56 protein-coding genes, 1 tRNA gene, 1 pseudogene and 2 riboswitches are annotated in these 56,856 nt (G+C 70.8%); of the genes and pseudogenes, 38 read left to right on the top strand and 20 right to left on the bottom strand.

Annotated features, from left to right (window positions below):
• The first annotated feature begins 145 nt into the window (after window positions 1–145).
• The 4 genes from ABZ194_RS13350 (at window position 146) to ABZ194_RS13335 (ending at window position 5,695) form a co-directional block, all read left to right on the top strand.
• Window positions 146–979 carry a zinc metalloprotease gene (locus ABZ194_RS13350; RefSeq protein ID WP_355595661.1) on the top strand — a complete coding sequence of 278 codons (834 nt, stop codon included), beginning with the start codon at window positions 146–148 and terminating at the stop codon, window positions 977–979.
• Window positions 976–2,442, top strand: a complete 1,467-nt coding sequence (locus ABZ194_RS13345; RefSeq protein ID WP_355595659.1) for an MFS transporter — start codon at window positions 976–978, stop codon at window positions 2,440–2,442. The genes ABZ194_RS13350 and ABZ194_RS13345 overlap by 4 nt, the downstream gene beginning before the upstream one ends.
• 322 nt (window positions 2,443–2,764) lie before the next feature.
• A complete protein-coding gene (locus ABZ194_RS13340) occupies window positions 2,765–3,676 on the top strand; it encodes a hypothetical protein (protein WP_355595657.1) in 912 nt (303 codons plus the stop codon).
• A 270-nt stretch (window positions 3,677–3,946) separates the two neighbouring features.
• Window positions 3,947–5,695, top strand: coding sequence for a DEAD/DEAH box helicase (locus ABZ194_RS13335; RefSeq protein ID WP_355595655.1), 1,749 nt, complete (start codon window positions 3,947–3,949; stop codon window positions 5,693–5,695).
• 13 nt (window positions 5,696–5,708) lie between these two features.
• On the opposite strand, the gene ABZ194_RS13330 is transcribed toward ABZ194_RS13335, so the two are convergent.
• Window positions 5,709–6,278: an isochorismatase family protein gene (locus ABZ194_RS13330; RefSeq protein ID WP_355595653.1), complete on the bottom strand. Its 570-nt coding sequence runs from the start codon at window positions 6,276–6,278 to the stop codon at window positions 5,709–5,711.
• Window positions 6,279–6,283: 5 nt separating this feature from the next.
• Complete coding sequence (locus ABZ194_RS13325; RefSeq protein WP_355595758.1) at window positions 6,284–7,567, bottom strand: nicotinate phosphoribosyltransferase; 1,284 nt, start codon at window positions 7,565–7,567, stop codon at window positions 6,284–6,286.
• Between the two features lie 116 nt (window positions 7,568–7,683).
• Between ABZ194_RS13325 and ABZ194_RS13320 the strand changes: the two genes are divergently transcribed.
• The 7 genes from ABZ194_RS13320 (at window position 7,684) to ABZ194_RS13290 (ending at window position 11,886) form a co-directional block, all read left to right on the top strand.
• The gene (locus ABZ194_RS13320; protein WP_355595651.1) at window positions 7,684–8,877 is read left to right on the top strand and encodes a transposase; all 1,194 of its coding nucleotides are present in this window, start codon (window positions 7,684–7,686) and stop codon (window positions 8,875–8,877) included.
• A gap of 103 nt (window positions 8,878–8,980) precedes the next feature.
• Window positions 8,981–9,250 carry an ATP-dependent Clp protease adapter ClpS gene (gene clpS, locus ABZ194_RS13315; protein WP_355595756.1) on the top strand — a complete coding sequence of 90 codons (270 nt, stop codon included), beginning with the start codon at window positions 8,981–8,983 and terminating at the stop codon, window positions 9,248–9,250.
• Window positions 9,251–9,368: 118 nt separating this feature from the next.
• A complete protein-coding gene (locus ABZ194_RS13310) occupies window positions 9,369–9,857 on the top strand; it encodes a DUF2017 domain-containing protein (protein ID WP_355595649.1) in 489 nt (162 codons plus the stop codon).
• Between the two features lie 9 nt (window positions 9,858–9,866).
• Window positions 9,867–10,283, top strand: coding sequence for a M67 family metallopeptidase (locus ABZ194_RS13305; RefSeq protein ID WP_355595647.1), 417 nt, complete (start codon window positions 9,867–9,869; stop codon window positions 10,281–10,283).
• Between the two features lie 49 nt (window positions 10,284–10,332).
• Window positions 10,333–10,491: a hypothetical protein gene (locus ABZ194_RS13300; protein WP_355595645.1), complete on the top strand. Its 159-nt coding sequence runs from the start codon at window positions 10,333–10,335 to the stop codon at window positions 10,489–10,491.
• An 86-nt stretch (window positions 10,492–10,577) separates the two neighbouring features.
• Window positions 10,578–10,856, top strand: coding sequence for a MoaD/ThiS family protein (locus tag ABZ194_RS13295; protein ID WP_355595643.1), 279 nt, complete (start codon window positions 10,578–10,580; stop codon window positions 10,854–10,856).
• Between the two features lie 82 nt (window positions 10,857–10,938).
• A complete protein-coding gene (locus ABZ194_RS13290) occupies window positions 10,939–11,886 on the top strand; it encodes a cysteine synthase (protein WP_355595641.1) in 948 nt (315 codons plus the stop codon).
• Window positions 11,887–12,108: 222 nt separating this feature from the next.
• Here the strand turns inward: ABZ194_RS13290 and ABZ194_RS13285 are convergent, their stop codons facing one another.
• Window positions 12,109–12,519: an ATP-binding protein gene (locus tag ABZ194_RS13285; protein ID WP_355595639.1), complete on the bottom strand. Its 411-nt coding sequence runs from the start codon at window positions 12,517–12,519 to the stop codon at window positions 12,109–12,111.
• Entirely contained in the window at window positions 12,513–12,770 is a 258-nt protein-coding gene (locus ABZ194_RS13280; RefSeq protein WP_355595637.1) for a hypothetical protein, read from the bottom strand. Before ABZ194_RS13280 ends, ABZ194_RS13285 begins: the two co-directional genes overlap by 7 nt.
• A gap of 162 nt (window positions 12,771–12,932) precedes the next feature.
• Between ABZ194_RS13280 and ABZ194_RS13275 the strand changes: the two genes are divergently transcribed.
• On the top strand, window positions 12,933–13,841 hold the full coding sequence (locus tag ABZ194_RS13275; protein WP_355595635.1) for a helix-turn-helix transcriptional regulator: 909 nt from the start codon (window positions 12,933–12,935) through the stop codon (window positions 13,839–13,841).
• A complete protein-coding gene (locus ABZ194_RS13270; RefSeq protein WP_355595633.1) occupies window positions 13,838–14,140 on the top strand; it encodes a DUF397 domain-containing protein in 303 nt (100 codons plus the stop codon). Before ABZ194_RS13275 ends, ABZ194_RS13270 begins: the two co-directional genes overlap by 4 nt.
• Before the next feature lie 171 nt (window positions 14,141–14,311).
• Here the strand turns inward: ABZ194_RS13270 and ABZ194_RS13265 are convergent, their stop codons facing one another.
• Both ABZ194_RS13265 and ABZ194_RS13260 read right to left on the bottom strand, forming a co-directional pair.
• Window positions 14,312–16,135, bottom strand: coding sequence for a DUF3352 domain-containing protein (locus ABZ194_RS13265; RefSeq protein ID WP_355595631.1), 1,824 nt, complete (start codon window positions 16,133–16,135; stop codon window positions 14,312–14,314).
• Between the two features lie 143 nt (window positions 16,136–16,278).
• The gene (locus ABZ194_RS13260) at window positions 16,279–16,614 is read right to left on the bottom strand and encodes a hypothetical protein (protein ID WP_355595629.1); all 336 of its coding nucleotides are present in this window, start codon (window positions 16,612–16,614) and stop codon (window positions 16,279–16,281) included.
• Between the two features lie 152 nt (window positions 16,615–16,766).
• Here ABZ194_RS13260 and ABZ194_RS13255 point away from each other — a divergent pair, with 152 nt between their 5' ends.
• From ABZ194_RS13255 to ABZ194_RS13220, 8 genes are all read left to right on the top strand, one after another.
• Window positions 16,767–17,558, top strand: a complete 792-nt coding sequence (locus ABZ194_RS13255; RefSeq protein WP_355595627.1) for a thioesterase family protein — start codon at window positions 16,767–16,769, stop codon at window positions 17,556–17,558.
• Window positions 17,559–17,635: 77 nt separating this feature from the next.
• A complete protein-coding gene (gene murI / locus ABZ194_RS13250; RefSeq protein WP_355595625.1) occupies window positions 17,636–18,475 on the top strand; it encodes a glutamate racemase in 840 nt (279 codons plus the stop codon).
• A gap of 32 nt (window positions 18,476–18,507) precedes the next feature.
• Complete coding sequence (locus ABZ194_RS13245) at window positions 18,508–19,260, top strand: MBL fold metallo-hydrolase (protein WP_355595623.1); 753 nt, start codon at window positions 18,508–18,510, stop codon at window positions 19,258–19,260.
• Window positions 19,261–19,265: 5 nt separating this feature from the next.
• A complete protein-coding gene (gene rph, locus ABZ194_RS13240; RefSeq protein ID WP_355595621.1) occupies window positions 19,266–19,982 on the top strand; it encodes a ribonuclease PH in 717 nt (238 codons plus the stop codon).
• A complete protein-coding gene (locus tag ABZ194_RS13235; RefSeq protein WP_355595619.1) occupies window positions 19,979–20,617 on the top strand; it encodes an XTP/dITP diphosphatase in 639 nt (212 codons plus the stop codon). The genes rph and ABZ194_RS13235 overlap by 4 nt, the downstream gene beginning before the upstream one ends.
• A 104-nt stretch (window positions 20,618–20,721) precedes the next feature.
• Complete coding sequence (locus ABZ194_RS13230) at window positions 20,722–22,395, top strand: molybdopterin-dependent oxidoreductase (protein ID WP_355595617.1); 1,674 nt, start codon at window positions 20,722–20,724, stop codon at window positions 22,393–22,395.
• 127 nt (window positions 22,396–22,522) lie between these two features.
• Window positions 22,523–23,320 (top strand): toxin glutamine deamidase domain-containing protein, encoded by a 798-nt coding sequence (locus ABZ194_RS13225; RefSeq protein ID WP_355595615.1) that lies wholly within the window; start codon window positions 22,523–22,525, stop codon window positions 23,318–23,320.
• The gene (locus tag ABZ194_RS13220; protein ID WP_355595613.1) at window positions 23,317–23,586 is read left to right on the top strand and encodes a hypothetical protein; all 270 of its coding nucleotides are present in this window, start codon (window positions 23,317–23,319) and stop codon (window positions 23,584–23,586) included. Before ABZ194_RS13225 ends, ABZ194_RS13220 begins: the two co-directional genes overlap by 4 nt.
• Before the next feature lie 167 nt (window positions 23,587–23,753).
• Here ABZ194_RS13220 and ABZ194_RS13215 read toward each other — a convergent pair whose 3' ends face one another.
• The 7 genes and pseudogenes from ABZ194_RS13215 to bcp form a co-directional block, all read right to left on the bottom strand.
• A complete protein-coding gene (locus tag ABZ194_RS13215) occupies window positions 23,754–26,270 on the bottom strand; it encodes an FtsX-like permease family protein (protein WP_355595611.1) in 2,517 nt (838 codons plus the stop codon).
• Window position 26,271: 1 nt separating this feature from the next.
• Window positions 26,272–26,961, bottom strand: coding sequence for an ABC transporter ATP-binding protein (locus ABZ194_RS13210; RefSeq protein ID WP_355595754.1), 690 nt, complete (start codon window positions 26,959–26,961; stop codon window positions 26,272–26,274).
• 425 nt (window positions 26,962–27,386) lie between these two features.
• On the bottom strand, window positions 27,387–28,052 hold the full coding sequence (locus ABZ194_RS13205) for a response regulator transcription factor (RefSeq protein ID WP_355595609.1): 666 nt from the start codon (window positions 28,050–28,052) through the stop codon (window positions 27,387–27,389).
• Window positions 28,053–28,262: 210 nt separating this feature from the next.
• A complete protein-coding gene (locus ABZ194_RS13200) occupies window positions 28,263–29,462 on the bottom strand; it encodes a sensor histidine kinase (RefSeq protein WP_355595607.1) in 1,200 nt (399 codons plus the stop codon).
• A 607-nt stretch (window positions 29,463–30,069) separates the two neighbouring features.
• A tRNA-Leu gene (locus ABZ194_RS13195) sits at window positions 30,070–30,143 on the bottom strand.
• 30 nt (window positions 30,144–30,173) lie between these two features.
• Window positions 30,174–30,344: pseudogene (locus ABZ194_RS13190) on the bottom strand (HNH endonuclease); the annotation flags it as partial.
• Between the two features lie 341 nt (window positions 30,345–30,685).
• A complete protein-coding gene (gene bcp, locus ABZ194_RS13185; protein WP_355595605.1) occupies window positions 30,686–31,150 on the bottom strand; it encodes a thioredoxin-dependent thiol peroxidase in 465 nt (154 codons plus the stop codon).
• Window positions 31,151–31,277: 127 nt separating this feature from the next.
• Here bcp and ABZ194_RS13180 point away from each other — a divergent pair, with 127 nt between their 5' ends.
• A complete protein-coding gene (locus ABZ194_RS13180) occupies window positions 31,278–31,616 on the top strand; it encodes a DUF3618 domain-containing protein (protein ID WP_355595603.1) in 339 nt (112 codons plus the stop codon).
• A 98-nt stretch (window positions 31,617–31,714) separates the two neighbouring features.
• Here the strand turns inward: ABZ194_RS13180 and ABZ194_RS13175 are convergent, their stop codons facing one another.
• The gene (locus tag ABZ194_RS13175; RefSeq protein WP_355595601.1) at window positions 31,715–32,908 is read right to left on the bottom strand and encodes an amino acid deaminase/aldolase; all 1,194 of its coding nucleotides are present in this window, start codon (window positions 32,906–32,908) and stop codon (window positions 31,715–31,717) included.
• Between the two features lie 151 nt (window positions 32,909–33,059).
• Between ABZ194_RS13175 and ABZ194_RS13170 the strand changes: the two genes are divergently transcribed.
• Window positions 33,060–33,677: a DUF6286 domain-containing protein gene (locus tag ABZ194_RS13170; protein WP_355595599.1), complete on the top strand. Its 618-nt coding sequence runs from the start codon at window positions 33,060–33,062 to the stop codon at window positions 33,675–33,677.
• Window positions 33,678–33,865: 188 nt separating this feature from the next.
• Here ABZ194_RS13170 and ABZ194_RS13165 read toward each other — a convergent pair whose 3' ends face one another.
• The 4 genes from ABZ194_RS13165 to gcvT form a co-directional block, all read right to left on the bottom strand.
• Complete coding sequence (locus ABZ194_RS13165) at window positions 33,866–35,578, bottom strand: hypothetical protein (protein WP_355595597.1); 1,713 nt, start codon at window positions 35,576–35,578, stop codon at window positions 33,866–33,868.
• A 230-nt stretch (window positions 35,579–35,808) separates the two neighbouring features.
• On the bottom strand, window positions 35,809–37,185 hold the full coding sequence (locus ABZ194_RS13160) for an L-serine ammonia-lyase (RefSeq protein ID WP_355595595.1): 1,377 nt from the start codon (window positions 37,183–37,185) through the stop codon (window positions 35,809–35,811).
• Window positions 37,186–37,263: 78 nt separating this feature from the next.
• Complete coding sequence (gene gcvH / locus ABZ194_RS13155; protein ID WP_355595593.1) at window positions 37,264–37,653, bottom strand: glycine cleavage system protein GcvH; 390 nt, start codon at window positions 37,651–37,653, stop codon at window positions 37,264–37,266.
• Window positions 37,650–38,738: a glycine cleavage system aminomethyltransferase GcvT gene (gene gcvT, locus ABZ194_RS13150; RefSeq protein ID WP_355595591.1), complete on the bottom strand. Its 1,089-nt coding sequence runs from the start codon at window positions 38,736–38,738 to the stop codon at window positions 37,650–37,652. Before gcvT ends, gcvH begins: the two co-directional genes overlap by 4 nt.
• Before the next feature lie 40 nt (window positions 38,739–38,778).
• Window positions 38,779–38,863, bottom strand: a riboswitch (glycine riboswitch).
• Between the two features lie 2 nt (window positions 38,864–38,865).
• Window positions 38,866–38,964: riboswitch (glycine riboswitch) on the bottom strand.
• A 261-nt stretch (window positions 38,965–39,225) separates the two neighbouring features.
• Between gcvT and ABZ194_RS13145 the strand changes: the two genes are divergently transcribed.
• The 5 genes from ABZ194_RS13145 to ABZ194_RS13125 all read left to right on the top strand — a co-directional run bounded on the left by ABZ194_RS13145 (window position 39,226) and on the right by ABZ194_RS13125 (window position 42,089).
• The gene (locus ABZ194_RS13145; RefSeq protein WP_355595589.1) at window positions 39,226–39,945 is read left to right on the top strand and encodes an FCD domain-containing protein; all 720 of its coding nucleotides are present in this window, start codon (window positions 39,226–39,228) and stop codon (window positions 39,943–39,945) included.
• 11 nt (window positions 39,946–39,956) lie between these two features.
• The gene (locus ABZ194_RS13140; RefSeq protein WP_355595587.1) at window positions 39,957–40,736 is read left to right on the top strand and encodes a hypothetical protein; all 780 of its coding nucleotides are present in this window, start codon (window positions 39,957–39,959) and stop codon (window positions 40,734–40,736) included.
• A 36-nt stretch (window positions 40,737–40,772) separates the two neighbouring features.
• A complete protein-coding gene (locus tag ABZ194_RS13135) occupies window positions 40,773–41,093 on the top strand; it encodes a hypothetical protein (protein WP_355595585.1) in 321 nt (106 codons plus the stop codon).
• Entirely contained in the window at window positions 41,093–41,779 is a 687-nt protein-coding gene (locus ABZ194_RS13130) for a nucleotidyl transferase AbiEii/AbiGii toxin family protein (protein WP_355595584.1), read from the top strand. The genes ABZ194_RS13135 and ABZ194_RS13130 overlap by 1 nt, the downstream gene beginning before the upstream one ends.
• A 112-nt stretch (window positions 41,780–41,891) precedes the next feature.
• A complete protein-coding gene (locus tag ABZ194_RS13125) occupies window positions 41,892–42,089 on the top strand; it encodes a hypothetical protein (protein WP_355595582.1) in 198 nt (65 codons plus the stop codon).
• 467 nt (window positions 42,090–42,556) lie between these two features.
• Here the strand turns inward: ABZ194_RS13125 and ABZ194_RS13120 are convergent, their stop codons facing one another.
• Both ABZ194_RS13120 and ABZ194_RS13115 read right to left on the bottom strand, forming a co-directional pair.
• Window positions 42,557–43,306, bottom strand: a complete 750-nt coding sequence (locus ABZ194_RS13120; RefSeq protein WP_355595580.1) for an ABC transporter permease — start codon at window positions 43,304–43,306, stop codon at window positions 42,557–42,559.
• A gap of 17 nt (window positions 43,307–43,323) precedes the next feature.
• Window positions 43,324–44,283: an ATP-binding cassette domain-containing protein gene (locus ABZ194_RS13115; RefSeq protein WP_355595578.1), complete on the bottom strand. Its 960-nt coding sequence runs from the start codon at window positions 44,281–44,283 to the stop codon at window positions 43,324–43,326.
• Window positions 44,284–44,511: 228 nt separating this feature from the next.
• Between ABZ194_RS13115 and ABZ194_RS13110 the strand changes: the two genes are divergently transcribed.
• The 10 genes from ABZ194_RS13110 to ABZ194_RS13065 all read left to right on the top strand — a co-directional run bounded on the left by ABZ194_RS13110 (window position 44,512) and on the right by ABZ194_RS13065 (window position 56,854).
• A complete protein-coding gene (locus ABZ194_RS13110) occupies window positions 44,512–45,198 on the top strand; it encodes an SDR family oxidoreductase (protein WP_355595576.1) in 687 nt (228 codons plus the stop codon).
• Between the two features lie 207 nt (window positions 45,199–45,405).
• Window positions 45,406–46,764, top strand: coding sequence for a formimidoylglutamate deiminase (locus ABZ194_RS13105; protein ID WP_355595574.1), 1,359 nt, complete (start codon window positions 45,406–45,408; stop codon window positions 46,762–46,764).
• 248 nt (window positions 46,765–47,012) lie between these two features.
• Window positions 47,013–47,951, top strand: coding sequence for a sigma-70 family RNA polymerase sigma factor (locus ABZ194_RS13100; protein WP_355595572.1), 939 nt, complete (start codon window positions 47,013–47,015; stop codon window positions 47,949–47,951).
• A 416-nt stretch (window positions 47,952–48,367) separates the two neighbouring features.
• Window positions 48,368–49,681 carry an ammonium transporter gene (locus ABZ194_RS13095; protein WP_355595570.1) on the top strand — a complete coding sequence of 438 codons (1,314 nt, stop codon included), beginning with the start codon at window positions 48,368–48,370 and terminating at the stop codon, window positions 49,679–49,681.
• On the top strand, window positions 49,678–50,016 hold the full coding sequence (locus tag ABZ194_RS13090) for a P-II family nitrogen regulator (RefSeq protein WP_355595568.1): 339 nt from the start codon (window positions 49,678–49,680) through the stop codon (window positions 50,014–50,016). The genes ABZ194_RS13095 and ABZ194_RS13090 overlap by 4 nt, the downstream gene beginning before the upstream one ends.
• Before the next feature lie 4 nt (window positions 50,017–50,020).
• Complete coding sequence (locus ABZ194_RS13085; protein ID WP_355595566.1) at window positions 50,021–52,363, top strand: [protein-PII] uridylyltransferase; 2,343 nt, start codon at window positions 50,021–50,023, stop codon at window positions 52,361–52,363.
• A gap of 222 nt (window positions 52,364–52,585) precedes the next feature.
• A complete protein-coding gene (locus tag ABZ194_RS13080; protein WP_355595563.1) occupies window positions 52,586–55,477 on the top strand; it encodes a nitrate- and nitrite sensing domain-containing protein in 2,892 nt (963 codons plus the stop codon).
• 5 nt (window positions 55,478–55,482) lie between these two features.
• Window positions 55,483–55,896, top strand: a complete 414-nt coding sequence (locus ABZ194_RS13075) for a roadblock/LC7 domain-containing protein (RefSeq protein WP_355595752.1) — start codon at window positions 55,483–55,485, stop codon at window positions 55,894–55,896.
• A gap of 27 nt (window positions 55,897–55,923) precedes the next feature.
• The gene (locus ABZ194_RS13070; protein ID WP_355595561.1) at window positions 55,924–56,286 is read left to right on the top strand and encodes a DUF742 domain-containing protein; all 363 of its coding nucleotides are present in this window, start codon (window positions 55,924–55,926) and stop codon (window positions 56,284–56,286) included.
• Between the two features lie 10 nt (window positions 56,287–56,296).
• Entirely contained in the window at window positions 56,297–56,854 is a 558-nt protein-coding gene (locus ABZ194_RS13065) for an ATP/GTP-binding protein (protein WP_355595750.1), read from the top strand.
• Window positions 56,855–56,856 lie beyond the last annotated feature (2 nt).

Here is a 56,856-nt window from a genome sequence, read left to right as displayed (position 1 = left end):
CGGTCGGGATGTCGCCGGGAGGCGAAGGTCGACCAGTGCGTGTGACGTCTCGGGGGAGTGCATGGCTCGGCGTGCGATCGCCGCTGTTTCGGCGTGCCTGTTCACAGCGGGCGCCGTTGCCACGGTCCCCGGCCCGGGGTCCGCTGTGATCGGACCCTCCGGATGCGTTCGCGCGGCGCGGGCCGCCACCCCGGGACGGGGGCCCGAGCCGTACGCCCCGGATCCGGCGAAGATCGCCGAGATGCTCGCCGACTTCAACCTGCGCCGGTCGGCGGCGCGTCGCGGGCGGTGGACTCCGATCACCGTCTCCACCTGGGTGCACGTCATCACCGACGGCCCCCTCGGCGCGCAGGACAGCGCGGTCCGGGCCCAGATCGCCGCGCTCAACGCCGCCTACGCGGGCCGGTACGGCGGAGCCGACACCGGCATCAGGTTCCGCCTCGACGGCCTCGTCAGGACCGACAACGCGGCCTGGTTCCGCGATCCGCTCGGCTACGAGAGGTCGATGAAACGGGCCCGCAGGGGCGGCGCGCAGACCCTCAACCTCTACATCGCCCAGCTCGGAGAGCTGGTGCTCGGCTACTCCACCTACCCCTACTGGTACGGGAGCGAGCCCGCGCTCGACGGGGTGGTCATCGACTGGCGGACGCTGCCCGGCGGATCGCTGCGCAACTTCGACCGCGGCTTCACCGGCGTCCACGAGATCGGTCACTGGCTGGGGCTGCTGCACACCTTCGAGAACGGCTGCGAGCCGCCGGGCGACGCGGTCGCCGACACCCCCGCGGAGGCCCAGCCCACCGAGGGGTGTCCGGCCCGCAAGGACACCTGCAAGGGCGGCGGCCCCGACCCGATCCACAACTTCATGGACTACGCGCAGGACCGTTGCATGTGGGAGTTCACCGCCGGTCAGGCGCTCAGAATGCAGGAGATGTGGGCCGCCTACCGGGGTAGGAACACGGACATTACCCTTGATGGGTGACAGTACCGAAGACCCTTGACACTCCGTACCAATCCCCCCGGATCTTCGGCCCTGAGTACCGCGCGGCGTCGCTCGGCATCCTGCTCGTCGTCACGCTGATCGCCTTCGAGGGCATGTCCATCGGCGCGGTGATGCCCGCGGTGTCCAAGGATCTCGACGCGCTCGACCTGTACGGCATGAGCTTCTCGGCCTTCCTCATCGCGGGCCTGCTCGCCAACGTCGTCGCCGGGCTCTGGTCCGACCGGCGCGGCCACGCGTGGCCGTTCCTGCTCGGGGTGGGCCTGTTCGTGGCCGGCATGGTCGTGGCGGGCGCGGCCGGTTCCAAGGAGCTGTTCATCCTGGCGCGTGTCGTGCAGGGGCTCGGCGGCGGCGCGGTGGTTGTGGCGATCTACGTGATGATCGCGCGGGTGTACGTCCCGGAGGCCAGGCCCGCCGCGTTCGCCGCCCTGTCGGCGGCCTGGGTGCTGCCCGCGCTGATCGGACCCGGTCTCGGCGGGTTCATCGCCGAGACGTTCGGCTGGCGGTGGGTCTTCTTCGGGATCGTGCCGCTGGTGATCCCGGCCCTGGTGATGCTCCTGCCCGCGCTGCGCCCCCGCGGCCCCGCCGGACCGGACGGCCTGCCCGGACCGGGAAGTGGAACGTCACAGGGAGCCGGGGCACTCCCGGGGGCCGAACCGGTTTCGGAGGCCGAACCGGCTGGAGGGGAACGGTCCCGGCCGCTGGCGACGACCCTGGCGGCGGTGGCCACCGCGGGCGGTGCCGGGACGCTGCTGTACGGCGTGGACCGGCTGCACGCCGCCCCGGTGTCCGGGGGGATCGCCGCCGCGATCGGACTGGCCGCCCTGGTCGCGGGCCTGCCCAGGCTGCTGCCCCCGAAGGCGCTCGTGTTCGGCCGGGGCCTGCCCACCACGATCATGATGCGCGGTGTGCTCACCGCGGCGTTCTTCGGGGTCAACGCCTTCATTCCGCTCTTCCTGATCAAGGTGAGCGGCTTCTCGGTCGTCGAGGCCGGGGTCGCGCTCACCCTCGGCGCGCTGGGCTGGACGGCCGGCTCCTCCCTGCAGGCCCGCCGCCCCTTCGACCGCCCCCGGCTGGTACGGCTCGGCGGCGTCCTGGTCACCACGGGCATCCTGCTCACCCTGCTCGCGCTCGTGCCGGGACTCACCGGCTGGATCACCGTGCCCGCCTGGGTGATCGCCGGGTTCGGCATGGGAATCGGCATCACGAGCGTCAACGTCACCGCGATGCGTCAGTCGCCGGACGCGGAGCAGGGCGCCAACTCCGCGGCCCTCCAGGTGGTCGACACGCTGGGCGGCGCGCTCACGATCGGCTTCGGCGGGGTCCTGATCAACGTGATCGGTCACCACGACATCGCCACCGGCTACACCGTGATCGTCGCTCTCATGGCGGCGGTGGGAACGCTGGGTGTGGTCGTCGCCGGACGCATGCGCGACGTTTCCTGATTCATCGACCTCTTCCGTAACAACGATCACCTATAGCCGGACCGTGCTCGGACGGGCATGGTAGGACGGTAGAACCGTGACCACCGGGAGGAAAGGCGTCGTGGACGAACGAGCCCGCCAGGTGTGGCCGCCGGAGAAGCCAGGCCGCGACGGCGACCGGCGGGCGAGGCCCGCCGCGAGACCCTCGGAAGACGAGGTCCCCGAAGGGCCCGATGGATCCGGCGGGCTCCAGGCGCCCACCGGACGATCCGGAAGGAGGGGCCCCCGCAGGGCCGCACCCTACGGCGAGCCCCGTGCCGCACCCCGGCAGGAGAGCCGGGCCGTGTCCCCCGGGGAGTCCCGGGCCGCGTTCCGGGGGGAGAACCCGGCCGCGCCCCACGGGGAGCCCTCGGCGACGTCCGATGAGGCGGCGTTCAAGGGGGCGGCGTCCTATGAGACGTCTGACGGGGAGACGTCTGACGGGGGGCCGGGAGGCGGGCGGGCGGGACGGCGCTGGGGGCTGCCGTTCAAGAAGCCCAGGGAGGACGGGGAGATATGGCCTGAGGAGTCCGCCTGGGAGGTTCACCGGCCCTGGCCGCTCGACGACTCCTCACCGGACGACCTTCCGCCCTCAGCCCGCTGGTACGGCACGCCCACGGCGCCGCCTCCCCGCCGGGCTCCGGGCCGGCTGAGGCGCCTGACGTTCGGGCTGGTCGCGGCGGTGGTCGGCGTCGGGGCCGGTTTCGCCATCGGGGTTGTGGTGCCCCGGATCGTCCTGGGGCGGGTTCCGTCCGCGGGGGCGAGCGCCCCCCAGCCGGCCAGGGTGAACGACCTGGGCGCGGGCGTGGGATATCCGCTGCCCGAGGGGTGGCGGGTGGGTACGGCGCCGTCGGTCACCGGGTTCACCTCGGCGGGCGGCGACGGGGCGGCGACGGTGATGACCGGCCCGGCCGAGCCGGTGACCGACGTGGCCGGCAGGACGATCGATCTGGCCGACCTGTACGGGCGGCTGCTGCTTCACGGTGACGAGGTCGAGGTGGTGGACGACCGGACGGTCACCGTGGGCGGGCGGAGCGGGCACAGCCGTTCCCTGCGGGCCGAGTACCGGGACGTCGTCAACCGCCCCGCCTATCTCCGGGTGGTCCTCCTCGCAGGCTCGGGGACGCGGCGGCCGGTCGTCGTGGTCGGCATGGCCCAGCCGGACGACCCCCGGCTCCGGGCCGTGATCGACCAGGTGATCTCCGAGGTCCGTTAGCGGGCCGTGGGATCCGGCGGGGGCGTGCGGATCCGGCGGGCCGTGGGATTCAGTGGGGGCCGTGGGATCCGGTGCGGGATTCCCGGCGTGGCGGTGCGGGGTGTGCGCGCCCGGTGAGCGCCGGTGGCGGGGCGTTCCCGGGGCGGCGGGCGGCGGCTGGGGGGCGGAGCCGTACCGGATTGACGATCTTTAGCACGCGGAGCCGACCTTGGCGAGGATCTTGGCCGATCGGCATGTCTTGTCGGCGACGCCGATTACTCTGGTGACACTGTGAGCACTTTCGCCGCGTCCCACCTGTCCCCCTCGTATCCGGATCGTGCCGCCTGGGGCACCGCGCCCAAGCTGCGCGCCTGGCAGCAGGAGGCCTTTGACCTGTACTCCCGCGGTGAGCCGCGCGACTTCCTCGCGGTCGCCACGCCGGGTGCGGGCAAGACGACCTTCGCGCTGCGCATCGCCGGAGACCTGCTGTCCCGAGGGATCATCCGGGCTGTGACGATCGTCACACCGACGGAGCATCTCAAGCAGCAGTGGGCGGACGCCGCGGCCCGGGTCGGCATGGCCATCGACCCCGAGTTCAAGAACAGTCAGGGCACGACCTCCCGCGACTACGTCGGGGTGGCCATCACCTACGCCCAGATCGCGATGCACCCGGCGCTGCACCGCGCCAGGACCGAGGCGCGCAAGACCCTGGTCATCTTCGACGAGATCCACCACGCGGGCGACGCCAAGTCCTGGGGCGACGGGGTGCGGGAGGCCTTCGAGCCCGCGACGAGGCGCCTGGCGCTGACCGGCACGCCGTTCAGGTCCGACGTCAACCCGATCCCCTTCGTCACCTACGCCGAGGACGGCGAGGGCATCCGGCGGAGCGTCTCCGACTACTCCTACGGATACGGCCCGGCCCTGGCCGACGGCGTCGTCCGGCCGGTGATCTTCCTGGCCTACGCCGGCGAGATGCGCTGGCGGACCCGCGCGGGCGACGAGATCTCCGCGACCCTGGGCACGCCGCTCACCAAGGACCAGCTCGGCCAGGCGTGGAAGGCCGCGCTCGACCCCAAGGGCGACTGGATCCGGCAGGTGCTTCAGGCGGCCGACCGGCGGCTGACCGAGGTGCGCAGGGGGGTGCCGGACGCGGGCGCCCTGGTCATCGCCACCGACCACGAGACGGCCCGCGCCTACGCCAGGCACATCCGCGCGATCACCGGTGAGGGCGCCACGGTGGTGCTCTCCGACGACCCCGAGGCGTCCAAGAAGATCAAGGGATTCTCCGGGTCCCAGGACCGCTGGCTGGTCGCGGTCCGCATGGTCTCCGAGGGCGTCGACATCCCGCGCCTGGCCGTCGGGGTCTACGCCACGAGCACCTCGACCCCGCTGTTCTTCGCCCAGGCCGTCGGCCGTTTCGTCCGGGCCCGCAAGCGGGGGGAGACGGCCTCGGTCTTCCTGCCCTCGGTGCCCACCCTGATGGGGCTGGCCGGGGAGATGGAGGCCGAGCGCGACCACGTGCTCGACCGGAGCCCGCCCGAGGAGGGGCTGGACGACTTCCTGCTCGACGACGCCCAGCGCAAGAAGGACAACCCCGACGTTCTCGGCGACGAGCTGCCGTTCGAGACCCTGGAGGCGGTCGCCACCTTCGACCGGGTGCTCTTCGACGGCGGCGAGTTCGGCACGGCCGCCGAGCCCGGCTCGCCCGAGGAGGAGGACTTCCTCGGACTGCCCGGCCTGCTGGAGCCCGACCAGGTGCGGACTCTGCTGAGCAAGCGCCAGTCCGACCAGCTCAGGGCCAAGCGGAACAAGCCGGAGCCCAAGGAGCCCGAGCTCGCCCCGCACGAGCTCATCGCCAACCTCCGCCGCGAGCTCAACGGGCTGGTCGGCGCGTGGAACCACCGCACCGGGCAGCCCCACGGCGTCATTCACGCCGAGCTCCGCCGGGCCTGCGGCGGCCCGGCCATCGCGCAGGCCACCGCCGAGCAGATCCAGGAGCGGATCGGCAAGATCCGCCAGTGGGCCACCCAGCGCTCGTAGCGACCGGCTCGGGTCAGCGGAGTACCGGGGTGCCGCTGAGCCGGGCTCCGGCGGCTTCGAGCCGGGCCAGGGCCGCCTCGGTGGTCGACCTGGCCACCCCGGCGGTCAGGTCCAGCAGCACCCGTACGGCCAGCCCGTTGCCGACCGCGTCCAGCGCGGTGGCGCGTACGCAGTGGTCGGTGGCGATGCCCACGACGTCCACCGTGTCCACCCGCCGTTCGGCGAGCCAGTCGGCCAGGCTGGTGCCGTCTGGGGAGCTGCCCTCGAAGCCGCTGTAGGCGGCGGCGTGCGCGCCCTTGCTGAACACCTCCTCCACCTTCGCGGTGTCGAAGGCCGGGTGGAAGTCCGCCCCGGGGGTGCCCGCCACGCAGTGCGCGGGCCAGGAACGCACGTAGTCGGGCTCGTCGGCGAAGTGGGCGCCGGGGTCCACGTGGAGGTCGCGGGTGGCCACGACGTGGTCGTAGTCATGGGAGGCGGCGTGCCGGGAGACGGCGGCGGCGACCTCGGCTCCCCCGCCCACCGGCAGACTGCCGCCCTCGCAGAAGTCGTTCTGCACATCGACGATGATCAGCGCGGTTGCCATGGGGACTAGTCAAACACGGTCGGAATGGCCGCGTCGCCCCGGGAGAGCTGGTAGGCGGTGGCCGGAAGCTCGGCGACGGCGCGCCGGTGCCGCTCGCGGCCCGCGTCCAGCCCCTCCTCGCCGACGATCCTCCCCTTGCGCATCAGCTCGGCCTGGAGCGGGCGGGCGCCGGACGGCCGGTCGCCGGAGACGGTGACCAGTTCGGCGACGGCCGTGCCCGAGGTGTCGAGCCGCCGGAACGCCTCCTTGCGTCCGCCCCGGCTGGGCTTGCCCACCGACCTCTTGGCCACCGGCCACATGATCTTCTCGGAGTCCTCGCGGGCGACGAGCTTGTAGACCAGCGCCGCGGTCGGCGCCCCCGACCCGATGACCAGCGAGGTGCCGACGCCGTAGGCGTCCACGGGGGCGGCGGCCAGCGCCGCGATGGCGTACTCGTCCAGGTCGCTGGTGACGAGGATCCGGGTCCCGCCGGCGCCCAGCGCGTCGAGCTGCGCGCGGACCTGGTGCGCGATCTCGCCCAGGTCACCGGAGTCCAGACGGACCGCGCCCAGGCCGGGACCGGCCAGCTCCACACCGGCCCGTACGGCCTCGGCCACGTCGTAGGTGTCCACCAGCAGCGTGGTGCCCGTGCCGAGCGAGTCGATCTGGGCTTGGAACGCCCGCCGTTCGGAGTCGTGCACCAGCGTGAACGCGTGGGCCGCGGTCCCGGCGGTCGGCACGCCGTAGAGGTGGCCGGCCATCAGGTTGGAGGTGGAGGCGAACCCGCACAGGTAGGCGGCCCTGGCCGCGGCCACGGCCGCCGCCTCGTGGGTGCGCCGCGAGCCCATCTCGACGAGCGGCCGGTCGCCGGCGGCGCGGACCATGCGGGAGGCGGCCGTGGCGATCGCGCAGTCGTGGTTGAGGATCGACAGGATCACCGTCTCCAGCAGCACCGCCTCGGCGAACGTGCCCTCCACGGTCACGATGGGGGAGCCGGGGAAGTAGCACTCGCCCTCGCGGTAGCCGTACAGGCTGCCGGAGAACCGGTAGTCGGCCAGGAACTCCAGGGTGGGCTCGTCCACCACCCGCCTGTCCCTGAGGAAGGCGAGCTCCTCGGCGCCGAACCGGAAGTCTCGCACCGCGTCGAGCATCCTCGCCGTCCCGGCGACCACCCCGTACCGGCGCTCCCCGGGCAGGTGCCTGGCGAAGACCTCGAACACCACGTGTCGCCGCGCGGCTCCGCTGCGCAACGCCGCCTGCAGCATCGTCAGCTCATAGTGATCTGTCAGCAACGCCGTGCTCATGCTCATTGTCACCAGCTACCTCCAGTGTGGATGTCCCGTCCTTCAGGGCGGGGAGGAAACGCGGCGTGGTCCCGCACGGTGGTCTCCTGATTTTGTCGGCAGGGCTCGGTAGGTTGATCGGCGTGTCCCGCTTCCGGCTTCAGCCCACCCCCGCCCAGGAGGCGGCGTTGGCCGGGCACTGCGGGCACGCCCGGCTCGTGTGGAACCTCGCCGTCGAGCAGCACGCCCATTGGAAGCCGGGCCGCAAGGGCGCGCCCGGGTTCGCCGAGCAGTGCCGGCAGCTCACCGACGCCCGCGCCGCCTCCGGCTGGCTGCGCGGCGGGTCGATCATCGTGCAGCAGCAGGCGCTCAAGGACTTCGCCCAGGCCATGGCGAACTTCTTCGGCGGCACCCACCGCAAGCCGGCCTTCCGCAAACGCGGCCGGGGCGAGGGGTTCCGCGTCGTCGCGGTCAAGCCCGGCGATGTGCGCCGCGTCTCCCGCAACGTCGGCCAGGTGAGGGTTCCCAAGGTCGGCTGGGTGCGGTTCCGCTGGTCGCGCGCCGTCGGCGACGGCGTGAAGTCCTACCGGATCACCCTCGACCGCGCGGGGCGTTGGCATGTGGCGTTCGCCGTGATCCCTGATCCGGTGCCCGGGCCGGGCACGGGTGAGGTGGTCGGTGTGGACCGGGGTGTGACCGTGTCGGCGGCGCTGTCCACCGGCGAGCTGCTGAACGCGCCCGCCCTGCGGAAGACGGAGGCCAAGCGCCTGCTGAGGCTTCAGCGCAGACTCGCCAAGGCCAAGCGCGGCTCCAACCGGCGCGCCAAGGTCAAGGCCGCTCTCGCCCGGCTGAAGGCCCGCGAGGCCGACAGGCGTAAGGGCTGGGCGGAGAAGACCAGCACCGGCCTGGCCCGCCGTTTCGACGTCATAGCGGTCGAGGACCTGAAGATCCGTAACATGATCCGCTCCGCGCGCGGCACCGTCGAAACGCCCGGCCGGAACGTCCGCCAGAAGGCCGGGCTGAACCGGGGCATCCTCGCCAATGGGTGGGGGCGGCTCGTGACCCGGCTGGAACAGAAGGCTCCGGGCCGGGTCCGGAAGATCAATCCGCGTTTCACGTCGCAGACCTGCAACGCCTGCAAGCACATCGCCGGCGAGAACCGTGAGAGCCAAGCGGTGTTCGTCTGTCGAGCCTGCGGCCACGCAGATCACGCCGACGTCAACGCGGCCAAGAACATCCGGGATACGGCCGCGGGGCGTGCGGTCGCTGCGCGGGGAGGCGAGGCGCCTGCCCGGCCGGTGAACCGCGAACCTCAATCTGAACTCCTCATCGCGTAGGGATTCGGGTTGGAATCCCACGCCTTCAGGCGGGGGAGGACGTCAACAGTCGAGACTAAGCCTGAGGTAGGGCAGACTGGTCTATGTGGCTAGCACTGCTCCAATGGAGGTCGAGCGTCCGTCGGTCGACGTGCGGCCCAATCTGCCATGGTTGACGATTGTCTGGAATGACCCGGTCAACCTGATGTCCTACGTCACGTATGTCTTCCAGACCGTCTTCGGCTACTCGAAGCAGAAGGCGGAGAAGTTGATGATGGACGTGCACCACAAGGGCAGGGCCGTGGTGTCCAGCGGCACCCGTGAGGAGATGGAGCGCGACGTGCAGATCATGCACTCCTACGGGTTGTGGGCCACCCTGCAGCAGGACTCATAGGCGAAGGCGGTCCGGCGCGGCGCGCGCCGCGGGGCGGGGCGGGGCCCGAGGGAAACAAGCAGCGGGGAGCGGTGAGCGAACGGTGAGTTCGGGGTTCAGACGGGGGCACAAGGGTGGTGTGATCACCGTCTTCGACGCCGCCGAGGTCTCGATCCTGCGCTCGCTGGTCTCCCAGATCCTGGGTCTGATAGAGCCCGGTGAGACCGGGGACGACCCGCTGGAGCGTGCCCTGGGCATCGGCCCGTCCGAGCAGCCGGCCGACCCGGTGCTGGCCAGGCTCTTCCCCTCGGCCTACCAGGACTCCGAGCAGTCCGCCGAGTTCCGCCGCTACACCGAGGCGACCTTGCGCGAGGGCAAGCGGGCCGACGCGCAGACCATGCTCGACAGCGCGGAGCCCGGCCGGGTCGAGCTCACCCGTGAGCAGGCGCAGGCGTGGATGCGCGCGCTGAACGACGTACGGCTGGCGCTCGGCACCCGGTTGGAGGTGACCGAGGAGATCCACGACGAGATCGCCGGCATGCCGGAGGACGATCCACGCTATGCGGCATATGTCACCTACGACTGGCTGACCTACCTCCAGGACACCCTGATCCGCGCTCTTTGGTAGCTTCCAGACATGCTCATCATCTCTCGGGAACTGGTTGACAAGATCATCGCGCACGCCCGGGCCGACCACCCGGACGAGGCCTGTGGCGTGGTCGCCGGGCCGATCGGCTCGGACTCGCCCCGGCGCCTCATCACGATGGAGAACGCCGAGAGGTCGCCCACGTTCTACCGTTTCGACTCGCTGGAGCAGTTGCGCGTCTGGCGCGAGATGGACGACCGCGACGAGGAGCCGGTGGTCATCTACCACTCCCACACCTCGACGGAGGCGTATCCCTCGCGCACCGACATCAGCTACGCCGCCGAGCCCAACGCCCACTACCTGCTGGTCTCCACCCGTGAGGAGCTGGGGCGGGAGGCCGAGGTCCGCTCCTACCGGATCCTCGACGGAGTGGTGCGGGAGGAGGAGATCACGATCGTCGCGGAGTGACCGGGGTCTCCGAGGGTTTCACCGAGTGATACGGCCGTGAGGAGGAAATGTGCCTGTTGGTAAGCTGGTGACCGTGATGACCGTTGACCCGAACCTGGAGGACGTGCTCCCGCGTCCCGGTTCGCGGGCCCGGCACGCGGACCTGGCGCCCGTGCAGAGTTTCCTGTTCGCGCACACCCCCTCTGTCGTCGTCTACGACTGTCGCTGAACGGCAGTTCCGGAATCCCTCCGTGCCCACCGATGTTCTGAACCGGTGGGCGGCACTCTCATGACGACACGAGGAGACTGACCGCGATGGCCATCGAGATTCGCATTCCCACCATTCTGCGCACCTATACCGACGGCGCCAAGGCCGTCGACGCCAAGGGCGCCACGCTTGAGGAGCTGATCGGCGACCTGGAGTCCCGGCACCCCGGGCTCAAGGAGCGCCTGGTCGACAAGGGCGCGCTGCGCCGCTTCGTCAACGTGTACCTGAACGACGAGGACGTCCGCTTCCTGGGCGGACTGGAGACCCCGGTCGCCGACGGCGACACGGTCACCGTCCTGCCGGCCGTGGCCGGCGGGTCCCGCTAGCCGCCGTGCGCCGCCGGTCCCGGCGGCCGGTGGCGCACGGCGACGTTCCCTGGTCGTTGACACGAGGCGGAAGCCCTACATCATGCGCTTTGAATCACTGATCGACTCGGTCGGCCATACCCCCCTGGTCGGCCTGCCCAGGCTGTCCCCCTCGGCGGACGTGCGGATCTGGGCGAAGCTCGAAGACCGCAACCCGACGGGCTCGATCAAGGACCGTCCGGCGCTGTGGATGATCGAGCAGGCCGAGAAGGACGGGCTGCTCCGTCCCGGCTGCACGATCCTCGAACCCACCAGCGGCAACACCGGCATCTCACTGGCGATGTCCGCCCGGCTCAAGGGGTATCGGCTGGTCTGCGTGATGCCGGAGAACACCTCCGACGAGCGCCGCCAGCTGCTCCGCATGTGGGGCGCGGAGATCATCTCCTCCCCGGCGGCCGGAGGCTCCAACGAGGCCGTGCGGGTCGCCAAGGGCCTGGCAGAGGAGCACCCCGACTGGGTGATGCTCTACCAGTACGGCAACCCGGCCAACTGGCGTTCCCACTACGAGACGACGGGCCCGGAGATCCTTCGGGACCTGCCGTCCGTCACCCACTTCGTGGCCGGGCTCGGCACCACCGGCACCCTGATGGGCGTCGGCCGCTTTCTGCGCGAGCACGTTCCCGGCGTGAGGATCGTCGCCGCCGAGCCGCGCTACGGCGAACTGGTCTACGGCCTGCGCAACGTGGACGAGGGCTTCATCCCCGAACTCTACGACCCCCAGGTCCTGACCACCCGCTTCTCCGTCTCCTCCGGAGACGCGCTCCGCCGGACGAGGGAACTGCTGACCGCCGAGGGCATCTTCGCCGGAGTCTCCACCGGGGCCGCCCTGCACGCCGCGCTCGGCATGGCGGCCAAGGCCGTCAAGGCCGGGGAACGGGCCGACATCGTGTTCGTGGTGGCGGACGGCGGCTGGAAATACCTGTCCACCGGCGCCTACGAGGGCACCCTGGACGAGGCCGAGGAGCGCCTCGAAGGCCAGCTCTGGGCCTGATCCCGGGACCCTCTGACCTCGTGATCCACCGGGCTCGGAGCGGGGCCGGAGGCGGGACTCGCCCCGAGTGTCCTGGGGGCGGGTGGTTCGTCGGGTGAGTCGGGAGTCCGGTTATAGCGCCAGGCCGTACAGCAAGGAGATCCACGCGGCCTCCGCCTCGCGGACGTGAGGGTGGCCCTTTTCAACGGGGTGCCGGGTTCATGGCCCCGTCGGGGGGCCCGTTCACGGCCCCGCCAGTTGGAACCAGACCACGCGCCCGGCTGCTGTCTCGTACCAGCCCCAGGCCGAGGACATCTCCTGGACCAGCCACAACCCGCGTCCGCCACCGCTGTCGAAGGGCACGTCGGGGCAGAGCATGGGCCGGTGCCCAGCCGATCCGGCGTCGATGACGTCAAAATGGAGCGTTCCATTATGGGCGATGACGGTCACGGTGACCCGGCCGCCGGGGGTGCGGCCTGAGTCGGAGTGGCGTACGGAGTTCGTCACGAGCTCGGTGACCAGCAGCAGTGCCTCGTCGGTCTGAGGATGGCCGGTGCCGTCCAGCAAGTCGCGGACGTAGCGCCGGACCTGGGGAACGGTCGCGACCTCGGCGGGAAGATCGACCTGCCCCAGCAGCCCCAGTGTCCTCACCACGCCACCTCCGCGATCCGCTCGAAGGCATTCCGTACCCCGGTCAGGGCATCCCGATCGCGGTTCCGGAGCCAGGTGAACACCGAGGTGCGGCCCCACCGTGTGCTCCTGACCCTCGGTCGCCCCGGGGGTGCGAAGATCTCCAGACTCGGCCGCCTGCCGGGAGGAAACCTGACCACGGAGTCGAATCCCAGCTCGTCCAGCTCCCAAGCCAGCCTCGCCAGGTAGCCGCCCCACCCTTCGAGAGTGCTCACCCTCATCTGTCGCCTGCCCTTCCGGTGTCCCATGACTCGTGGCGGTCATTTGAAAGCTCTCCGTAACGAGTCATGGGTAGGTGTGGAAGCATCGAGGCTCAGTGTGCATCCGTCTACTAAGACTATGCAAGCTATGCAGATGCATTGCTTGCATAATTTTCTATGAGCGCGCTCGCCGCTGGTCCGAAATATGTTTTTAAGGAGAAAAGTCCCGTGTCCAGTCGTCATACCCCGACCGTTCGCTTGCGCCGACTCGCGGCCGAACTGCGGCGACTCCGCGAGGCTGCCGAGATGACCAGGGAAGACGTGGCCGCCCGTACTTCGATCAACGAGGCCACTTTGTATCGCATCGAGACAGCGAAGACCCGTCCGCAGGCACGTACTCTCGCAGCCCTGTGCGATGTTTATGTGGTCTCTGAGACCCGGCGCGTCGAACTGGTAGCCCTCTCCAAGGAAGCCACCCAGCGCGGTTGGATGCGCTCTTTCCCATCCGAACTGCCAGAGCAGTACACGACCTACATCGGGTTCGAGGCCGAGGCGCAGTCCGTATGGAACTATGAGTCGCTGTTCGTGCCAGGCCTCCTCCAAACCGAGGACTACGCTCAGGCTGTCATCAGGGGAGTTCTGCCCATGGCGAGCCGGGATGAGGTGGAAAGTCGGGTACAGGCCCGGATGGCGCGCCAGCAGCTCCTGGTCGGCAAGCCCCCTCTGCGGCTATGGGCCATCCTGGACGAAGCCGCCGTACGCCGTCGCGTCGGTGGACCGCAGGTGATGCTGGGACAGCTACGTCACCTGACGCAGGCGGCCGAATTGCCCCACGTGACGATCCAAATCATCCCGTTCCAGGCTGGAGCACATCCAGGTATGCCAGGCTCCTTCGCCATTCTCCAGTTCTCGCGACCTGACCCCGACGTCGTGTACGTCGACAGCATGGCGGGAGATCTGTTTCTGGAGAAGGAAGCCGACCTTCAGCGATATACCCTGACATTTGAGCACCTCCGCGCTGTGGCTCTCAGCCCTGACGGCTCGTGCTCGTTGGTGGCCGCGATTGCTGAAGAGGTGATGGAATGACTAATCCCGATCTGTCACATATCGAATGGCGTAAGAGCAGTCGCAGTAGTGGCAACGGCCAGTGTGTCGAGGTCGGTGTCTGGCGGAAAATCTCCCTCAGTGGCAACGGCCCGAGCTGCGTCGAGGTCGCACTCGCCGGTAACGTCCCCGCCGAAGCCGTGCCCGCAGCAGACCTCGGCCGCCTCTTCCTGGTCCGTGACTCCAAGGATTCCGGTGGCCCTGTGCTGGCTTTCACCTCCTCCGAATGGGATGCCTTCCTCACCGGAGTCAAGAGCGGCGACTTCGAGGATCTGGCCTGACCACCCGAGCGTGCGCAACCCGCCCTCATCCGGTGAACCGGCCTTCCTCCTTCCCCGGCGGGGTGGCCGCCCCTTAACTCTTCTCGCTGGGAAATCGCGACGGGTGGGCGTTCCGTGGAACGCCCACCCGTCGCGATTCGGTGGAGCTTTTCGCCCGGCTGGGCGGGTGGGTCAGTTGAACAGGACCCGGAGGGAGAAGGAGGCGTCGCCGCCGGACTGGGTTCCGCTGATACCGACGGCGCGCAGGATCTGGAGGTTGGCCTTGTCGTCGCCCTGGAGGCCCTCAAGGTAGAGCTTCTCCACCTTGTCGAGGTCGACGTAGGCGGCGAACGTCGCCTCGTCGGCGTTGGGGATCGCCAGCTTGAAGCCCTCGTCCTCGCCCAGGGTGCCGTCCTTGGCGAGTTCGGCGGCGTACTCCTGGGAACTGGCCAGGACGAAGGTGCCGTCACCGGGGACCTTGGCGAGCTGCGGGACGCTGGTGCCGGAGTCGGCGAGGAACTTCTCGATCTTGCCCACGACCTCCTGGGCCTTGGCCGGGTCGGTGGCGATGCGGGCGCCGAACCTGGGCTGGTCGCCGTTGAGGCCGTTGGCGTCCAGGGCCAGGGTGAGGTTCTTGCCCAGCAGCGTCGCCATGTCGGCGGGGAGCGCCAGGCCGTACTGCTGCTGGGCCTGGGTGGCGAACTGCTGGAACGAGCCCGCGCCGGACTGCTCGGCCGACTTCATGAGCTGGGACCACTGCTTGCCGATCACGTCGCCGAGGCCGGAGACGGAGATCGCGGCGGCGGTGGAGGCCGGAAGCGCGCCGATCTTGGAGACCTCGGGCTGCCCCGTGTCCAGGGCCTGCGCGCCACGGCTGATACCGGCCAGTTCGACGTACTCGCCGTCGAAGCGGAGCGCGCCGGCCACCCGGAGGTTCTTGATCTGCGCGAGCGCCTCGGGGTTCTGGGCGCCCAGCTGGGGGGCGAGCTCGGCGACCTTGCCCGCGTTCATCCAGAAGGAGAGCACACCGGTCTCGCCGAGGGCGCCCAGGTCGTCGGAGAAGGTGGCGTTGCCGGAGAGCGGCGCGGCCTGGGCGGCCTGGTCGGCCTGCGCCTGGGTCTCGGCGAGCAGCGCGTAGTCCTCACGGAACGTGATGCCGTACTTCTCGCCGTTCATCAGCTTGGCGATCCCGGCCTTGGCCTTGGTCTCGTCGGTGACCTGCACGGCCGCCACGACGCCGGGAGGGGCGTCCGCCCTGGCGGGGGGGAGTACGGCCAGGCCGACCCGGTCCCCGAGCCACGGATCGACGTCGGCGGCGAAGTCCACCTCGCTGAGGTTGGCGGAGTCCTTCTTGATCAGGTTGAAGAGGGCCTGGCGCGGATTGTCGCCGGTGAAGGAGTCCTTGGTGACGGTGAACTTCCCGGCGATGTCGAACAGCGCCAGTTTCTGGTTCGCGGCCGGGTCGAGGTCGAGGCGCATGTAGCCGAAGGCGTTACCGGGCAGCACGTCGTGGGGCTGGTTGCCGCCGCCGCTGAGCAGGCTGACCGCCAGGGCGCCGCCGCCGCCCACGAGGGCGACGACCAGGGCCGCGACCACCGCGATCAGCCAGCCCTTGCCCCCCTTGCGGGTGGGAGGGGCGGGAGGCTGTCCCGCGCCGAGGAAGTCGGGGCCCTGCTGCTGCCAGCCGGGCTGCTGACCGTAGGGCTGCTGCGGATAGCCGGGCTGCTGGTGGCCCTGCTGCGGGTATGTGGGCTGCCCGCCGTAGGGCTGCTGGGGGTGACCGGGCTGCTGGTGGCCCTGCGGCTCCCAGCCGGGCTGGACCTGCTGCTGGTGGCCTCCCGCGTCCTGCTGCGGGTACGCGGGCCGGTCCTGCTGCGGGTAGCCGCCCTGCGGGGGGTAGGCCTGAGGGTGCGGCTGGTCGTTGTGCTGCGCACCCTCGTTCCGACGGTAGGCGATCGTCCTGTCGGGCTGCTGACCCGGCATGGGCGGCTGGTCGGGGGGATTGTTGGCAGACATACTCACTCACAATGTGGACTCTTGGATACCGAAAATTTAGTGCACATTGGTAGCAAGTGGCTTGCATTAAACTAACCAGGCGATTGTTCCGTCCAACCGGGGTTGACCCCGGCTGAGACGATCAGCCGCCGGAAGGGGGCGAATCAGACCCGCTCCAGCGCCTTGACCGGCTTCCGCAGCGTGATCTCGCCGCTCCCCGTGCTGGCCACCGCGTCCCAGGACACGATGCTGCTGCCGCTGTAGAACGCCCGGAACGCGAGCTTGAACAGCCAGTTCGCCCGGCTGCCCGGGTCGCGGGTGAGGCCGAGCATCACCGGGGTCCGCCGCTGGGAGACGACCAGCCCGGAGACCGTGAACCGCTGCTGCATCCCGAACCCGCCCCCGCGGTTCCTCGCCATTCGGACGTCCACCACCTGTCCCACCCACACCCCCTCCGAATCCCACACCGACTGACCGATGAGGTCACCGACTCCTGCCACTTCGACCTCCCGTGAAACCCCCGGAAAACGGCTGCCAGTCTTTCAGCGAAAGCGTGTTTTCCCAGGTAGCGGCACGCGTGCCGGGCCGAGGAGGTGTCCCGCGGCCAAGGGTGGGTAAAGTGGCCTCTCCAGAACAAGGTTCGGGAGCGTGGATGACGAAGTTCGACGAGGCGACGCGGGCCATCCGGGTGGACGAGGCCACCTACGACGTGTGCCTGGACCCGGGATACTCGATCGGAGGGCCGCTGAACGGGGGCTATCTGATGGCCGTGCTGCTGCGCGCGGTCGTGGACGCCTCGCCGCACGAGCATCCGGTGACCACCGGCGTGCAGTTCCTGCGCGTGCCGTTGCCGGGCCCCGCCCAGGTGAGACTTGAGCAGCTCAAGGCCGGCCGCACCGTCGCGATGACCAGCGCCACCCTCGTCCAGGACGACAGGCCGGTCATCGAGGCCAGGGTCACCACGGCGACCCTGGGCGACACCGCCCCCGACTGGACGGACGGCCCCTCGGTGGCGATGCCGCCGATCGAGCGGTGCGTCAGGCTGCCCGACCCCGGGCCCGAGTCGAAGATGACGCTCAACGCGCAGGTGGAGATGGCGTTCGACCCGCCCACCGTCGGCTGGCTCGCCGGCAACCCCACCGGCCGCCCCGAGGCCCGCGCCTACTTCCGGATGGCCGAGCCCCAGGACCCCGACCCCTACGTGCTGGCACTGGCCGTGGACGCGCTGCCACCGGTGGTCTTCTCCGCCGGAGCCCTCGGCTGGGCACCCACCGTGGACCTCACCTGGCACCTGCGCGCGCTGCCCGCCCCCGGCTGGCTCACGGTGCTCGGCGGTGGCCGGATGATCGGCGACGGCTGGTTCGACGAGGAGGTCGAGGTCTGGGACTCCGCCGGCCGCCTGGTCGCCCAGTCCCGCCAACTCGCCAGGGTGGGACGCGGGTGATCCTTTTGTCATGGTTGATCGTGTTGTGAGGATTCTTACCGTGAGCGGCCGTCCCAGGTCGCCTAACCTTGGGAACCGTGTCGCAAGCGAATATCGGAATCTTTGACAGCGGTGTGGGCGGCCTCACGGTGGCCAGGGCGATCATCGATCAGCTGCCCAGCGAATCGATCTTCTATGTGGCCGACACGGCGCGGCAGCCGTACGGTCCCAGGCCCATCGCGCAGGTCCGCGCCTACGCGCTGGAGGTGATGGACCATCTCGTCGAGCACGGCATCAAGATGCTGGTGATCGCGTGCAACAGCGCCAGCGCGGCGATGCTGCGCGACGCGCGTGAGCGCTACGACGTGCCGGTCGTCGAGGTCATCCAGCCGGCGACGCGCCGGGCCGTACGGGCCACCCGCAACGGCAGGGTCGGGGTGATCGGGACCAGGGCCACGATCGAGTCGATGGCCTATCACGACGCCTTCACCGCCGCGCCCGACGTCCTGCTCACCGGGGTGGCCGCGCCCCGGCTGGTGGAGTTCGTGGAGCGGGGGGAGACGATGAGCGAGGAGCTCATCGAGGTCATCCGCGGCTACCTGGAGCCGGTGCTGCGCAACGGGTGCGACACGCTGATCCTGGGCTGCACCCACTATCCGCTGCTCACCGGGCCGATCTCCTACGTCGCGGGCGACGACGTCACGCTGGTGTCCAGCGCCGACGAGACGGCCAAGGACGTCTACCGCGTCCTGCACGACCGGGGCCTGGCCGCCGTGGGCGGCACCGCGCGGCACCGGTTCGCCACCACCGGCGACACCCGTCTCTTCACCCGGCTCGGGCGGCGTTTCCTCGGGCCGGAGATCCAGGCGGTCGAGTTCGCCGAGGTGGGGGCCGCCGTCGGCGACGGGTACGCCCCGGACCCGGTCGTGCGGAATTAGAACGTGACAGGCGTGACAAGGAGGAGCCCGCAGTGAAACTGACGATCATCGGGTGCTCCGGGAGCTTCCCCGGCCCGGACAGCCCCTCCTCCTGCTACCTGCTGGAGGCCGAGGGGTTCCGCATGCTGCTGGACTTCGGCAACGGCGCGCTGGGCGCGCTCCAGCGGCACATCGGCCTCTACGACGTGGACGCGATCTGCCTGTCCCACCTGCACGCCGACCACTGCCTCGACATGTGCCCCTACCACGTGGTGCGCACCTACTCCCCGCGGGGGCCGCTGCCCCGGGTGCCCGTCCACGCCCCCGCCGACGCCCCTCGTCGCCTGGCCGCCGCCTACGGCATGCCCGACGAGCCGAGGCTGGAGACGGCCTTCGACTTCGCCCCGCTGACACCGGGGGTGTTCGAGGTCGGCCCGTTCGAGGTGACGGCCGCGCCGATGAACCACCCGGTCGAGACCTATGCCTTCCGGGTCTCCCACGGCGGGCGCTCCGTGGTCTACTCGGGCGACACCGGGGAGTCCGCCGAACTGGTCAAGCTCGCCTCGGGGGCGGACATGCTGCTGTGCGAGGCGTCCTTCCTGGACCGGCCGGGCCTGCCCACAGGGCTGCACCTGAACGGCCGCCAGGCCGCCGAGCACGCGGCCAGGGCGGATGTGGGCACCCTGGTGCTGACCCACCTCGTGCCCTGGTACGACCCCGGCCGGATCCTGGACGACGCCTCGCGGGGCGGTTTCGCCGGCCGTACCGAACTCGCGCGGAGCGGGGCCCTGTATGACCTAGGGTGAGACGCATGGCTCGCGCAGATGGACGTTCTCCCGATCAGCTCCGCCCCGTCACCATCACCCGTGGCTGGCTCGCCCACGCCGAGGGGTCGGTGCTCGTCGAGTTCGGCGGGACCAAGGTGCTCTGCGCCGCCTCCGTGCAGGACAGCGTGCCGCGCTGGCGCCGGGGAAGCGGCCAGGGCTGGATCACCGCCGAGTACGCCATGCTGCCCCGGGCCACCAACACCCGTAACGACCGCGAGTCGGTCCGCGGCAGGATCGGCGGCAGGACGCACGAGATCTCCCGCCTGATCGGCCGGTCCCTGCGGGCCTGCGTCGACTACAAGGCCCTCGGTGAGAACTCGGTCGTCATCGACTGCGACGTGCTCCAGGCCGACGGCGGCACCCGGACCGCCGCCATCACCGGCGCCTACGTGGCGCTGGCCGACGCCGTCCGGTGGATGCGCGAGCGGAAGATGTGCACCGCCGACCCGCTGGTCGACTCGGTCGCCGCCGTCTCGGTCGGCGTCGTCGGGGCCACCCCCCTGCTGGACCTGTGTTACGTCGAGGACGTCGCGGCCGAGACGGACATGAACGTGGTGATGACGGGGAGCGGCGAGTTCGTCGAGGTGCAGGGCACCGCCGAGGGCAGGCCGTTCAACCGGGCCGTGCTGGACGAACTGCTCGATCTCGGCGTCGCCGGATGCGCGGAGCTCACCCGCCTGCAGCGGGAGACGCCGGCATGAGCACCGGGCGGGCCGAGCCGGTGGGCGTGACCACGGGCCGGCTGGTGCTGGCCACCAGGAACGCCGGAAAGGTCGCCGAGCTCCGCCGGATCCTGGCCGACGCCTCGGTTCCGGTCGAGATCGTCGGGCTGGAGGAGTTCCCCGAGATCGGCGACGTCGCCGAGACCGGCCTGACCTTCGCCGAGAACGCCCTGCTCAAGGCCCACGCCGTGGCCCGGGAGTCGGGCCTGCCGGCGATCGCCGACGACTCGGGCCTGTGCGTGGACGCGCTGAACGGCATGCCCGGCATCTTCTCCGCCCGCTGGTCCGGCGGGCACGGCGACGACGAGGCGAACCTGAGGCTGCTGCTCGCCCAGGTGTCCGGCGTGCCGCCGGAGCACCGGGGCGCCCACTTCGCCTGCGCGGCGGTGCTGGCCCTGCCCTCCGGGAAGGAGTGGGTGGCCGAGGGCGCGCTGCACGGCATGATCATTGATACGCCGCGCGGCGTCAACGGCTTCGGCTACGACCCGATCTTCGTACCGGAGGGGGAGGGCCGCACGACGGCCGAGCTGTCGGCGGAGGAGAAGAACGCGATCAGTCACCGGGGCCGCGCCTTCCGCGCGCTGGCGCCCGTCATCGCCGAAGTGCTCGGCTGAGCGACCCCCGCAGGGGGACGGCAGGGGACGGCTGGTGCCCTCCCCGGCGGGCGCATGGCCGGTGGATAAGGTCCTGTTGTCCGTGGGGGCGTACCGTCGGGAGCATGGACGGTAACCGGCGTGTGCCCCTCTGGGCGGCGGTGCTGATCGGCCTGGTGACAGGTGCGGTGGCGGTTGGGGTGTCCCTGCTCTTCGCCGGGCTGGTGAAGGCCTCGGCCTTCCCCGTCGTCGCGGTGGGCAACGCCTTCGTCGACCTCACCCCGGCCCCGCTGAAGGAGTTCGCGATCCGCGCCTTCGGCGAGAACGACAAGACCGCGCTGCTGGTGGGCATCTTCCTGGTCCTGACCGTGATCGCCGCCGCCGTCGGCGTCCTGGCGGCAAAAGACCTCCCCTACGGCCTGGCGGGGCTGGCCGCCTTCGGCGCCGTCGGCGTTCTCGCCGTCCTGACCCGGCCTGGCGCGGCGCTGGTGGACGTCGTCCCCACCCTGGCGGGTGTCGCCGCGGCCGGGTTCGCCCTGCGCGCCCTGCTGCGGCACGCTGTCGGCGAGCCGTCGGCCGGTGCCGTCGGCGAGCCGCCCGCCCATGCCGCGGGGCGCCCTGGCGTCCGTGTCACCGGGGAGCCGCCCGCCCGCGCCGCCGAGGAGCCGGAGGGGGAGCGGCCGGGTGTCCGGGCACGGGCGGTCGCGCGGGCCGGCGAGGACCGTCGCGTGTTCGACCGGCGCGACCTGCTGGTCTGGACACTCGGCGGCGTCGCCGTGGCCGGGGTGAGCGGTGTGATCGGGCGGATGCTGTCGGGACGCGCGGAGGTGAGCGCGGCCCGGGGCGGCCTGACGCTGCCCCGGCCCGCCACCCCGGCCCCGCCACTGCCGGCCGGGGTGGACCTGAGGATCGCCGGTCTGTCGCCCTTCGTCACCCCGAACCAGGACTTCTACCGGGTGGACACCGCCCTCATGGTGCCCCAGGTCGATCCCAGGGACTGGGCCCTGCGGATCCACGGCATGGTGGACAGGCCCGTCGAGCTCACCTTCGCCGACCTGATGAAACTCCCCCTGATGGAGGCCGACGTCACGCTGTGCTGCGTCTCCAACGAGGTCGGCGGGTCGCTCGTCGGCAACGCCCGCTGGCTGGGCGCCGGCCTGGCCGGTGTGCTGCGCGACGCGGGGGTGCACCGGGACGCCGACATGCTGCTCAGCGCCTCCGCCGACGGCTGGACCTCCGGAACCCCGATCGACGTCGCCCTCGACGGCCGCGACGCGCTGCTGGCCATCGGGATGAACGGCGAGCCGCTCCCGGTCGAGCACGGCTTCCCGGTCCGTCAGGTCATCCCCGGTCTCTACGGCTATGTCTCGGCCACCAAGTGGGTGACGGACATCAAGGTCACCCGGTTCGACCGGGACAAGGCGTACTGGACGCCCAGGGGGTGGTCGGCCAGGGGGCCGGTCAAGACGGAGTCGCGCATCGACCTGCCGCGGGACGGCGCGCGCGTCGCGGCGGGCCGTACGGTGATCGCGGGTGTCGCCTGGGCACAGCACAGGGGCGTGGCGGCGGTCGAGGTCCGGGTCGACGGGGGCGGGTGGTCGCGGGCCCGGCTGGCCGAGGCGCCGACCGCCGACACCTGGCGCCAGTGGGTGGTCGACGACTGGGACGCCACACCCGGTGGTCACACCATCGAGGTGCGGGCCACCGACGCCACCGGCTACACCCAGACCGCCGAGCGCGCCTCGGTGGCTCCCGACGGGGCCACCGGATGGCACACCATCACCGTCGACGTCGCCTGACCGGCGTTCCAGGCGCCGGCGGAGGGTGTCGGAGGGGCGAGCCCAGCCCCTGATCTGGTCAACTCGTCCGCGTCGTATGGGGGGCCGCCCTAGCATCGGGGCCGAACGGGTGGCCAAGGGGGACCGTGTGACTCAGTCGTTTTTGCCCACGGGGGTCTACAACCCCGTGGTGACCGCTGACGGGCAGCGGTGGCGGGACTTCGAGCTGGAGCCCCAGGCGGTGGCCGTGGTGGCCGCGCCACGGGTGCCGGAGCGAATGCCGGAGCGGGAGCCGGACCGGATGCCGGACCGGGGACCGGAGCGAGGGCCGTGGCGGCCGTCGCGGTTGGAGCGGTGCAGGCCGTACGGTGTGGCGGGCGGGCTGGTGAGGCCGGACCCGCAGACCCAGGAGGACATGGTGCGGGCCGTACCGGTGACCGGTCAGGGAATGCCCAGGCGTTTTCCCGATCCACGGGGTATGTGGGTCCGGCTGATCAACGGGGCCGGGGCGGCGGACGACCCCTTCCGGGCGACCAACGCGCTGGACTGCGCGCTGGCGGTGCTGTCCACCTGGTATGGCACGCCGACGGTGGCCGCGCCCCGGCGGCCGGAGTACGACCGGATCGGCAGGCCGCTGCTCACCGGTGAGGCCGGTGGGGTGGCCAGGGCCGAGCGGTGGCTGGGGCAGCGCTTCCAGTACGTGGGGCAGGGCCGGCAGGCCTACGTCCCGATCGGCCAGGCGCTGCTGGCGGGGGGCCACGGCGCCGCCGCGATCATCGCCAACCGCTGGCCGGCCGGGGGCAGCCACGTGTGGAACGCGGTGAACTCCGGGGGAGAGGTGATCTGGATCGACGCGCAGCGAGGGCATATGGCGGTCGATCCGCCGTACGACGCGGTTACCGGCGTCTTCTGCGTGGTGATCGACAGGGAGGGGCGGAGGCTGTGAACCTCGACCAGGCCAGGGCTGTCGCCGAGGAGTACTTCAACGGGGTTCGGACCCCAGGTTCAGCCGCCGAAATCCGGATTTATGCCTTCAACGAGGGCTATGTCGCGTGGTCGAAGGAGCCCGAGCCCGACGACCCCGGCGTGCTGCCCGACACGGTCGGCGGCGGATGCGTGATCATCGACAAGGTCACCGGGGAGGTCGCCATCCGGCCCCTCCTCAACCCCGAGACCGTCGCCGACCAGTGGCCGGGCCGCCGCCCCCGATAACCCCGTGTCCTTCCGGGCCGCACCCCGGAAGGACACGGCCTCCGGCCGAGCGGCGGGAGGCGGACCGTGCCCCTCGGAACGGGCCGGTCCACCGGAGACCGGCCCGTTCCGAGCCGGGCTCGGCCGGTCTCCGCGCGAGGCGGAGCGGAGGCCGGGACGCCGCCCGCTCAGCCCGTGGCGAGCGAGTCGACGATCGAGGCCCGCGCCGCCCTGCGGGCGGGCAGTACGGCGGCGAGCACACCGGCCAGACCGGACACCACCACGAACGCCAGGATCTGCGGCACCGGGAGGTCGAACACGAGGTTGTCCGTCAACGTCCGCGTCGCGGCCCAGCCGAACGCCACGCCGAGCACCACACCGACCAGCGCGCCGATGAGCCCGAGGATCAGCGCCTCGATCGAGAGCATCCGCCGCAGCTGAGGACGGGTCAGGCCGAGCGCCCGGAGCAGCGCCGACTCCCGGGTCCGCTCGTGGACCGAGAGGGAGAGCGTGTTGGCGATGCCCAGCAGCGAGATCAGCACCGCCAGGCCCAGCAGGCCGGTAATGATCATCACGACCATGTCGAGCGCCTCGTCGAACTCGCCCCGGACATCCGTCGAACTGGCGACCTTCGCCCTCGGATACGGCTGCGCGGCCGCCTCGACGGCCTTCCTGGCCCGGGTGAGGTCGGTGCCGTCCTTGGCGTTGACCAGCACCCGGCTGTCGTCGACCGGGCCGAAGTAGCGGTCGAAGTCTCCGGCCGGCACGGTCACCCCCGCCAGGTCGGCCTTCCGGGCGTCGAAGACGCCCACCACCGTGAGATCGACCGAGCCGGCCTCCGCGGTCCGCACCGGGATCCGGCCGCCCACCGTGACGCCGAGGTCCTTCACGACGTAGTCTGCGACGATCGCGGTCCCGGGCTTGAGCGCGTCGATCGAGCCCGAGGTGAGCTTCGGCCTGAAGTCCGGGGGCGCGACGAACGTGCCGACCTGATACTCCTCACCCTTGTTTCCGGCCTTGGCCTCGGTCTCGCGGAACGCGGCGACGGAGGTCAGCTCCGGCCTGGTCCTCAGGTCGTCGGCCAGCGCGCGGGGCAGGCCGGAGCCGCCACCCTGGGCCTGGACCATGTAGTCGACGGGGAACTGCTCGTCGAGCTTCTGGGCATAGGTCAGCCGCATGGTGCCGACCAGGACCGAGATGAGCGTCATCAGCGTCACCCCCACGGTGAGCGCCACGGTCGTGGTCGCCGATCGCCGGGGGTTACGTCCGGAGTTGTCCAGGGCGAGCCTGCCGGGCACCCCGGCGAGCCTGCCGGGCAGCCAGCCCACGAAGGCACCGAGCGGTTTGACGATCACCGGGCCGAGGATCAGCACCCCGAGGAAGACGAGCAGGCCGCCCGCCATGACCACGACGAGCGCGATCTGCCCGCGCTCCATGGTCACCCCGGCCGCCGTGGCGCCCACCCCCGCGACCAGGAAGAGCAGCGCGGAGATCACCCGGATCAGGCCGGCCCGGAAGGTGTGCTCGTCGATCTGCGATCGCAGCGCCGCGATCGGCGCCACCTTCGTCGCGGACCGGGCGGGCAGCAGCGCCGCCCCCACCGTGACGACGAGGCCGACGAGCAGCGCGAGAACGATCGTGCGCGGCGCCAGCGCCGCGGTCGCCGAGGGCAACGGCGCACCGATCGAGATGAGTACGGCGAGGGCCCCCGCGCCCAGGCCGTAGCCGAGCAGCAGGCCCAGCACCGACGACACCAGGCCGACCACGGCGGACTCCAGCACGATGGAGCCGAAAACCTGCCCGCGCGTCGCGCCGATGCAGCGCAGCAGCGCCATCTCCCGGGTCCGCTGGGCGATGAGGATGTTGAAGGTGTTGTAGATGACCAGCGCGGCCACGAACATCGCCACCAGGCCGAACAGCAGCAGGCCCACGGTGATGAACCCGTTGTCGGCGCCGTTGACCTTGACCAGGTCGTCGGCGTACCGCTCGCCGGTCTTGACCTGGTAGCCCGCCCCCAGGGCCGCCGCGACCGAGTCGCGCACCGTCTCCTGGGACACGCCCTCGGCGCCGGCGACGTCGATCTCCTGGTACCCCTTCTCCCCGGTCATCGCCCGGGCCGTGCCGGTGGTGAAGCCGACCCCGCCGGTGTAGGCCAGCTGCTGGTCGAGGCCGGTGTCGAACAGGCCCACCAGCGTGAACCGGTGCTCGGCGTTCTTGGAGTCCAGCACCGTGACGATGTCGCCGACCTTGAAGTCGCGCGTCTCGGCGGTGTTCTCGTCGAGCACGGCCTCCGCCGGGGTCTTCGGGGCGGAGCCACTGGTGATCGGGACGCGGTTCAGCGAGCCCTCGGGAACGGAGATCCCGCCCGTCGGAAAGTCACCGGCCGCCTTGCCGTCCTTGCCGATCAACGCGGCCGTGCCCCGCACCAGACCCTGCGCGTCCCGGACGCCGTCGAGCGCGCGGATCCTCCTCAGCACGGTGTCGGAGAGCTGCTCCCCCGTACCGGTCTTCTCATCCGAAACGGGCAGCACGGCAACATCGATCTTGTCGGCCGCCGCGGCGAACTTCTGGGTGAAGCCCGCCTGCATGGTGTCGGTGAGCACGAACGTGCCCACGATGAAGCCCACCCCCAGCGCGATCGCCAGCGAGGTGAGCAGCAGGCGCAGCTTGTGCGCCCGCAGTCCGGCCAGAGTCGTCTTGAGCAACTCAGGACTCCAGCTTCATCAGTGTGTCCAGCACGGTCTGCGGGGTCGGCTGGAGCAGCTCGCTGACCAGCAGCCCGTCGCGCAGGAAGATCACGCGATCGGCGTAGGAGGCCGCGACCGGGTCGTGGGTGACCATCACGATCGTCTGCCCCAGCTCACGTACCGACGTGCGCAGGAAGGACAGCACCTCGGCGCCGCTGCGCGAGTCCAGGTTACCGGTCGGTTCGTCGGCGAAGATGACCCGCGGCTTGCTGATCAGGGCGCGGGCCACCGCGACCCGCTGCTGCTGGCCGCCGGACAGCTCGGTCGGCCTGTGGCCGAGCCGGTCACGCAGGCCCACGGTGTCCACGACCCGGTCGAACAGGTCCTGGTCGGCCTGGCGCCCGGCGATCTCCAGCGGGAGCCGGATGTTCTGCTCGGCGGTCAGCGTCGGCAGCAGGTTGAACGCCTGGAAGATGAAGCCGATCCGCTCGCGGCGGAGCAGGGTGAGCTGCCTGTCGCCCAGCCCGGTCAGCTCCACCTCCCCGATGTGCACCTGCCCGCCGGTGACCGTGTCGAGCCCGGCCAGGCAGTGCATCAGCGTGGACTTACCGGAGCCGGAAGGCCCCATGATCGCGGTGAAGGCACTTGTCGCGAAGGAGACGTCCACCCCCCGAAGGGCGTGCACGGCCGCGTCCCCCTGGCCGTACATTTTGGTCAGACCCTTGGCCACAACGGCGGCCGCAGCTTCTCTCCGCGCGCTCCAGGCGCCGACCTCTCCGGTTATGGTCACGTCAGTTCTCCTCGGCAACATATGCGTTATGACGTGACAAACGCTATTGCCGGGGAAAACGCGATCCATCGGACTCCAGGACGGACTTCGCGTCCCCCGCAGGACCTCCACGGTGGGGCGGCTGCTACCTCAGAGGTAGTCCCGGCTCGGCCATTCGGCCGAGCGCCCCGGAACGGCGCCCAGGCCGGAGAGCACCGTCCCGAACCCGGGACGTCCCGCCCGCCGTACCGGCACCTCGGGCACGGCCGGCCATGCCGGTACGGCGGGCACGGCCGGCTGCCCGGTGAGGGGGCGTGCTCCCCGCGGACCGGTGCGCGACCCGGTGAACGCGCCCGGTTGCACTCCTAGCCCGCCGAATGCGGGACGACCAGACCGGACTCGTAGGCGTACACGACCACCTGGGCCCGATCCCGCAGGCCCAGCTTGGACAGAACCCTGCCCAGGTGCGTCTTGACCGTCGCCTCCGCCAGGTCCAGCCGACCGGCGATCTCCGTGTTCGACAGGCCCCTGGCCACCAGCACGAGCACCTCCCGCTCCCGTGCGGTCAGCCCGCCGAGCGCCTCCGGCTCGGCCGTGCCCGGCGCGGGGAGATGCACGGTGAAGCGCTCCAGCAGCCGTCGTGTCGTGCTCGGAGCCACCACCGCGTCCCCGCTGTGCACCGAGAGGATCGCGCTGACCAGGTCCGAGGGCGGCACGTCCTTCAGCAGGAACCCCGAGGCGCCCGCCTTCAGCGCCGCGAACGCGTAGTCGTCCAGGTCGAACGTGGTCAGGATCAGCACCCGTGGTCTCTCGCCCGCCGCGCAGATCAGCCTGGTCGCCTCCACCCCGTCCATGACCGGCATCCGCACGTCCATCAGCACGACGTCGATCTCGACCGTCCGGGCCGCCTCGACCGCGTCGGCCCCGTTGCCCGCCTCCGCGACGATCTCGATGTCCGGCTGCGCGCCGAGCACCATGCGGAACCCGGCCCGCAGGAGTTCCTGATCGTCCACCAGCATCACGCGAATCACGGATCTTCCACCACTTCTCACTCGCCCCGCCGGTGGCTCTCGCCTCTCGGCCGGCGATCTCGTCCATCGAGCCGGGTCCGCTCCGGCACCGCTTCCTCAGTACTCTCTCACCCACCCCGGTGGCCCGCGCCCCCGGAAGAGCCCCCGTCGCCCCGCCCCGCCCCGTCCTGTCCCGCCCCGTCCTGTCTTGTCCTGGCCTGTCCGGTCACGTCACGCCGCCCGGATCTCCCCGGGCTCGCCCGTCGGCAACCGCGCGACCACCCGGAACCCGCCCCCCGCACGCGGCCTCGCCTCAACGGTCCCGCCGAACATGGACACCCGCTCCCGCATACCGACCAGGCCGTGCCCGCCCGGGCACCCGGGGGCGGCGCCGCCGCGGCCGTCGTCGGTCACCCGCAGGCAGACCTCCCGGGCGCCGTACTCCACCTCGACCGTGGCCCGGGTGCCGGGACCGCCGTGCTTGAGGCTGTTGGTGAGCGCCTCCTGGACGATCCGGTAGACCGTCAGCTGCTCCCCCTCGGGAAGCTCCCGCCGAGAGCCGATGACCCGGAAATCGACGGGCAGTCCGGAGGAGCGCACCTGGGTCACCAGGTCGTCCAGCTGCGACAGGCTCGGCTGCGGGGCGTACTCCTCGGGCACGCCGTCGGCCCGCAGCACCCCGACCATCCTCCGCATCTCGGCCAGCGCCCGCCGGCCCGTGCTGGAGATCGCCCGCATCGCCTCGCGGGCCTGCTCGGGATCGCTGTCGATCGCGTAGCTCGCCCCGTCGGCCTGGACGATGATCACACTCACGTTGTGCGCGACCACGTCGTGCAGCTCGCGGGCGATCCGGGTCCGCTCGGCCGCCGCGGCCAGCCGGGCCTGCTGGTCACGCTCGTGCTCGGCCCGCTCGGCCCGCTCCTCCAGGCTCTCCAGATAGCGGCGGCGGGTATTGGTGTAGATCCCCGTGATCCAGATCGCGACCACGAACACCGAGGCGGTGGCCCATGAGTTGAAATCCGGATCCGTGGTGATCTGCCCGAAGGAGAGCGCCAGCCCCAGCTCCGCCACCAGGCCGGCGGCGACCGCCCAGCGAAGCCGGCGGCGCGACGCCACGCCGTACATCGCGATGAGCACGGCCGTGTTGAAGAACAGCGGTATCACCCCGGCCAGCCACTGGGCGAAACTCGCCAGTGAGACGATCGCGAACACCGCGAGGGGATGTTTCCGCAGCCAGAAGAGCGGCACGGTCAGCATCAGCCCGATGCCGAGGAACTCCCGGAACCCCGGAACACGGGGGATCCAGAGCGGCTCCGGCTCCACCGCGACGAGCCACACGTTCCAGAGCGAGACCAGCACGAACGGCGCCAGCCAGAGGATGTCCACGATCCTTGGATGGCGCCGACTCCAGGCGCGTACTCTGCCGAACACACCCCCACCATACGTATACGCAGATCAGTGGCCTTCCCCCTAAAGGGGGAACCCGTATACGACTCAGGTCGCATATCGCGTACGGCTTACGCGGTCTTTACCCACTGTTTGCCACCATGGTTTCCGGGAGCACCCTCCGGGGTGAGTAAAGGGAGAAACGGTTGTGATGGCGGGTCACAACGGCGTCGGGTCGCGCGGTGAAGAGGACGCGCCGCGCGACCCGGCGGCATCCCGCGCCGGGATCCGGCAGGCCCCCGCGTGAGGAACCGGCCCGCCCACGTCTCGGAGACCGGCCCGCCCACCCCGCAACCCCTACGGCAAGACGCCCGATCGGCCGCCGCCCGGACCCCCTGAAGGCCCGTCACCGTCTCCGGCGGGAACCCGTCGCGGGGCGTCCTCGTCAGAGCAGGAGGCGTCGGAGGCGGGGACGCGGTCCCTCGCGAGGTCGGATTCGCGCAGCAACCGGACCGCCGCACGTATCGCCGCGGATCTCGATTTGGCGCGTCCACTGTTCACGTAGTATTCGAGAAAGAACGCGTCCTGGCCGGACAGGATGACGCCTACGTTCACTGAGTTCAGCACGACGGTATGTTTTTCAATGCGATCGTGGGGCCGATGGGATTCGAACCCATACTGCGCGCCACCTAAAGACGCTGCCTCCTGCCGTTGGGCTACGGCCCCTTTGTTTTTTCCCGCGAAGTTCTCTGTCTGAGAATGGCAGTTCGGGCAGAGGAATCGCAAGTTATTTATTCTGTTGTCAAGCCAGTCGCCATTGAGGTGGTCGACGTGCAGCGTGAGCGGCCCGCCCTCCCAGGCGCCCTCGATCTTACAGGCACTACACCGGTAGGGCACCCCGGCTTCCTGAAGTGCCCGGCGGAGCATGGGGGGCTTCGTTCTGAGGGATCCCGGCGGGCGCATCCGGAGGACCTCCTCCGGAGGCAGTCGCCTGGCCGAACGTTGCCCGCGATGACGTGCCTGGCCGAGGAAGTGCGAGGTGTCGATTCCGAGGCGTCTCAGTTGGCGGCTGATGTGCGCGTGATTTCCGCCCGCGGCGGTGATGCCGAGACGGCGGAGGACGTCGGCGACACTCAGCGAGTTCGCCGCGGCTTCGGCCAGCATTTCGGGGGTGTATTTGTATTTGCTGGGCATGCTCCAAGCCTACGGAAGGGTTCCGACAATTCCTGGAGCATGCGCGGGCCGCGCCAAACGGTGAAAAAAGGCGATTAATCGATGCCGAGTTCGCGGCGGAGACGGGCCACGTGGCCGGTGGCCTTCACGTTGTGGAGGGCCTTTTCGATTTTTCCGTCGGAATCGATGACGAAGGTGGAACGGATCACGCCGACGGTGGTCCTGCCGTACATCGTCTTCTCGCCGTGGGCGCCGTAGGCCCGGTGGACCTCCAGGCCGGGGTCCGACAGGAGGGGGAAGGTCAGGGCTTCGCGTTCGACGAACGTGGCGAGCTTGGCCGGGGTGTCCTTCGACACGCCGAGGACGACGAGGCCGGCGGCGGTCAGGGAGGCGAGGCTGTCGCGGAAGTCGCACGCCTGCTTGGTGCAGCCGGGGGTCATCGCGGCGGGGTAGAAGTAGAGGATGACGCGTTTGCCGCGGTAGGCGTCCAGTGACACGGTGGTGCCGTCGGCGGCGGGAAGCGTGAAGTCCGGGGCGGCGTCGCCGGGCTCTGGTCTCATGTGTCTCCTCCGGGGAATCGTTCCCGGGTCAACTTACCGGCCCGCCCGAAGTGCCGTGGGCCGGCGGGACCTGACAGACTGCTCAGTGTCGACGGCGATGAGAGTCGAAGGCGATGAGAGGAGTGCCATGGCGGAGACCGATCCCGCGGAGTTGGAGCGGCGGATCGAGCGGACCCGCGCGGAGTTGGCCCAGACGGTTGACGCCATCGCCGATCGGGTCAGCCCGAAGCAGGTCGCGCGGCGGACCGCGGCCAAGGCCGAGTCGAGCGCGAAGCAGTTCCTGACCTCCGTCGCCGACAGGGTGGGTGACGCGGTGGGGGTCACGTCGCGGCCGGCCGCGGTGCGGGACGAGCCGGACGGCCTCTGGGCCGAGGAGCAGCCGAGCCTGGCGCCGCTCCTGGTCAGTGTGGGCGCCGCGCTGGTGGTCACCGCGATGATCACGCTGTGGCGGCGCCGCCGCCGGTGACGCGCGGCCGGGCGCGGATGCGGCGGGTACGGAGGCGCGGCGGAGGCTTACCGGATCGAGTCCGCCTGACCGGGCAACTCACTCTCGGTTCACCCCCGTTAGAGGAAGGTGCGCCCCTCGCCTCGGTAGGTGGGGGCCGTCTCCACCACCTCGTCGCCGTCGATCAGGTGCAGGGCCGCGAAGCGCTCACAGAGCTCGCCCGCCTTGGCGTGCCGGAACCAGACGCGGTCGCCGAGCCGTAGTTGGTCGGCGGCCCGGCCCAGGAGCGGGGTCTGGACCTCGCCGGCGCCCTCGTCGGGGTCGTAGCGCAGCCCGCCGGGCAGGTAGGGCTGGGGCAGCCGGTCCGGGCCCGGGGCGCCGGAGGCGTGGTAGCCGCCGCCGAGGACGGTGACGACGCCGGGGGCCGGGCGGCGGACGACGGGGAGGGCGAACAGGGCGGCGGGCCGGCCGGAGAAGCCTCGGTAGAAGTCGAACAGGCGGGGGTGGAAGAGGCCCGAGCCCGCGGCGACCTCGGTGACGGCCTTCTCGCGGACGGTCTTCTCAATGCTGCCGGTGCCGCCGCCGTTGACGAACTCCAGGTCGGCGACCCGGCGGACGGCCTGGACGATGTGTCCTCTGCGTACGATCAGCTCCTGCCACGATCGAGCCTGCATCCAGCGGATCGCCCTGGTGAGGGCCGGGTTGCCCGGCCGATCGTCGCCGACCCCGGCGATCTGGGCCTCGTAGGCCAGCACGCCGGTCAGGCGGAGGCCGGGGCGTTTGACGATGTCGGTCGCCAGGTCGGCGGCCTGGTCGGCCTCGCGGACGGGGGAGCGGCGGGCACCCGCCCGGAACCTGCCGCCGAGGGCGATGAAACCCGCGTCGATGTCCAGACATATCCGGATCTCGTGACGGTTGGGGATGCCGCCGATCGCCGACTCGATGAGATCCAGGTGTTCGGTCCGGTCCACCGTGACGGTGATCTCCTCGGCCGCCCGGGGATCGGCGGCCAGTTCGGCGAGCGCGGAGCGGTCCACGGTGGGATAGGCGACAAGCACGTCCCTCAGCCCGCAGGAGACCAGCCAGAGGGCCTCGGGCAGGGTGAAGGCCATGACGCCGGTGAAGCCGTCCATGGCGAGGACCCGCTCCAGGACGGGCCGGGAGCGGACGGACTTGCTGGCGACCCTGATGGGCTTGCCGCCGGCCCGCCGGATCATGTCCGCCGCGTTCGAGCGCAGGGCCGCCAGGTCGAGCACGGCGAGGGGAGGGGTCAGGTGCGCGGTGGCCCGGTCGTAGCGCTGACGGTCGTCCATGTCGGCAGGATAGTCACATCCAGGCGAATGTGAGTAATGTTCATGTTAGTTGCCCGGCGGTAAATTCTCCGGCCAGGAGGCTCCCAAGATCGTGAAAATTGCCGGTCGGACCCCGCGTGAGGCGGCCGGGGCGCGTAGACCTGACCAGGTGATGAGTACTCTCCAGGACATCTTGGCGGGAGCGGGGGGCACGACGGCCGGAGAACACCTGCACGCGGTGCGCCGCAGGTCGGTGCGATTGCTGAGACCGGAGAGGACTCCGGCGGGCGTGCTGGTGGCCCTGCTGGCCGCCGCCGGGCTCTCCGCCGCCGCCGGGGTGACGGCCGGTCTGGCGATGGGCTCTCCGCTCGGGCGCGTGCCGTACCGAAAGCTCGCGGGCGGGATCGGGGCGGTGAAGTGGTCGGACCCGGCGGTGTTCACCGTGGCGACGGCCGCGCTGGCGGCCGGTGTCCTGCTGCTGGTGCTCGCAGCCCTGCCGGGGCGGACCCGGCTGGTGCCGCTGGAGTCCTCGGACTCCCGCATGGTGATCGGCCTGACCCGGGCGGGACTCCGCCGTACGCTGCGGGCGGCGGCCGAGTCGGTGGACGAGGTGGGCAGGGCGCGGGTGCGCCTTGGGTCGCGCGACATCGAGGTCACCGTGTTCACCGGCGCGGACCGTACCGGTCACCTGCTGCGCCAGGTGGGCACGGTGGTGGGGGACCGGCTGGCGATTCTGGGCGCGATGTGCGGGGGCGAGGTCGTGGTACGGCTGCGCAGGAGGGGAGTCTGATGAGGGCGTACCTGGGCAATCGGATCGGCCTGGCCGTCTCCGGGGCGGTTCTGACCGGGGCCGGGCTCTACGCCTGGATTCGGAGCCAGGGAAAGATCGGTTCCCAGGCGGCCGGCGACCGGATTCTGAGCCGGGAGCTCCCCGGCTATCTGTCCGGGCATCCGTGGCTGGGCTGGTCGGCCGCGCTGCTACAGGTAGTACTGGCTCTCCTGGCGATCAGGTGGCTGGTGCGTGCTCTGGGCTGGGGGCGGTGGGGAAGCCGGAGCGGGTCCGGCACCGCGATGCTTGGCGTCGCGCTTAAAGAAGTCGAAGGACTGAGTCGCATCCATGTCAGGACGGTACGGGGTGATCGGCTGCGGATCGCGGTGAGCTGTGAGCCCACGGCCGACGTCGGAAAACTCGTCACCCGGCTGAACAAGGACGTCGTCACGAAGGTCCGCAAAACTGTCGGGGATGAGGATCTCGGGGCCTCCGTCCGTCTCCACGTCCGGCGGCGCTGACGGCGGCTCCCGCCGCGTCCCGAAGGCCAGTCCGGCGGCCAGGCAGAGGAAGGGGACGGCGGGCACCACGTAGCGGTGGTCGAAGGCCGCGATGAAGGGTGGAAGGACCAGCAGCACGGTCCCCACCGCCCAGGGCAGCAGTACGGCGCCGCCCAGCCGCCGCCAGTGGAGCAGGACGCCGACCAGGCCGACCAGCAGGATCATCGCGAGGTACGGGCCGCGCAGGGAGCCGTACCGCTGGTAGGCGCGCAGCCATCCGGCGTAGGGCTCGGTGAGGCGGGTGTCGCCGGATACGCCCTGGTAGGCCGTGGTCAGCTCTCCGGCGGTCCTGCCCTGGGAGGCGATCCCGGCGGGGAGGGGCCTGGCGACGTCGGGGAAGACGTAGGCGCTCTGCGGGCCCGGGGTGGGGTAGACCCGGCGGTCCCAGTCGAAGATGTGGCCCACGTCCGCCAGGCCCGCGCGCAGGAAGTCGAGCGGCTGGGCCCTGATGGCCTGGATCGCGAAGTCGCCGGCGAGCCTGTCGCGCTCGGCCCAGGTGCCCTTGACCTTGTTCAGCGGTGAGGCGCCGTCCCAGATGTAGGCCGGAGGGGCCTTGCGCTCGCCCACCGGGTCGGTGGGGCAGAGCGCGGCCTCGGGACCTGAGGGCCTGATCCGCTCGCAGTCGGCGAAGGTGAGCGTGCGCGCCCACAGGAAGGCGTTGCCGCGGGTCAGCCCGTAGTCGCCGTAGGTGGACGCGAACCAGGCCGCGTAGCCGCCCAGCCCGATCGCGCAGGTCAGCGCCGCGGCGGTGAACGCCCGCCATCCGGCGCGCCGGATCACCATGCAGACCAGTACCACGGCGATCAGCGGCAGCCCGATCGTCCGGGTGACGGTCGCCGCGGCGAGCAGGAGTCCGGCGAGCAGCGCGATCCACACCGGTGGGCGGCGCCGCCACATCACCAGCGTGACCGCCGCCATCACGAGGAACTCCAGCAGCAGGTCGGCCATGACGAGGTGTTCGAGCTGGACCTGGTGGACCTCCAGCAGCACCGGGAGCGTGGCGAGCGTCGCCCCCCAGCCCGGCAGCCCGCCGAGGCGGCGCAGCAGGAGGTAGACGCAGCAGGCGGCGGTCAGCCCGAGCAGGTGCTGGATCACCACGACGGCCTGGACGCTGGAGAGCGGTTTCAGCATCCACAGGAACAGCGGGTAGCCCGACGGGCGGGACTCCAGCGGACGCGGGTCCAGCCCGGCGTTGAGGTAGACGAAGGAGTCGGCCCAGAACCACAGGGCCGGCCGGTAGCCCAGCACGGCCACGGCCCTGAGCCCGGCGCCGGCCAGCAGGGCGATCATGAAGAGCCAGTGGGAGCGGAGGAAGGGGCTCTCCGGACGTGTTTCCTCCGGTGACAGAACCTCCGTTGACACCAGAACCTCCGAGTCTCCGCGATGGGGGCACCCAGCATAGGGCGGGCCACCGGCCTATGTGGAGGAAGGCGAAGTTTGCGCCCATTGACTCATTTGTCAGATAAATGGGTGAGTCGTTCCCCTGTCGGCCCGAACCCCGCCCGCCCTCATCGGGAAAGGACTCCCGAACGTCCCGCTCCCGTGTCACCCCGGCCAGGTGGGCCGTCGCGCGACGCGCGGGAGCGGAGCGGTCAGCACTCGATGACGTTCACGGCCAGGCCGCCGCGGCTCGTCTCCTTGTACTTGTCCAGCATGTCGCGGCCGGTGTCGCGCATCGTCTTGATCGCTTTGTCCAGGGAGACGAAGTGGCGGCCGTCGCCGCGCAGCGCGATCCGGGCCGCGGCGATGGCCTTGATCGAGGCCACCGCGTTGCGTTCGATGCACGGGATCTGCACCAGGCCGCCGATCGGGTCGCAGGTCAGGCCCAGGTTGTGCTCGATGCCGATCTCGGCGGCGTTCTCCACCTGCTCCGGGGTGCCGCCCAGCACCTCGGTGAGCCCGGCGGCGGCCATCGAGCAGGCCGATCCGACCTCGCCCTGGCAGCCGACCTCGGCGCCGGAGATGGAGGCGTTCTCCTTGAACAGCACGCCGATCGCCCCGGCGGTGAGCAGGAAGCGCACCACGCCGTCGTCACTGGCCTGGGGGACGAAGCGGTCGTAGTAGGTGAGCACGGCCGGGACGATGCCGGCGGCGCCGTTGGTGGGGGCGGTGACGATCCGGCCCCCGGCCGCGTTCTCCTCGTTCACCGCGAGGGCGAACAGCGAGACCCAGTCCATCGCGTGGAGCGGGTCCTTCTCCGGGGACTCGCCCTGCAGTCTCCGGTGGAGCTGGTTGGCCCGGCGCCTGACCTTCAGCCCGCCGGGCAGCACGCCCTCCTTGGAGACACCGCGCCGGACGCAGTCGGTCATGACGCGCCACAGGTGGAGCAGCTGGTCGCGGATCTCCTGCTCCGAGCGGCCGAAGGCCCTCTCGTTCTCCAGCATCAGCCCGGAGATCGACAGGCCGGTCTCGGCACAGTGGGCGAGCAACTCGGCGGCGGTGGTGAAGGGGTGCGGCAGGGCGGTGTCGTCCGGCTTGATCCGGTCGGCGCCGGTGGCGTTCTCGTCCACGACGAAGCCGCCGCCCACCGAGTAGTAGATCTTCTCCCTGATGAGGTCGCCCGCCTCTGAGAAGGCGCTGAAGCGCATGCCGTTGGGGTGGTGCGGCAGCGAGATCTTGCGTTCGAAGACGAGGTGCTCGCCGACCACGAAGGGGATCTCGTGGGAGCCGTACAGGGAGATCGTCCCGGAGGCGCGTATGGCGGCCAGCCGCTCTTCCACGGTGTCGACGTCGATGAGCTCGGGTTTCTCGCCGGAGAGGCCGAACAGGACGGCCTTGTCGCTGCCGTGACCCTTGCCCGTCAGGCCGAGGGAACCGTACAGGATCACCTCGACCCTGGCGGTCTTGTCCAGCAGCCCGGTCTCGTCGAGGCCGCGGGCGAACCTGTGGGCGGCGGCCATCGGCCCACCGGTGTGCGAGCTGGACGGGCCGATCCCGATCTTGAAGAGGTCGAAGACGCTGATCGCCATTGCTCTGTCCTTGCCTTCACATCGCCGTGATCATGCGCGCCGGTCGGCGCGCATGATCACGGCACAAAAGGAGAAATTTTAGGATTCGCCCGAAGTGAGTGCGGCGTACTCCTCGGAGGACAGCAGGTCCTCCGTGTCGCCCTCGATCCGGACGCGGAACAGCCAGCCCTCGCCGTACGAGTCGCTGTTGACCAACGACGGGTCGTCCACGACCGCCTGGTTGACCTCGATGATCTCACCGGTCACCGGGGCGAAGATGTCGCTCACCGACTTGGTCGACTCGACCTCGCCGACGGCGTCGCCGGTGGTGACCGCCGACCCCACCTCGGGCACCTGCACGTAGACCACGTCACCCAGCGCCTCGGCGGCGTAGGCGGTGATGCCCACGGTCAGGGTCAGGCCGTCGTCGATGCCCGAGATCCACTCGTGTTCCTTGGTGTAGTGCAGGTCCTCGGGGATGTTGCTCACTTTTTCCTCCTGTAGAAAGGCAGTTCAACGACCTCGACCGGTTCGCGGCTACCCCGGATGTCCACGGCCAGGCCGGTGGACAGACCGGTGTCCACGTAGGCCATGGCGATGGGCCTGCCCAGTGACTGGGAAGGCGCCCCGCTGGTGACCTCCCCGACGACGGTGCCGTCGCCGGAGACCACCTGGTACCCGTGGCGGGGCACCCGGCGGCCGGTCGCGACCAGTCCGACCCGACGACGGGCCGGCGGGACGTCCTTGAGCGGCTCCAGGGCGGCCCGGCCGACGAAGTCGCCCGGCTTGTCAAACCTCACCACACGGCCGAGCCCCGCGTCGAACGGAGTGAGCTCCGCCGACAGCTCGTTTCCGTACAGCGGCATGCCCGCCTCCAGGCGGAGGGTGTCACGTGCGGAGAGCCCGGCGGGGAGCAGGCCGTACGGCTCGCCCGCCTTGGTGAGCGCGGTCCAGAGCGGCTCGGTGTCGCCGGCCGCGACGAACAGCTCGAAGCCGTCCTCGCCGGTGTATCCGGTGCGGGCGATGAGCGCCTCGCGCCCGGCCACGGTCGCGGGCAGGCCGGCGTAGTACTTGAGGCCGTTCAGGTCGGCGTCGGTGAGCTCGCTCAGGATCTCCAGGGAGCGGGGGCCCTGGACCGCGATCAGCCCGTACCGCTCGGAGCGGTCGTCCACCACGGCCTCGAAGCCCTGGGCGCGCTCGGTGAGCTCGGCGGCCACCCGGGGATAGTTGGAGGCGTTGGCGACGACCATGAACTCCTCGCCGGTCAGACGGTAGACGATCAGGTCGTCCAGCACGTGGCCCCGGCGATCGACGATCATCGTGTAGCGGGCGCGGCCCGGTTCGAGGGCGGAGATGTAGCCGACGAGCGCGTAGTCCAGGGCCTCGGCGGCCTGCGGGCCGGTCACGAAGATCTCGCCCATGTGGGACAGGTCGAACAGGCCCGCCGCCTGGCGGACCGCGTTGTGCTCGGCGGCCTCACTGCCGTAGCGGAGCGGCATCAGCCAGCCCGCGAAATCGGTCAGCGTCGCGCCGAGGGCCTCGTGGACGCCGCGTAGCGGCGTGGGTCGGGACATGTTCGCACCTCAGGCAGGGGTCAGATGAGAGCATCCTCCCCCTCTGTCGTGGATGCCTGAGAGCTTCGCCCGTTTTTTGCCGGACTTTCACCTTCGGCGAGGCCGTACGGCCTGCTTTCCAGAGGCACCTACCCGCACGGTCCTTTGCCTTGAGAGGTTCGCGGGGAGGGCTTGCTCCTTCAGGGGTCCTGGCCTGGATGTCAGGACGCTCTCCCGCGCGGGGTTCATCGGTGTCGTGGCCAGCCTAACCGTCCGCACCGGCCGAGCGAAATCCCCGTACTGTCACGGTTCCTCCCTGATTGTCATCTATCCCTGGTGTATGAGGGATCCATTCGGTCATCCGGTCATCCGGCCCCGGATGCCGGGGGCCGCCCCCGCGCGAAGGCCGGAGCCGGCGCCCCCGCGGCTCTCCTCGTCGAACCGCCATTGGGCTAAGATCAGACCATTGGAGTGTGCGGCGGGCGTCGGTCAAGGGGGTGGGGGCGGCGTGGACGAGTGGGCGCCCCTGGCCGCCGTGTTACGGCCCGTCCGGGCGGGCAACGCCTTCGAGGAGACGGTGGAGCGCCTGCTCCAGGCGATCAAGCTGGAGGTGGTGACCGAGAAGCTGCCGCCGGAGCGGGAGCTCGCCGCGCACCTCGGCATCAGCCGGGTCACCCTGCGCGAGGCCATCCGGGCGCTGCAACAGGCCGGCTACCTCGACGTACGGCGGGGCAGGTACGGCGGCGCCTTCGTCACCTACACCCCGCCGCGCCCTGGCCAGGGCGACCTGCGCAGGGCCGTGGTGGACATGGGCACCGACGACCTGGCCGACGCGCTCACCTTCCAGATGGCCGTGGAGCTCGGCGCGGCCCAGACGCTGGCCGGCACGGAGCTCGACCGGCCGCGCCGCGACGAGCTGCGGAGGCGGCTGAGGGAGGTCAACTCCGCGGGGCCGGGAGACTACCGCCGTCTCGACACCGCCTTCCACCTGGCCATCGCCGAGCTGACCGGCTCCCCGCTGCTCACCGCGGCCTGCGCCGACGCCTGGCTCAGGGTCGCCGGCCTGCTCAACGCCATCCCGCTGCTCCAGCACAACATCCGGCACGCCGCCGTCCAGCACGAGGAGATCGTGACGGCGATCTTGGCCGGAGACTCCGGCGCCGCGAGCCGTGCGGTGGCCGGGCATCTTGAGGGCACCGCGACCCTACTGCGAGGGTTCCTCGCATAGCCTGATGGGCCGTGGGGGATTTGTTCCGGCAAAGAATATTGGACACAGGGCGGCTGCCGCTGTTCTGTTTCTTTGTCGCGTTGATCGGCGCCTTCGTGTTCACCCGGATCAACGTCCGGCTCATCCGCGCCAAGCTCGGCTGGTTCCGCAACGTCAACATCGGTGAGATGCACATCCACCACGTGGTGTTCGGCGTGGTGCTGACCATGCTGGGCGGGGTGTCGGGGCTGATCGTGTCGGGCATCTCCCAGAGCTGGTACGCCGTCACCGCGGCGGTCTTCGGCATCGGCGCGGCCCTGGTCCTGGACGAGTTCGCGCTGATCCTGCACCTGCACGACGTCTACTGGGAGGAGGAGGGCCGTACCTCGGTCGACGCGGTGTTCATCGCGATCGCGATCACCGGCCTGCTCCTGCTCGGCCTGCGCCCACTCGGCTGGGAGGGGTCGGACGGCACGCCGCAGGGCACCTGGGTGACGGCCGGCGTCATCGTGGCCAACCTCGCGCTCGCCACGGTCACCCTGCTCAAGGGCAAGATCTGGACGGGCCTGGTCGGCCTGTTCGTCCCGCTCCTGCTGATCCCGGGCGCGATCCGGCTGGCCCGTCCGGGCTCGCCCTGGGCGTACTGGTTCTACGCCCCCGGCACCCGGCGCCCGGCGCCCCGCAAGATGGTCGGAGCCGAGCGCCGTGAGGAGCGGTGGCGCCGCCCGGCGATCCGCGCGAAGATCGCCTTCCAGGAGTTCGTCTCCGGGCGCCACGACCTTCCCTCCACCCGGAAGCGGTCGCGGCGATGAGGCGGCGGACGGGCCCGGGCGGGCATACTGAGAGGCGTGAGTGCGCTTCCGTCCCGCTGGGACGGTGTGGAGCAGCGGATCCCCGGCTCCCTGGCCGACCTGCGCGGTCCCGCCACGGGGGTGGTCGCCCTGCCCATCCACCTGGCCTGGTCCGGGCTCACCGAGTTCGATCTGGTCAACCCGCTGCTGCGGATGAGCCTGTATCGCATCGTCATCACCGGCGGCGGCCGGGCCGACGCCGAGTCGTATCTCAACGCCGGGCTCCTGGTGGCCGACTGGCCCACCCTGCGCCGGGGGCTCGGGCCGAGCTACCGGCGGGCCTGGGAGAGCAGGATCACCGATCTGGGGTGGGAATGATGACGCTGCCTCCCTTCCAGCAGCGGATGGTGCAGGCCGTACTGCCCGCCTGTGCCAGGTTCGGCCTGGTCCTGGCCGGCGGTCACGCCATGAACGCCCACGGTCTCACCGACCGTCCCAGCGACGACCTCGACTTCGCCACCGCCGCCGAGATCCCGCTGCCCGAGGTCGCGGACGGGGTGGCCCGGGCGTTCGGGGACGCCGGGCTGGAGGTCACCCTGATCGAGGTCACCCCCCGGATGGGGCGCATGGTCGTGCGCGACCCGGTGACGGAGCAGAGCTGCGAGTTCGACCTGCTCAGGGAGGCGTTCCAGCGTCAGCCCGTGACCCTCGGCGACCTGTCCGTCGTCTCCCTCGCCGACGCGGTGGGCCTGAAGATGCGCGCCCTGCACGAACGCAGCCTCGCCCGCGACGTCATCGACATCGCGTCGGTCTCCCACCTGTACGGCTTCCGCGAGCTGGAGCACCTGGCCCGGCTGCACAACGAGGAGTTCTCCCTCGCCGAGCTGGTGATGCGGCTGGAGTTCGTCGAGTTGATCGCCGACGAGGACTTCGAGTCCTACGGCGTGGACGGCGAGCGGATCGCGGAGATCCGCCGGTTCGCCTGGGCCTGGGTGGAGGACATCAAGCTCCGCAGGGCCGACGAGGGCGACGCCGAGTACGACGACGTTCCCGACCTCGACTGAGCCCCCTCGAAGGGGCCGGGCGCCCGGGCCGAGCGGGAAACACGGGGCGGGGACGCATATTCGGCCGCCTGCGGGGAAGCCGAGGGGCCTGCCTGCCGAAGGAGTGTGGACCATGGGTCTCGTCGAGAAGCTCAACCTGCGAGAGATGAGGGCTTGGGCCAAGCGGAGGCTGGGAAGGCGTACCGGGAACCGCCGGCTGGTGGCCGAGGGCCGTACCGAGGAGGCCGAGGCCAAGTTGCTCAGGACCCAGGACGAGATTTTGGACACCGTGGCCGAGCTGCGCAGGAAGTACGGCACCCGCCGCCGCTGAGCCGCCTCCGGGCGGCGGAGGGGGCGGGGTGCGGGCCGTCGGCACCCACGGGGAGCTGCTCGCCGACGACGACCTCTACCGTGAGCCGGCCGCCCCCCAGTTCCTGCTCCCCACCTGACGGCTCTCGTCCGCGCTGTGGAGCCAGGTCACGTTGATCTCCCTTATTTCCTACCAATCCCACAAATTGCAGTGGTGCGTAGCGGGATAGTTCGGGCACCGATCCGCTGGGCCGGTTGGCCGCCGGGAAATCGGGCATCCCGCCCTGTGCGGAGCCTCTTCTTCGCTCAAGGGCGCTCATCGGGCGCTCGCCGAGTTCGATCTCCGGTCCAGTCCGTGCGGGGCGGGGGCCAGGGCAAAGGTCGATGTGGCAACCGGAAAGGTGGGCGTCCCCGGGGGAGAGCCGGGGACGCCCACCCTTCTCCGGAGGGCGTGGACGTTCGCGGGGGACACGGCCGGGGCCGGGTGGGTTACCCGGCCAGCTTCCTGAGCGAGCGGACCGACCAGACCAGGGCGAGCGTGCCGAGCACGATGAACAGGCCGAAGGCCACCGGGATCGTGCCGTCGGACAGGCGCCCGGCGAACAGGGACCTGCCCGCCTCGACCGAGTAGTAGAGCGGGTTGAACTTGGCGGCCGTCTGCATCCACGCCGGGCCGAGGGAGACCGGGAGCAGCATCCCGGCCAGCAGGGTCAGCGGTAGCGCGAAGAACTGCACGATCTGCGACATGCCGCCCTCGTCGCGGACCGCCAGGGCCAGGCCGTAGGAGACGCTGGCGGCGAACAGGCCGGTCGCGGCCATCAGCAGCAGCATCAGCAGCACCGTGGCAAGGCTCAGCCGCAGGCCCATCAGCACGGCCACGCCCATCACCAGGAGCGCCTGGAGGACGAGGACGAGCATGTCCTTGATCACTCGGCCCAGGATGATCGCCGGCCGCCATGCCTGGCTGACCGCGAGCCGCTCCAGCACGCCGTTGCGGGTCTCGTTGATCATTGTGAAACCGGCGAACATCGAGCCGAACAGGGCGATCATCATCATGGTGCCGGGGGTGAACATCTGCAGCGCCTCGATCAGCGTCCCGCCCTTGGTCGTGGTGGTCAGCAACGGCGCGAACAGCAGCAGGTAGAGCACGGGTTGCAGGATGCCGAACAGGGGCCAGACCGGGTTACGGCGGACGTTGCCGAGCTCGTAGCCGAGAAACAGCATGGTGTGTCGGAACATGGGGGGTCCTATCGGAATCAGGCGGCGTCGCGGAGGGAGCGGCCGGTGTGCCGCAGGAAGACGTCGTCGAGCGTGGCCCTCTCAAGGGAGATGGACCGGATGGCCAGGCCCCCGACCTCCAGCGCGCGGAGCAGGGCGGGCAGATTGTGCTCGCCGTCGTCGAGGTAGGCGCGCAGGGTGTCACCCTCCTCCTGGACCTCCTTGATGTACGGCTGCGCGGCGAGGAGCTTCTGGGCCGAGGCCAGGTCGTCGAGCTTGAGCGTGACGACGTCGCCGGCCACCTCCTTCTTGAGTTCCTCGGCGGTGCCCTCGGCGACGACCATGCCGTTGTCGATGATGACGAGCCGGTCGCAGAGCGCGTCGGCCTCGTCCAGGTAGTGGGTGGTCAGCAGCACGCTGGTGCCCTGGTCGCGCAGGGCGCGGACCTCATCCCAGAGGTTGGCGCGGTTCTGCGGGTCCAGGCCGGTGGTGGGCTCGTCGAGAAAGATCAGCGGCGGCCGGTTCACCAGGCCGATGGCCAGTGCGAAGCGCCGTTTCTGGCCGCCGGAGAGCGTCTTGACCGGACGTCCGGCGATCTCGGTCAGGCTGAAGGCGGCCAGCAGCTCGTCCGCGCGGGTGAGCGCCTGCCTGCGGGAGTGCCCGGCCAGGCGCGCGGCCAGCAGCAGGCTCTCCAGACCCGGGGCGTTCTCGTCCACGCCGCCCGCCTGGCTGACGTAGCCGATCCTCTCCCGGACCTTGGCGGCCTCTTTCACCACGTCGTATCCGGCGACCCTGGCGGTGCCGGCTGTGGGGGTGGTGAAGGTGGCGAGCATTCGTACGGTGGTCGTCTTGCCCGCGCCGTTCGGGCCGAGGGCCGCGAAGATCTCGCCTTCGGCGACGGACAGGTCGACGCCCCGTACGGCCTCGACCTTCTCGGCCTTGCCCCGCCCGCGTTTGGCGGTGAAGGTTTTGCGCAGGCCGTGCGCTTCAATGATCATGACGCTCCGTTTCGGGGGGTGGTCCCGAGAGGTTCACGGGTCCGGAGTTCCAAAGGTTCAGGGAAAGACTGAAGCCTCTCCCCGCGAGAGGTTCAACAGGTTTTCAGGGAAGTTCGCCATTTTTGATCTTTTCGGGGGCGTGGATCCACGATTACCCGCACCGCGTCCACGCGCTCATCCTGGAGCGTCCCGGGCCCGGGACCTTCCGCCCGGAGTAGGGTGATCCACATGTCCGCATGCCCTATCGCACTGGTGACCGGAGCCTCCAAAGGGGTGGGAGCCGCCATCGCGCGGGCCCTGGCCCCCACCCACGACCTGCTGCTCGGCGGCCGGGACGTCGAGGCGCTGGCCGGGCTCGCAGCCGAGCTGCCGGGCTCGCTGCCGTGGCCGGTGGAGCTCACCGACGTCGTCGAGGCCGACGTCGCCGCGATCGACCGGCTCGACGTGCTGGTGCACAGCGCGGGCACCGTGACCCTGGGCCGGATCGCGCAGACCCCCGCCGAGGTCTGGCGGCGCACGATGGAGATCAACCTGATCGCGGTGGCCGAGCTGACCCGGCTGCTGCTGCCCGCGCTGCGCGTGGCCGGGGGGCAGGTCGTCCTGATCAACTCGGGGGCGGGGCAGCGGGCCAACCCGGACTGGGGCTCCTACGCGGCCAGCAAGTTCGCGCTGCGCGCCTTCGCCGACGCGCTCCGGCTGGAGGAGCCGGCGCTCCGGGTGACCTCGATCTATCCGGGGCGGGTGGACACCGACATGCAGCGCGGGGTGCGGGCCCAGGAGGGCGGGACCTACGAGCCGGAGAGGTATCTCCGCCCGGACTCGGTGGCGCGGGTGGTGCTCGCCGCGGTCACGGCCCCTCGGGACGCCCACGTCACCGAGATCGCCATCCGGCCGTCGGCGGGCCCGGTCACCTGAGGCGGTTCACCTGAGGTGGTGAGTCCCACCGAGGGGTACGAGGCGGGATCTCATCCGGACGTCATCGCGTTTTAGGCGCCTCTTTGGTGCTTCATGCCGGTGGCACGGCCCATTCGTGAACGCATTTATTCACATAATGGAAAGAATGGCGGCCGAGATGTCCGGCCGTCCCGCGGAAGTCGTCCTCGCCACCGCCCTGGAGGACCTGTGCCGGAGCTGAACTACTGGTGTGAGCTGGCCTGGTTGCCGCCCGGCGAGGTCGTCGCCGGGGTGCTCGTCACCGTCACGGGCTCCCGGATCTCCGAGATCGCCCCGGGCGTGGCCGCGCCTCCCCCGGGAGCCGTACGGCTCGCCGGACTGACCCTGCCGGGACTGGCCAACGCGCACTCCCACGCCTTCCACCGGGCCCTGCGGGGCACGACGCAGCGGAAGAGGGGCGGCGTCTGGACCTGGCGGGAGCAGATGTACGGCGTGGCCGCGACGCTGGACCCCGACTCCTACCGCAGGCTGGCCACGGCCGCGTTCGCCGAGATGGCGCTGGCCGGGATCACCTGCGTCGGGGAGTTCCACTATCTCCACCACGCTCCGGGCGGCAGGCCGTACGACGATCCGAACAGCATGGGTCACGCGCTCGTCCAGGCCGCGCGGGAGGCGGGCCTGCGCATCGCGCTGCTGGACACCTGTTATCTGAGCGGCGGCATCGGCGTCCCGCTGACCGGCACCCAGCTGCGGTTCGGTGACGGCGACGCCGGGAGGTGGACCGTCCGGGCCGAGGCGCTGCTGGAGGTCTACCGGGTGGCGGAGGACGTCGAGATCGGGGCGGCCGTCCACTCGGTGCACGCGGTTCCGGCGGAGCAGTTGCTGGCGGTCGGCGGGTTCTCCCATCACCACGCGGTCCCGCTGCACGTCCACGTCTCCGAGCAGCGCGCGGAGAACGCGGTCTGCGTGGAGGTCTACGCCGCCAGCCCGGTCCAGGTGCTCGGTGAGCACGGCATCCTCGGCCCCCGCTCGACGGCGGTGCACGCCGTCCACCTCTCCGACGTGGACATCGCCCTGCTCGCCCAGTCGGACACGTGTGTCTGCGTGTGCCCGACGACCGAACGCGACCTGGCGGACGGTCAGGGCCAGGCCGGGGTGCTGTTCGGCGAGGGGGCGCCGATCGCGCTGGGCTCCGGCAGTCACGCGGTCGTGGACCTGTTCGAGGAGGCGCGGGCGGTCGAGCTGAACGAGCGGCTGGTCACCGAGCGGCGCGGCCACTGGACGGCCGCCGAGCTGCTCCAGGCCGTCACCGCGGCCGGGCACGCCTCGCTGGGCTTTCCCGACGCGGGAACCCTCGTCCCGGGCGCCTGGGCCGATCTGGTCTCGGTGCGGCTCGACTCGATCCGCACGGCGGGGCCGTCCCGGGGAGACGCCCCGGAGGTGGTGGTCTTCGCCGCGACGGCCGCCGACGTCCACTCGGTGGTCTCGGGTGGCCGCCGGGTGGTGCGGGAGGGGCGGCACGTCCTCGGTGACGTGGGCGCGCTGCTCGGCGAGGCGATCGCCGAGGCGCGCGGGGAGTACGGATGAGGCGGGGCGCGGCGGGCGCGCTCCGCCTGGTTTGAGCCGGGCGGCGGCGGGAAGTGGCTTTCCCCATGACGTCGCGCCCATGGACATCCTCCTTGAGGAGGAAATCCAAAACCATTCTTCGGGCGTACTCCTTTAGGGAATCTTTGCCCTGATCCCGGCGTTGATTAGGCAAGCGGCACGTCCGCACGCACGGGGTCTTGAGCGAGCGTGCGGGCCTGCCATAAGCAGGCGGAGCGAGGTGCCATCGGATGGCAAGGCCGACGGGGAATCGGACGCAGGACCAGCACGTCTCTGATCGAGATCTGCTCGGGACCTACCTGGCTGAGATCGGGCGGGTCCCCCTGCTCACCGCGGAGGAGGAGGTCGAGCTCGCCAAGCGGATCGAGGCGGGTCTCTTCGCGGAGCAGTTGCTGGACGGCGGGTTGACGGAGCCGCGGGTCGCGGACGCCGCCGATGAGGAGCTTGAACGGCTGGCCGTTTCGGGGCAGCGGGCCAAAGACGGATTCATCCAGGCCAATCTACGTCTTGTGGTGGCGGTCGCGCGCAAATACTCCGGGCGGGGAATGCCGCTGATCGATCTGGTCCAGGAGGGAAACCTGGGCCTGGTGCGGGCGGTCGAGAAATTCGACTACCGGCGCGGCTACAAGTTCTCCACCTACGCCACCTGGTGGATCCGCCAGTCCGTGGGGCGCGCCATTCACGAGCAGGCCAGGCCGGTCCGCCTGCCCACCCACGCGGGTGAGCAGATGACCAGGCTGATGCGGGTCCGGCGCGACATGCTGGCCGAGTTCGACCAGGAGCCGACCGACGCCGACCTGGCGGAGGTGCTGGAGCTGCCGATCGAGCGGGTCCGTGAGCTCCGCCGCTGGGCCTCCGACCCGGTCTCCCTGCAGCTGGGGGTGGGCGACGACGACGAGACCGAGCTGGGCGACATGATCGCCGACGACACGTGGGCCGACCCCGAGCAGCAGGCGATGGACATCTTGGAGCGTGAGCGTCTGGAGGAGTGGCTGACCGGGCTGGAGGGCCAGACCCGCGAGATGCTGCGCTGGCGTTACGGCCTGATGGACGGCCGCGAGCACACGCTGACCGAGGTCGGCGAGCGTTACGGCATCGGCCGTGACCGTGCCCGCCGCATCGAGCGTGACGCCCTGGCCCGGCTCCGGAAGATGGCCTCGGCCGCCTGAGCCACCGTGGTCCGGTACGGCTTCCCCGTGGAGCCGTACCGGACCTTTTCGCGTTGAGCGGCTCCGCGTGGAGCCGTACCGGATCGCTCCACGCCGCGATGGACCGTTCCGCGGAGGGGCGCGCCGGGCCTTCGCGCCCTCGCGGGCCGGGGGGCGGACCCGCCCCGGGCGCCGGGGCGGGGCGCCCCCGGGCGTGGCCGCCGCCGTCTTCGGACCGTGACAGGTCCCCTCTGAAACACGGATGAAACACCGGGGGGCGGAGATTCACCGGGGCGAAACACGGCGGATCGCGCGGTGAAACCGCGGAAGAACACGCTGTGGCACATCGCCAGTGCGTGACCGGTCGACGGAGCCCAGGAAGCGTTCGCTGCGCGCCGAGATCGGTCTATGCCATACGCGACGGAGGGTCGTGCCGAATGAAGATCGACAGTGGCACCACTGCCTGGATGCTCACGGCCACCGCACTGGTGTTGCTCATGACTCCGGGGCTCGCGCTTTTCTACGGTGGGATGACCAGAGCGAAAAGCGTGCTCAACATGATGTTGATGTCGTTCGTCAGCATCATCACGGTCACCGTGGCCTGGGTGCTCTACGGTCACTCGCTGACCTTCACCGACAACGCCGACGGCCTGGTCAACATGTTCGTCGGCGGTTCCGGCGCCCTCGGCCTGCAGAGCCTGGTGGACACGGCCACCAAGCCCGACGGCACCGGAATGCCCAGCCTCGTCTTCTCCGCCTTCCAGCTGACCTTCGCGATCATCACCGTCGCGCTGATCAGCGGTGCCGTCGCCGACCGCGCCAGGTTCGGCGCCTGGGTGCTGTTCACGGTCGTGTGGGTCACCGTCGTCTACCTCCCCGTCGCCCACTGGGTCTGGGGCGGCGGCTGGCTGTTCAGCCTGGGCATCGAGGACTTCGCGGGCGGCACGGTGGTTCACATCAACGCCGGGGCGGCGGCACTCGCGCTCGCCCTGGTGCTCGGCAGGCGCGCCGGGTGGGGCCGGGAGCCGACGCGCCCGCACAACCTGCCCCTGGTGCTGCTCGGCGCGGGGCTGCTCTGGTTCGGCTGGTTCGGGTTCAACGCGGGCTCCGAGCTCGCCGTGGACGGGACCGCGGGCCTGGCCTTCATGAACACCCAGATCGCCGCCGCGGCCGCCGCCGGCGCCTGGCTTCTCGTCGAGAAGATGCGGGACGGCCACGCCACCAGCCTGGGCGTGGCCTCGGGCGCGGTGGCCGGCCTGGTCGCGATCACCCCGGCCTGCGGTTTCGTGGACCCCTGGGCCGCCCTCGTCATCGGCGCGGTCGCGGGCTCGGTCTGCGCCTGCGCGGTGGGCCTGAAGTACCGGCTCGGCTTCGACGACTCGCTCGACGTGGTCGGCGTGCACCTGGTGGGCGGGGTGCTCGGCGCGGTCTCGCTCGGCTTCCTCGCCGCACACCCCTTCCTGGAGCAGCAGAGCACCGGCCTGCTCTACGGCGGGGGCGTCGGGCAACTCGGCCCGCAGGTTCTCGGCCCGGTCGCGGTCGGCGTCTACTCGTTCGCCGTCACCTGGGTCATCGCCAAGATCATCGATAGGACGGTGGGCTTCCGGATCGGCGCCGAGGAGGAGCTCGCCGGCGTCGACATCACCTCCCACGCCGAGACCGGCTACGACCTCGGCACCGTGCACGCGTCCGGCGCGGCGTCCTCCCACGGCCCGGCGAACACCAGCACCGCGAGGAAGGTGGACGTATGAGACTCATCACCGCCGTCATCAAGCCCTTCAAACTCGATGACGTGAAGGCGGCCCTGGAACGGTTCGGGGTCAGGGGAATGACGGTCGGCGAGGCGAGCGGGTACGGCCGCCAGCGCGGCCACACCGAGGTCTACCGCGGCGCCGAGTACCGGGTGGACCTGGTGCCCAAGATCCGGCTTGAGGTGCTCGCCGAGGAGGACGACGCCGATGACGTCATCGACGTCATCGTCAAGGCCGCGCAGACCGGCAAGATCGGGGACGGCAAGGTCTGGTCGATCCCGGTGGACACCGTCGTGCGGGTCCGTACCGGGGAACGCGGCCCAGAGGCGCTCTGAGCCGGTGAGAGACGACGTCCACTCGTACGCCGCGGCCCGCAGGGAGCGGACCTCGGACATCGACCACTGGCTGGCGGACCTGCTCAGGGCCGCCTGCGGCACGCCGTACGGGCGCGCCGGCGGGGCCGGGCGGCGCGGGGGCGCCGGGGGCACAGACGGGCCCGGCGGCCCCGAGAGCGCCCTCAAGGACGCCCCCGGCCCTCCGCTCCGCCATGTGCCCGGCGGAGTCGCGCTTGTCGCTGTGGGGAGTCTGGGCCGCGCGGAACCGGCCCCCGGCAGCGATCTGGACCTGGTCCTGCTGCACCGGGGCCGTGACGACGTGGCGCGCGTCGCCGACCGCGTCTGGTATCCCGTCTGGGACTCGGGCATCGGCCTCGACCACTCGGTGCGGACCGTGGCCGAGGCCGTCGCGGTCGCCGGGGAGGATCTCAGGGCGGCGCTCGGGCTGATCCAGGCCCGGCACGTGGCCGGGGACCCCGAGCTGACCAGGGCCGCGCGGGAGGCCGTGCTCGCCGAGTGGCGGGCCGGCTCCCGGCGCCGCCTGGCCGAGCTGCGGGACGCCGTCGACAGGCGGGCGGAGACCGGCGGCGAGCTGGCGTTCCTGCTCGAACCCGACCTCAAGGACGCGCGCGGCGGCCTCCGCGACGTGCAGGCCATGCAGGCCGTGGCCGCCGCCTGGGTGGCCGCGGCTCCGGGGCCCCGGGTGCGCGAGGCGTACGAGCTCCTGCTCGACGTCCGGCACGGCCTGCACCTGGTGACCGCCCGCGGGGCCGACCGGCTGGTGCTCCAGGAGCAGGACGCGGTCGCCGGAGTCCTGGGGCTGCTCGACGCCGAGGCGTTGATGCGCAGGCTCGCCGAGTCCGGCCGGACGGTCGCGCACGCCTCCGACGCCACCTGGCGCGCCGTCGGCCGCCTGCTGTCGGGTCCGGCGCCGAGGGGCCGCCGTCCGCTCGCCGACGGGGTCGTCGAGCACGGCGGCGAGGTCGTGCTCGCCAGGGGCGTCAGCCCGCGAAAGGATCCCACGCTGCTGTTGCGCGCCGCCGCCGCGGCGGCCGAGGCGGGATTGCCGATCGCCCCCGCCACGGTGAACGCGCTGGCGGTCCAGGCTCCGCCGCTTCCGGTCCCCTGGCCCAGGGAGGCCAGGGACGCGCTGGTCGCGCTGCTCGGCGCCGGGCGGGCGGCGGTGCCCGTCTGGGAGGAGCTGGACCAGGCGGGCGTTCTGGTCCGGCTGCTGCCCGACTGGGAACGGGTACGGCACCGTCCGCAGCGTAACCCGGTGCACCGCTACACGGTGGATCGCCATCTCATCGAGACCGCGGCCGGAGCCGCCGCCTTCACCCGGGAGGTCTCCCGGCCCGACCTGCTGCTCATCTCGGCCCTCCTGCACGACATCGGCAAGGGCTGGCCCGGCGACCACTCGATCACCGGCGCGGTGGTGGCCAGGGACATCGGCACCAGAATAGGGCTGCCGCCCGCGGACGTGGAGACCGTGGAGAGCGTGGTCCGCCACCATCTGCTGCTCCCCGAGACGGCGACACGGCGCGATCTGGACGACCCGGTGACCGTCTCCCGGGTGGCGGAGGCCGTGGGCTCGCGGGAGACGCTCGAACTGCTGGCCGCGCTGGCCGTGGCCGACGGCCGGGCCGCCGGTCCCGCCGCCTGGAACTCCTGGAAGGCGGCCCTGGTCTCCGATCTGGTGCGCCGGGTGCGTTCGGTGCTGGCCGGTACCCCTCCGCCGCCCGTGCCCGCGCTCCCGGCCGCCCCGGCCGCGCCCGCCCGGCACGGCGGCGGTGCGGTACGGGTCGCCGGGGGAGTGGTCACCGTGGTCGCGCCGGACCGGGCCGGGCTGCTCTGGCGTGCGGCAGGGGTGCTCGCCGCGCACCGCTTGGTGGTCCGCGCCGCCTCCGCGGCTTCGGTGGGGGAGACTGCGGTAATTGAGTTTTCGGTCATGCCGGAGTACGGTTCGCCCCCGGATCCGGCGACACTGGAAGCTGATTTACGGTTGGCCCTAGCGGGCCGGCTTGACATCGAGCAGCGGCTGGCGAGGAGGGCCCGTTCGCTGCGCCGGGTCCAGGTTCCCACGGCGCCACCACGGGTTACTCTCGTGGACGACGCGTCCAATACGGCGACCGTTGTGGAGGTACGCGCTCATGACCGTCCGGGGCTATTGTGGCGAATTGGTAGAGCATTTGGAGATTGTGGTCTTGACGTGCGAGCCGCACGTGTGGAGACTCTCGGCGCAGAGGCGGTGGATGTCTTCTACGTTGTCGATAGAGCCGGGGGTCCTCTGACAGAGGGAGCCCAGCGGGCACAGGTACGGGACCAGGTGCTTGCCGCCTTGCGATAACCATGGCAATCGTTCCCTCGTCACCTTCGTAACGATTAAGTCCGGTTTGTCGGTTATGCCGATTGCGTCCCGTGACCTTGTGGTCTGATAAGGGCCACTCATGTCGTGATGGTGAGAGGTAGAGCGAGAGCGGTGACGACGGCGACAACCGAGAGCGGCGGTGCTCCGGCACCTGGCCGCGGCAAACGCCATGCCGCCCGGTTCGGTATGCGGAACTGGCGCGTGCGGTCGCGCCTCACGGCGTTGATCCTGGTGCCGACGGCGGTGGGGGTCGTGCTCGCCGGCACGCGGGTGGTCGCCTCCATCGACAGCGTGGCCGGATATCAGCGGACCGCGGCGGCGGCCGAATACTCGGGTGGGTTGCGTGAATTGGCACAGGCCCTGGGTTTGGAACGTGACCGGGTGGCATGGTCCTCGTTCCAGCCGACCAACGAAGGCTTGAAGGAAGCAGCCGACACACAGCAGAGAACGGTCGACGCGCTGATCAAGAAAGTCGCGCTCGATCTGCAGGGAATCGACGACTCCTACGGCCCCCGGGCCGTCGACGCGGCCAAGGACGTGGGCTACCAGCTCGCCGGTCTGCGGGAACTCCGCCAGCTGCCCGGGACGAACAGGGCCGAACGCTACAGTCTCATGATCTCTCCGCTGCTCCAGCTCCACGAGGAGCTCACGCTGGTCAGCGACGACCCGGAGATCATCGGTAACACCCGCGCGCTCAGCGCGCTGGCCCGCGCCAAGGAGGAGGTCTCCAGGCAGCGGGCCCGGCTGCTGGCCGGCTACTACGCGCCCTCGCTGGTCGACGCCCAGGAGATCGAGAAGTTCATCGCCTCCCGCTCGCGCATGGAGGAGTACAAGGCCGACTTCGGCATCGAGGCGAGCCCGGCCAACCGCCAGCTCCTCGTCAAGACCATGATGGACGAGAAGGTCTACCGCGCCGAGCTGACCAAGGCCAGGGCGATCGTGCTGGCCGGCGACACCCGGCGGGAGGGCCGCCTGCTCTCCGACTTCGCCGCCGTCAAACAGTGGTTCTCGGACAACGGGGCGACCCTCGACCGGATGAAGAAGGTCGAGAACAAGGTCGCCGGTGACGTGATCACTCGGGCCCGCGTGCTGGAGGACACCGAGCAGCGTAACGCGATCATCGCCTCCGGCCTGATCCTGCTCCTGCTGATCCTGGTCCTCGGCCTCACGGTCCTCATCGCCCGCTCGATGGTCCTGCCGCTGCGCCGCCTGCGGGGCGAGGCGCTGGACGTCGCCGGATTCAGGCTTCCCGAGGTGGTGCGCAACCTGCGGGTCTCCGGAGACAGCCGGGTGCCCGACATCGCCCCCATCTCGGTCGACGGCAAGGACGAGATCGGAGAGGTCGCCAAGGCGTTCGACGAGGTCCACCGGCAGGCCGTACGGCTGGCCGCCGAGGAGTCCGAGCTCCGCTCCAACATCAGCGCGATGTTCGTCAACCTGTCGCGCCGTACCCAGACGCTGGTCGAGCGCCAGATCTCGCTGATCGACGGCCTGGAGAAGGGCGAGGAGAACGGCGGCCGTCTCGCGGACCTGTTCAAGCTCGACCACCTCGCCACCCGCATGCGGCGCAACTCCGAGAACCTCCTGGTCCTCGCCGGTCACGAGCCGACCCGCAGGCGCAGCCAGCCGGCCAAGCTCGTCGACGTCGTGCGCGCCTCGCTGTCGGAGGTCGAGGACTACGAGCGGGTCCAGGTCAAGGTGCACCGCACGATCTCGGTCGCCGGGAGCGCCGCCAACGACATCGTCCACCTGGTCGCCGAGCTGGTGGAGAACGCCATCCAGTTCTCCCCCCGGGCCAGCCCGGTCGTGGTGTCCAGCAGCATGATCGAGGGCGGTGGCGCGCTGCTCGCGGTCAGCGACGCCGGCATCGGCATGACCAACGACGAACTGGTCGAGACCAACCGGCGCCTGGCGGACCCGCCCGTCGTGGACGTCTCGGTCTCCCGGCGGATGGGCCTGTTCGTGGTCGGCCGCCTGGCCCTGCGCCACGGCATCCGGGTCCAGCTCCGCCCCCAGGAGGCCGGCGGCCTCATCGCCATGGTCCTCTTCCCGCCGGAGCTCATCGTCCCCGAGGGGGCACAGCCGGGCCAGACACCGTCGTGGGGCGTCGAGGCGCACGGCAGACAGGTCCCGTCGCCCCGAGGCTCCTTCGCGCAGAGCTCGTTCGGCCAGAGCTCCTTCGGGCAGAGCTCCTTCGGGCAGGGCTCCTTCGGGGAGCCGCTCGTTCAGCCGGCACCCTCGTTCGGCTTCGCCTCCTTCCCCGGGGAGCACCCGGTTCCCTCGGCCTCACTCGGCGCCCCGCCGCCGAGCGCCGAGTACCCCCTGCCCAAACGTCAGGTGCAGGGGACGAGCGGTAACGGGATCTCCTCCGCCGAGGTGTTCTCCCCCTGGGGGCAGACATCTCGCGATCAGACCTCCCGCGAGTGGGGACAGACCTCCCGGGATCAGACCTCCCGTGAGTGGGGACAGACCTCCCGGGACCAGACCTCCCGAGACTGGGGACAGAGCTCCCGAGACTGGGGGCAGACCTCCCGGGAGGATCCGGCGACCGCGTCGATGCCCGCCGTACGGGTCTCCCCGCTCGAACCCGAGGAGGAGGAGTTCCTGCCGATCTTCGCCTCCGTCGAGTCGGCCTGGTTCCGCAGGGCGGACGGCAGCGGCGGGTACGCGTCCATCACCGACGAGTCCGGGGGGCAGACGGAGTCTCCGCGGCCGGCGGTGCCGGACGGGCCCGCGCCGGTCGCCTCGGCCGTGGATGACACGCCGATCCGCCGGCCGGCCGGGGAGGAGCCCGCTCCGGCGCGTGCGGTACAGAACTGGGAGACCCCGGCCGACGCCGGGTGGCAGGCGGCTCAGGCGGTGAGCGATCCCAGCCTTGGCGGGGTCACCTCGGCGGGACTGCCCAAGCGCACCCCCAAGGCCAACCTGGTGCCGGGCGCCGCGGCCTCCGCGCCGTCCACCCCGATGCCACCCATCTCGCCCGAGCGCGTCCGCAGCCGCCTGTCGAGTTTCCAGCAGGGGATACGGCGAGGTCGCGCCGAACTATACGAGGACACCGCCAGAGACGTGGCGGACAGGGAGGAGAACTCGTGACGACCCTGAGCCAAGAGGCGCGTAGGTTCGACTGGCTGATCACCGAGTTCGTCCGGGGCACCCCCGGAGTCGCGCACGCCGTGTGTGTCTCGGCGGACGGTCTGCGGATCGCCAGTTCCGACGGGTTCCCGGACGACCGTGCCGACCAGCTCGCCGCCGTCGCCGCCGGCCTGCTCAGCCTGACCGTGGGCGCGTCCCGTGTGTTCGAGGGCGGGGCCGTCACCCAGACCGTGGTCGAGATGGAGCGCGGTCTGCTGCTGGTCATGGCGATCAGCGACGGCTCGGTGCTCGCGGTACTGGCCTCTTCCGAATGCGACATGGGGCTTGTGGCCTATCAGATGACCCTGCTCGTCGACCGGGCCGGCCAGGTGCTCACCCCGGCGCTCAGAGCCGAGCTGCAGTCCTCCCGGGGGCGATGATGACCGCACCTTCCCCAGGAGAGGGTTGTGCTGGGAAGTGACGGAACCGGGGATGAAGAGCCCCTGTTCCGTCCTTACACGGTCACCGGCGGCCGATCCGAGCCGCGCTATCACATGGCGATGGAGACGCTGGTCTCCTCCTCGTTCATCAGGGACGAGGAGCTGGTTCTGCTCACCCCCGAGCAGGACGCCATCATCAGATTGTGCCGGTCGTTCCGGTCGGTCGCCGAGATCTCGGCGCTGCTGAGGGTCCCGCTCGGCGTGGCCCGCGTGCTGGTGGCGGACATGGCCGACGAGGGCCTCGTCCGGCTGCACCAGCCGAGCCTTGACAAGGGACAACCAGACCTCAACATGCTCGAAAGGGTTCTCAGTGGACTACGCAGGCTCTAACCATAGCGGCCTGACGTCGACGAAGATCGTCGTTGCCGGCGGGTTCGGCGTCGGCAAGACCACGTTCGTGGGCGCCGTCTCGGAGATCCTCCCGCTGACCACGGAGGCGGTGATGACCGACGCCAGCGCCGGCATCGACGACCTCGGTCTCACCCCGAACAAGGTGACGACCACGGTCGCGATGGACTTCGGCCGTGTCTCGCTGGACCGTGACCTGATCCTGTACCTGTTCGGGACCCCCGGCCAGCACCGGTTCTGGTTCATGTGGGACGACCTGGTCCGCGGCGCGATCGGCGCGGTGGTCCTGGTCGACACCCGGCGGCTGGCCGACGGCTTCCCGGCGATCGACTACTTCGAGGAGGCCAAACTCCCCTTCGTGATCGGCGTCAACGGCTGGGACGGGCACTTCATCCACGCGCAGGATGAGGTGCGGGAGGCGCTGGCGCTCGCCCCGCACGTTCCCATCGTGCGCACCGACGCCCGCTCCCGTGAGTCCGTCAAGAGCACGCTGATCACGCTGGTCGAGTACGTCCTGCGGGTCCGCGCCGCCTACGGCATGTCCACCTGAGC

Origin of the sequence: Streptosporangium sp. NPDC006007, assembly GCF_040614315.1 — a bacterium.
In the GTDB taxonomy this organism is placed as follows: domain Bacteria; phylum Actinomycetota; class Actinomycetes; order Streptosporangiales; family Streptosporangiaceae; genus Streptosporangium.
This window is presented reverse-complemented; position numbering and strand designations above follow the sequence as displayed.

Coding starts and splice junctions, on each gene's coding strand:
- ABZ194_RS13095 (WP_355595570.1), top strand. CDS start 48,368: ATGAAGATCGACAGTGGCACCACTGCCTGGATGCTCACGGCCACCGCA.
- ABZ194_RS13175 (WP_355595601.1), bottom strand. CDS start 32,908: ATGGACGACCGTCAGCGCTACGACCGGGCCACCGCGCACCTGACCCCT.
- ABZ194_RS13160 (WP_355595595.1), bottom strand. CDS start 37,185: ATGGCGATCAGCGTCTTCGACCTCTTCAAGATCGGGATCGGCCCGTCC.
- ABZ194_RS13325 (WP_355595758.1), bottom strand. CDS start 7,567: ATGAGCATGAGCACGGCGTTGCTGACAGATCACTATGAGCTGACGATG.
- ABZ194_RS13090 (WP_355595568.1), top strand. CDS start 49,678: ATGAGACTCATCACCGCCGTCATCAAGCCCTTCAAACTCGATGACGTG.
- rph (WP_355595621.1), top strand. CDS start 19,266: ATGGCTCGCGCAGATGGACGTTCTCCCGATCAGCTCCGCCCCGTCACC.
- ABZ194_RS13110 (WP_355595576.1), top strand. CDS start 44,512: ATGTCCGCATGCCCTATCGCACTGGTGACCGGAGCCTCCAAAGGGGTG.
- ABZ194_RS13230 (WP_355595617.1), top strand. CDS start 20,722: ATGGACGGTAACCGGCGTGTGCCCCTCTGGGCGGCGGTGCTGATCGGC.
- ABZ194_RS13290 (WP_355595641.1), top strand. CDS start 10,939: ATGCGCTTTGAATCACTGATCGACTCGGTCGGCCATACCCCCCTGGTC.
- ABZ194_RS13270 (WP_355595633.1), top strand. CDS start 13,838: ATGACTAATCCCGATCTGTCACATATCGAATGGCGTAAGAGCAGTCGC.
- ABZ194_RS13330 (WP_355595653.1), bottom strand. CDS start 6,278: ATGGCAACCGCGCTGATCATCGTCGATGTGCAGAACGACTTCTGCGAG.
- ABZ194_RS13235 (WP_355595619.1), top strand. CDS start 19,979: ATGAGCACCGGGCGGGCCGAGCCGGTGGGCGTGACCACGGGCCGGCTG.
- ABZ194_RS13130 (WP_355595584.1), top strand. CDS start 41,093: ATGACGCTGCCTCCCTTCCAGCAGCGGATGGTGCAGGCCGTACTGCCC.
- ABZ194_RS13210 (WP_355595754.1), bottom strand. CDS start 26,961: ATGTACGGCCAGGGGGACGCGGCCGTGCACGCCCTTCGGGGGGTGGAC.
- ABZ194_RS13115 (WP_355595578.1), bottom strand. CDS start 44,283: ATGATCATTGAAGCGCACGGCCTGCGCAAAACCTTCACCGCCAAACGC.
- ABZ194_RS13295 (WP_355595643.1), top strand. CDS start 10,578: ATGGCCATCGAGATTCGCATTCCCACCATTCTGCGCACCTATACCGAC.
- bcp (WP_355595605.1), bottom strand. CDS start 31,150: ATGAGACCAGAGCCCGGCGACGCCGCCCCGGACTTCACGCTTCCCGCC.
- clpS (WP_355595756.1), top strand. CDS start 8,981: ATGGAGGTCGAGCGTCCGTCGGTCGACGTGCGGCCCAATCTGCCATGG.
- ABZ194_RS13265 (WP_355595631.1), bottom strand. CDS start 16,135: ATGTCTGCCAACAATCCCCCCGACCAGCCGCCCATGCCGGGTCAGCAG.
- ABZ194_RS13180 (WP_355595603.1), top strand. CDS start 31,278: ATGGCGGAGACCGATCCCGCGGAGTTGGAGCGGCGGATCGAGCGGACC.
- ABZ194_RS13120 (WP_355595580.1), bottom strand. CDS start 43,306: ATGTTCCGACACACCATGCTGTTTCTCGGCTACGAGCTCGGCAACGTC.
- ABZ194_RS13170 (WP_355595599.1), top strand. CDS start 33,060: ATGAGTACTCTCCAGGACATCTTGGCGGGAGCGGGGGGCACGACGGCC.
- ABZ194_RS13305 (WP_355595647.1), top strand. CDS start 9,867: ATGCTCATCATCTCTCGGGAACTGGTTGACAAGATCATCGCGCACGCC.
- ABZ194_RS13100 (WP_355595572.1), top strand. CDS start 47,013: ATGGCAAGGCCGACGGGGAATCGGACGCAGGACCAGCACGTCTCTGAT.
- gcvT (WP_355595591.1), bottom strand. CDS start 38,738: ATGTCCCGACCCACGCCGCTACGCGGCGTCCACGAGGCCCTCGGCGCG.
- ABZ194_RS13125 (WP_355595582.1), top strand. CDS start 41,892: ATGGGTCTCGTCGAGAAGCTCAACCTGCGAGAGATGAGGGCTTGGGCC.
- ABZ194_RS13255 (WP_355595627.1), top strand. CDS start 16,767: ATGACGAAGTTCGACGAGGCGACGCGGGCCATCCGGGTGGACGAGGCC.
- ABZ194_RS13275 (WP_355595635.1), top strand. CDS start 12,933: ATGAGCGCGCTCGCCGCTGGTCCGAAATATGTTTTTAAGGAGAAAAGT.